Genomic DNA, 57,316 nt, shown 5'->3' on the forward strand with positions numbered 1-57,316 from the left:
AAGCGTTTATTTTCGCTTTTCTCTGCTGGCGTTCATCTCTGAACCCCGCTAACCCGGCGGCCTGTAAGCCGTTGTTCCGTGTCAGTGGAGGCGCATTATAGGGAGTTATTCTGAAGTGACAAGCACAAAATACAAAAAACTTTTCGTTCGCTCACTTTTCAAACTTAACGCTTATTTAAGTCGCGAATCGCCCGTTAAATGTACGATTTCCCGCGCAAAACTGGCCACCTGCGACCAGTCGGTATAAACCACTTCTTTACGCGTATCGGTTTCCCCCCCGGTCATCTTCATAATCAGGCGGATCATAAAGCGGTCATACCAGCGGTAGCGAGGGTAGCGCAGCGCGCCGGCAAAGACGGCGCACAGGTCTGGCTGCCACGGCGAGCTGAGCAAAAACTTGCGCGTGTAGCTGTTGGTCTGCGGCGTACGCTTCTCGGCTTTACGTGCGACAAGATTGACCGAGTAAAACGCACCGGGCAATTTGTTGAGCACCGCCGTGTGCTTTTTCACAAAGCGATCCAGCGCCGGATGGAAATGCCCGTAACGAATTGACGCGCCAATTACCACGCGATCGTAATCCTGCCAGCTTATCTGTTCCGCACGATTCAGATTGACCACATCCGAGTAAATACCCAGCTCTTTTAATTCCGATGCCAGATACGCGGCAATCTCACGCGTTTGCCCGTCTCGCGTAGAGAAAAGAATCAGTGTTTTCATCAACGGCTCCTTACTCGCGCCAGAATGTAGGGGTGAACAGCACCAGCAGCGTAAAGACCTCAAGACGACCAAACAGCATATTGGCAATGAGGATCCATTTCGCGACCGGGTTCATACTGGCAAAGTTATCAGCCACAACCCCCAGGCCAGGCCCGAGGTTATTCAATGTTGCGACGACGGATGCAAAGGCGGAGAAATCATCCACCCCCGTCGCGATGATCGCCAGCATGCTGACGATAAAGACCAGCGCATACGCCGAGAAGAATCCCCACACCGCTTCGAGGATACGTTCCGGCAGCGCGCGGTTCCCGAGTTTAATACTGTAGACCGCGTTCGGGTGGACCAGGCGCTTCAGCTCGCGGTTCCCCTGCTTAAACAGCAGCAGAATACGAATTACCTTCAGGCCACCGCCCGTAGACCCCGCACAGCCCCCGATAAATGCAGAGCATAAAAGCAGCACCGGCAGGAACAGCGGCCAGCGCGCGATGCTGTCCGTGGTAAACCCGGCGGTCGTCGCCATCGATACCACCTGGAAGAACGCCTGGTTTAGCGTGGTCAGCGCGGAGTTGTAAACATCATGGAACCACAGCACCAGGGTACAGATGATCACCAGCGTCAGCTGGACGCCAATAAACATGCGGAACTCTGGGTCACGCCAGTACACCTTCAGGCTGCGCCCGCTCAGTAAAGAGAAGTGCAGGCCATAGTTACAGCCAGAGATCAGCAGGAAAATAGCAATGATGGTATTAATCGTTGGACTGTCGAAGTAGCCGACGCTGGCATCGTGAGTGGAGAACCCACCGATCGCGATCGTCGCGAAGCTGTGTCCGATGGCGTCGAAAGCGGGCATCCCGGCGAACCATAGCGCCAGCGCACAGGCCACCGTCAGCAAGACATAGATAAGCCAGAGGGTTTTCGCCGTCTCGGCAATACGCGGGCGCATTTTGTTGTCTTTCAGCGGTCCGGGCATTTCGGCGCGATAGAGCTGCATCCCCCCGACGCCCAGAATAGGCAGAATGGCCACCGCCAGGACGATGATCCCCATCCCCCCGAACCACTGAAGCATCTGGCGATAAAAGAGAATGGCGTGCGGAAGTGAATCCAGCCCCACCAGCGTCGTCGCCCCGGTGGTCGTTAAACCGGAGAACGATTCAAAAAAGGCATCCGTGATGCTCAGGTTAGGCTGTTCAGAGAAGATAAAGGGCAGCGAACCGACGCTCCCCAGCACCGTCCAGAACAGGACCACAATCAGAAAGCCTTCGCGAGATTTCAGCTCACCTTTCTGACGACGGTTTGGCCACCACAGCAGAGAGCCAATCGCCAGCGCGACAAAAAAGGTCTGGGTAAATGCCCGCCCCGCACCGTCCCGGTAGATAAGCGCCACCAGTCCAGGGAGAATCATCGTCCCGGAAAAGAGTATGACCAGCAGTCCAACGATTCGGGTTATGGCACGAAAATGCATCTCTGCCGCTTCCTTTGGTATTCAAAAGTGAGGTGGGGATTATTCTTCAATCGGCAGCAATTGCAACGAACCACGACTAAAATCAGCCAGTTTTGCTGAAAAAGCAGCCAGTTCCGCCTGAGGAAGCGCCACGCGTAATTGCACCATTGCCTGATATTCACTGTGCGCGATGACGCCGTTAAACTGCCTCAGCAACGTTTCGATGCCGGATAGCTGGGCGTAATCACACAGTAAAGTATATTCGGTGAGCGGCGTTTTGCGGATGGTTATGAGTATATTCAGTGCCTGCTGAACCCCACCGCCATACGCTTTAACCAGCCCCCCCGTGCCTAACAAAATACCGCCGTAGTAGCGCACCACCACGGCGGTAATTTCACCCACGCCGCTGCCCATCAGCTGCGAAAGCATAGGTTTACCGGCCGTGCCCGCCGGTTCACCGTCGTCGGAAAACCCCAGCCGTTGCGAATCGTCAGGCGGCCCTGCCACCCACGCCACGCAGTGGTGACGTGCGTCAGGATGCTCAGCCCGAACGGACTCGACAAACGCCTTTGCCGCCTCTACGCCGTCGGTATGCGCCAGCAGCGTAATAAAGCGGCTTTTCTTGATTTCCTCAACAAAGGTGACCGGTTCAGCCGGTATCAGCCAGCTTTCCATCAGGCCAGCTTCAGGTCTCGCGTCATGTTCTCGATACCGTTTTCGTGAATCACAACGTTATCTTCGATGCGAATACCGCCAAACGGCTTCAGCGCATCAATTTTTTCCCAGTTGAAGTGTTTGCTGAACTGGCCTTCGCGCCACGGCGCCAGCAGGGATTCGATAAAGTAGATCCCCGGTTCAATCGTCAGCACCATACGCGGCTCCAGAATACGGGTGCAGCGCAGGTAAGGATATTTAGACGGTGCCGCCAGGTGCGTGCCGGTATCATCCTGCATAAAGCCCGCAACGTCGTGAACCTGCAGGCCCAGCGGGTGGCCGATACCGTGCGGCATGAATGGCCCGGTCAGATCGTTCTCGACCATCGCCTCTTCGCTCATGTCTTTTACAATCTGATGCTTACGCAGCAGTTTTGCGATGCGCTGATGGAACTGGATGTGGTAATCCACATAGCTGGTTCCGGCTTTCATGGTGCCAATCAGCGCCAGCTGTTCATCGTTCACGTCTTTAATCAGCTGCGCGAAATCGGTATCCGCATTCGCCGCCCAGGTACGGGTCAGGTCGGCCGCGTAACCGTTATACTCTGCCCCTGCGTCCAGCAGGAAGCTGCGCATTTCCGACGGAACATGGTGATCCAGTTTGGTGTAGTGAAGCACAGACGCGTGCTCATTCAGCGCGACGATATTGCTGTACGGCACGTCGGTGTCGCGGTGGCCTGTCGCGGTCAGATAGGCCTGATTGATGTCGAACTCGCTCATGCCGGACTGGAACGCTTCATGCGCGGCACGGTGGCCATTCACCGCCGTTTTTTGCGCTTCACGCATGCAGTAAAGTTCGTAGTCGGTTTTATACGCGCGGTAATAGTGCAGGTAATCCAGCACCCCTTTCGGATTGAGTTTGTCTGCCGGAATATCCAGACCCAGCGCGCGCTCTGGAACAGGGCCAATGTAGCCGATGTTGCCACGCGCCGCAGGCAGCTGGCTGCCAATACCGTCCGCTTTCGGCAGTGCAATCACGTCGATCTCTTCCGTCCAGAAAGAGGTCGGCAGCGGCTCTACGTTGTGCCAGTAATCGACCGGCAGGTAGAACCACAGTTTCGGTTTGTTCACGCCGTCCACCAGCAGCCAGCAATTTGGAACCTGAGTCACCGGTACCCAGGCTTTAAACTGCGGGTTCACCTTAAACGGATAAGCGTGGTCATCCAGAAAGGTATTCATCAGCTCGCCGGAGTGGATCAGCAGCGCATCCAGCTTAAAGCGGGCCAGTACATCGCGGGTACGTTCCTGTAGGGTAACGATATGATTTTTATAAAGCGAAGCCAGTGAGTCCATCATTCTTCCTTTCGTTTTTTTGACCTCAAGACATCGCATCTTAGCACACCTCACTCCGGCTGCGTGATTTCCACCGACCGTGATCAATGCAGCATTTTCTTAATGAGTAATTTGCATTTTATTAACATAAATCCCACACTCCGATTCATCTGGTATGACCAGATCCAATTGCTGGATTCAGGAGACTGACATGCTCTACAAAGGCGACACCCTGTACCTCAACTGGCTGGAAGATGGCATTGCCGAACTGGTGTTCGATGCCCCCGGCTCAGTGAACAAGCTTGATACCGCGACGGTGGCCAGTCTTGGCCAGGCGCTTGATGTTCTTGAAAAACAACCTGAATTAAAAGGGCTGCTGCTGCGTTCGAACAAAGCGGCCTTTATTGTCGGTGCCGATATCACCGAGTTCCTTTCGCTGTTCCTGGTCCCGGAGGAACAGCTGAGCCAGTGGCTGCACTTTGCCAACAGCGTCTTTAATCGTCTGGAAGATCTGCCTGTCCCGACCATTTCCGCCGTTAACGGCTATGCGCTGGGCGGTGGCTGCGAGTGCGTGCTGGCGACCGACTACCGTCTGGCGACGCCGGACCTGCGCATCGGCCTGCCGGAAACCAAGCTGGGCATCATGCCGGGCTTTGGCGGCTCCGTACGTATGCCGCGCATGCTGGGTGCCGACAGCGCGCTGGAGATCATTGCCGCCGGTAAAGATGTCGGCGCAGAACAGGCGCAGAAAATTGGCCTGGTCGATGGCGTCGTGAAGCCAGAGAAACTGGTTGAAGGCGCACTCGCCATTCTGCGTCAGGCCATCAACGGCGATCTCGACTGGAAAGCCAAACGCCAGCCGAAGCTGGAGCCATTAAAACTCAGCAAAATTGAAGCCACCATGAGCTTCACCATCGCCAAAGGCATGGTGATGCAGACGGCGGGTAAACACTACCCGGCGCCGATCACGGCGGTGAAAACCATTGAAGCGGCTGCCCGTCTCGGTCGCGATGACGCGCTGAAGCTCGAAAATCAGAGCTTTGTCCCGCTGGCGCACACCAATGAAGCCCGCGCGCTGGTCGGTATCTTCCTCAACGATCAGTTCGTGAAGGGTAAAGCCAAACAGCTGACTAAAAACGTTGAGACGCCAAAACATGCGGCGGTACTCGGCGCCGGCATTATGGGTGGCGGCATCGCTTACCAGTCGGCCTGGAAAGGCGTGCCGGTGGTGATGAAGGACATCAGCGAGAAATCCCTGACGCTGGGCATGACCGAAGCGGCCAAGCTGCTGAATAAACAGCTGGAACGCGGAAAAATTGACGGGCTGAAGCTTGCAGGTGTGATCTCCACCATTCAGCCCGTGCTGGAATACAGCGGTTTCGACCGTGTCGACGTGGTGGTCGAAGCCGTCGTCGAGAACCCGAAAGTCAAAAAAGCGGTGCTGGCGGAAACGGAAGACAAGGTTCGTCCTGAGACCGTGCTGGCCTCTAACACCTCCACCATTCCGATTAGCGAACTGGCGAGCGTGCTGAAGCGCCCGGAAAACTTCTGCGGGATGCACTTCTTTAACCCGGTACACCGTATGCCGCTGGTCGAAGTGATCCGTGGGGAAAAAACCTCTGACGAAACCATCGCCAAAGTGGTGGCGTGGGCAAGCAAGATGGGCAAAACGCCGATCGTCGTTAACGACTGCCCGGGCTTCTTCGTCAACCGCGTGCTGTTCCCTTACTTCGCCGGTTTCAGCCAGCTGCTGCGCGACGGTGCGGACTTCCGCAAAATCGACAAAGTGATGGAAAAACAGTTCGGCTGGCCGATGGGCCCGGCGTATCTGCTGGACGTGGTCGGCATTGATACCGCCCACCACGCTCAGGCGGTGATGGCGGCAGGCTTCCCGCAGCGCATGCAGAAAGATTATCGCGACGCCATTGACGCGCTGTTCGACGCTAACCGCTTCGGCCAGAAAAACGGCCTGGGCTTCTGGCGCTATAAAGAAGACAGCAAAGGCAAACCGAAGAAAGAAGAAGATGCCGCGGTGGATGGCCTGCTGGCTGAAGTCAGTCAGCCAAAACGTGACTTCTCCGACGATGAAATCATCGCCCGGATGATGCTCCCGATGGTCAACGAAGTGGTGCGTTGCCTCGAAGAAGGCATCATCGCCAGCCCGGCAGAAGCGGATATGGCGCTGGTATACGGCCTGGGCTTCCCTCCGTTCCACGGCGGCGCGTTCCGCTGGCTGGACACGCTCGGCAGCGCCCGCTATCTCGATATGGCTCAGCAGTATCAGCACCTCGGCCCGCTTTATGAGGTGCCGGAAGGTCTGCGTAACAAAGCGCGCCATAACGAACCCTACTATCCAGCAGTTGAGCCAGCCCGTCCGGTTGGCGAACTGAAAACGGCTTAAGGAGTCACAATGGAAAAGGTTGTCATTGTTGATGCGATTCGCACCCCGATGGGCCGTTCAAAAGGCGGCGCGTTCCGTAACGTGCGTGCAGAAGACCTCTCCGCGCATCTGATGCGTAGCCTGCTGGCGCGTAACCCGGCGCTAGATCCTGCTGCGCTGGACGATATCTACTGGGGCTGCGTGCAGCAGACCCTGGAGCAAGGTTTCAACATCGCCCGTAACGCGTCGCTGCTGGCGGAGATCCCGCATTCGGTTCCGGCCGTCACCGTCAACCGCCTGTGCGGTTCATCAATGCAGGCGTTGCACGACGCGGCGCGCATGATCATGACCGGCGATGCGCAGGCCTGCCTGGTGGGCGGCGTTGAGCACATGGGTCACGTGCCGATGAGCCACGGGGTCGATTTCCACCCAGGCATGAGCCGTAACGTGGCGAAAGCCGCGGGGATGATGGGTCTGACCGCCGAGATGCTCTCTCGTCTGCACGGCATCAGCCGTGAAATGCAGGATGCCTTTGCCGCGCGCTCTCACGCTCGCGCATGGGCGGCGACGCAGTCCGGCGCCTTTAAGAATGAGATCATCCCGACTGGCGGTCACGACGCAGACGGCGTACTGAAGCAGTTCAGCTACGACGAAGTCATCCGCCCGGAAACCACCGTAGAAGCGCTTTCCACACTGCGCCCTGCGTTTGATCCGGTCACCGGTACGGTAACGGCAGGTACTTCGTCGGCGCTGTCCGACGGTGCCGCCGCGATGCTGGTGATGAGCGAAAGCCGTGCCCGCGAGCTGGGCTTAACCCCTCGCGCTCGGGTACGTTCGATGGCGGTCGTGGGCTGCGATCCTTCCATCATGGGCTACGGCCCGGTTCCGGCCTCGAAGCTGGCGCTGAAAAAAGCGGGATTAACCGCCAGCGACATCGACCTGTTCGAAATGAACGAAGCGTTCGCCGCGCAGATCCTGCCGTGCATTAAGGATCTGGGGCTGATGGAGCAGATCGACGAGAAGATTAACCTCAACGGCGGCGCGATCGCCCTCGGTCACCCGCTGGGCTGCTCCGGGGCGCGTATCAGCACGACGCTGATCAACCTGATGGAACGCAAAGATGCCCAGTTTGGTCTGGCAACGATGTGTATCGGGCTGGGTCAGGGTATCGCGACGGTGTTTGAGAGAGTGTAAGGCTATAACGTAGGCCCGATAAGCATCGCGCTATCGGGCTTTTGCCGGGAAGCGCTGCGCTTTCCCGGCCTACGAGAGGTATCTCACCGCCACTGGCTTCACAGGCGAAGAGAAAGAGTTTAGTTGCCGTTCTTCCCGCCTGTCAGGGGCGGGTTTTTTATTTAAATGAAGGCAAACGCATCGCCAAACAGGCGGTCTTCACGCGCGTCACGTTCGTTACAGAACAGGTCACGGGCGATTTTCGCCATCTCAAAACGGCCAGCGATATAGATATCGTGCCCTGCCAGCGTGCCATGATCCTGCAGCACCGCCGTCAGCACCGTCCCACTACGACCACGCCAGCCCTCTTCCGGCTGCTCAACCACCGGTTCAATGCGCAGGTTAGGATGGGTTACGCTCAGCGCTTCCAGCTCAGAGAGGTCGTACAGATGTTTCTCTTCGCGGCCACCCCAGTAAATAGTGATGTCACGATCCGGGTTACGCGCCAGTGCGGTCAACAGAATAGAGCGCACATAAGAGAAGCCCGTACCGCCAGCGATCAGGATCAGCGGACGGTCTTCGTCATCGCGCAGCCACGCATCACCGTGCGGAATATCCACCACGATTTCGCGTTCCTTCAGGATCCGATCCATCACCGCCATCGCATACAGGTTAAGCTCTGACGCACCAATATGAAGCTCAATAAATTCCTGCTCCGCTGGCGTTGAGGCCATAGAGAAAGGACGCTTATCACGCTCATCCATCACAACCATCAGGTACTGACCCGCGCGGAAAGAGAATGGCGCTTCTGGCACTAAACGGACGCGATATACGGTGTCGGTGATGGCATCTACCGAGGTCACTTTACAGCTTAAGGTTGTCATTCGCTCTCTCTGTCGGGAAGTCTATAGGGCTTAACGGTCAGCTCAGAGTTTACCGTTATTCATTATGGCCAGCTCGTCCCAGATCGCGTCAATTCGCGCGGTCACAGCAGGATCTTTTTTGATCGGGCGACCCCATTCACGGTCGGTTTCGCCAGGCCATTTATTTGTGGCATCCAGTCCCATCTTTGAGCCAAGACCGGAAACCGGCGAGGCAAAATCCAGGTAATCTATCGGCGTGTTTTCGACTAACACCGTATCGCGCGCCGGGTCCATTCGCGTGGTAATGGCCCAGATTACGTCATTCCAGTCGCGGGCGTTAACGTCATCATCGCAGACAATAACAAATTTGGTATACATAAACTGGCGCAGGAAAGACCATACGCCCATCATCACGCGTTTAGCATGGCCAGGATACTGCTTCTTCATCGTGACCACCGCCATGCGATACGAGCATCCTTCAGGCGGGAGATAAAAATCAACAATTTCCGGGAACTGCTTTTGCAGGATTGGCACAAACACTTCGTTCAGCGCCACGCCCAGCACCGCCGGTTCGTCCGGTGGACGTCCGGTATACGTGGAGTGATAAATCGCATCTTCACGCTGCGTAATGTGCGTCACGGTAAACACCGGGAAGTTATCCACTTCGTTGTAATAGCCGGTGTGGTCGCCGTAAGGGCCTTCTGGCGCCATTTCACCCTGCTCAAGGTAACCTTCCAGCACAATTTCTGCACTGGCCGGAACTTCGAGATCGTTAGAAATACACTTCACGACTTCGGTTTTCGTTCCGCGCAGCAGGCCTGCAAACGCATATTCAGAAAGGGTATCCGGCACGGGGGTGACGGCTCCCAGAATGGTGGCCGGATCGGCACCTAAGGCGACAGACACCGGGAAACGTTCCCCCGGATGCGCGGCGCACCACTCCTGGAAATCCAGCGCGCCGCCGCGATGCGACAGCCAGCGCATGATGAGTTTATTCTTGCCAATCAACTGCTGGCGGTAAATACCGAGGTTTTGCCGCTCTTTGTGCGGGCCGCGCGTAACGGTCAGCCCCCAAGTGATCAGCGGAGCGGCATCTTCAGGCCAGCACTGCATGATAGGGATTTTGGTCAGATCTACCGCATCGCCTTCCAGCACTTTCTGCTGGCACGGCGCGCCGCGCAGGCGTTTGGTGGGCATGTTCAGCACCTGCTTAAACTGCGGCAGTTTGTCGAACAGATCGCGGAAGCCTTTCGGTGGCTCCGGCTCTTTCAGAAACGCCAGCAGTTTACCGACTTCACGCAGCGCCGTGACGTCTTCCTGCCCCATCCCCAATGCAACACGACGCGGTGTACCAAACAGGTTGCACAGCACCGGCATTGAGTAACCTTTCGGATTTTCAAACAGTAATGCGGGGCCACCGGCACGCAGGGTGCGGTCAGCAATTTCTGTCATCTCCAGATAAGGATCAACAGGAAGTGTAATACGTTTGAGTTCACCCTGCTTTTCCAGCAGCGTCAGGAAGTCGCGGAGATCGTGGTATTTCATGCAGTTAATCATGGCCTCTCTGTAAGCGCTTCATTATACGGCGTAAGCCTGCTTGATGCTGTAATTTTGTTAAATAAGCGTGAACTTATGCGTTCTGTTCCATTTTCCCCCATTATAATCAACTTAGCGATCCCGCCAGGGTTTTGATATGCTTGCGCCCCGAACTAAGGGAAAGAGTGATTATGCAGGCCTGGTATTTACTGTATTGCAAACGCGGGCAACTTCAGCGCGCGCAGGAACATCTTGAACGTCAGTCTGTAAATTGCCTGACACCCGTGATCACGCTTGAAAAAATGCAGCGCGGGAAGCGCACAACCGTCAGCGAGCCGTTGTTCCCGAACTACCTGTTCGTGGAGTTCGACCCGGAAGTCATCCACACCACCACCATCAGCGCAACGCGTGGCGTCAGCCACTTCGTTCGTTTTGGCGCCCACCCGGCAACGGTCCCGTCGACGGTCATTCACCAGCTGTCGGTTTATCAGCAGCCTGAAGGGATCACCGACCCCGAAACCCCTTACACCGGCGATAGCGTCGTGATTACCGAAGGCGCTTTTGAAGGCCTGCAGGCGATTTTTGCCGAGCCGGACGGGGAAGCACGCTCTATGCTGTTGCTCAATCTGCTGAACAAGCAGGTGCTGCAGAGCGTTAAAAACACCGACTTCCGCAAACTTTAAACGTTTATTCCAAACAGATTACGCACGTTGTCATCCGTCTGCGCCGAAAGCCGGTGCGGATCGTCTCCGCGCCACTTCGCAACGCTCTCAACAATGTGCCCCAGATACGCGGGCTCATTTCGCCGCGATGCCGGTTTGGGCTTCATATCGCGCGGTAGCAGATAAGGCGCATCGGTTTCAAGGAGCAACCGGTCAGCCGGGATCGCTGGCAACAGCTCCCGAAGTTCAAGCCCGCGACGCTCATCGCAAACCCAGCCGGTAATACCCAGATAAAGCCCGCGCTGCAGGCAATCCAGCGCTTCCTGCCGTGAACCGGTGAAGCAGTGCAGTACCGCGCCGGGCAGTTTCTCCAGCCACGGATCGAGAAGTGCCAGGAAACGCTCATGCGCGTCGCGGCAGTGCATAAATACGGGCATTCCAAGCTCTGCCGCCAGCGCAAGCTGTGCAGTGAACGCCTTTTCCTGCTCTTCAGGCGTGGAAAAGTTACGGTTGAAATCGAGACCGCATTCGCCGATCGCCACAACGTCTGGCGTCTTCGCCAGCCTGTACAGGCTGTCGCCACTTTCCGGGATCCACTGGCTACTGTCGTGAGGGTGCACGCCAGCAGTAGACCAACAGCGATCGTAGCGTTGCGCCAGCTGCTGCGCCTGCTCGCTCTCATGCAGGTTGGTGCCTGTCAGCAGCAGCCCTTTCACCCCGGCGGCAAACGCGCGCGCAACCACCTCATCACGATCTTTCGCAAACTGCGAGCTGGTAAGATTGAGTCCGATGTCAAACATGCAAATCCCCATATAACAACCGCCCTGACGGGCGGCTGGTTTTACTCTTCAGTGGTCTTGTCGGACGTATCGTCTTCGTCATCCGCTCGACGTCCTTTACCCACGTAGAAACGCGAGAAGAATACGCCGACCTCAAAAAGACAGTACATCGGTATGGCCAGCAGCGTCTGCGAGAACACATCCGGCGGCGTCAGCAGCATGCCGACCACAAAGGCGCCCACCAGGATATACGGACGCTTCTTACGCAGGTCATCCGGGGTCGTAACCCCTACCCAGCAAAGCAGCACAATGGCCACCGGCACTTCGAATGCCACGCCAAACGCCATAAACAGCGCCATCACAAAGCTGAGGTAGCTGGCGATATCCGTCGACACCTGGACCCCTTCCGGCGCGGTATGCGTCAGGAAGCCGAAGGCCAGCGGAAAGACAACGAAATAGGCAAACGCCATGCCGATATAGAACAGCAGCGAGCTGGACACCAGCAGCGGGATCACCAGCTTGCGTTCATGCTTATACAGCGCTGGCGCCACAAACGCCCACACCTGGTAAAGAATGACCGGTGCAGAGGCAATCAACGACACCCAGAAGGTCAGCTTGATGGGGGTAAAGAACGGAGAAGCAACGTCTGTTGCAATCATCGTTGCGCCCAGGGGCATCTGTTTGATCAGCGGCGCAGAGACCACCTGGTAGATATCGTTGGCAAAATAGACCAGGCACAGGAATATGAGTAAAACCGCAATAATGCAGTTTAACAGGCGCTTACGCAGCTCAATGAGGTGCGTAATCAGCGGTTGAGTATCATCTACTGCCATGTTTACGCTTTATCACTCGACGAGGGGGATGATTCGGAAACGGACGCAGCGGGCTTCACTTCCGCCGTTTTTGCTACCGGCTCTTCCGGCTGCGCCTGTTTTTTCACTTCGGTTTCCTGCGGCGTCTGTTCCGGCGCGGCAGCCTGATGTTCAGCGCTGGCAGGCGTTACGCCCTCGCGCTGCTCCTCGCTGCCCTTCACCACCGGGTTATGGATGGTGTTCGCTTCATCGCTCGCTTTTTCGGGATCGTTAACGCTATAGGAGCGCTTCATCGATTCCGCCGCTTCGCGCAGCTCATCCATTGACGCTTTCAGTTCCGGCGTCAGGTTATCCATGCTCGCCTTCTCGACCTTTTTCAGGCTTTCCTGAAATTCCTGCAGCTTAAGCTCCTGCGCCAGTTCATTCTGAACGGTCGATGCCAGCGATCTCAGCGCACGAACCCATCCCGCAACGGTTTTCACTGCCACCGGCAGACGCTGCGGCCCCAGCACAATCAGGCCAATCACAAAGACCAGCAGGAGTTCACCAAAACCAATGTCGAACACGACTTACACCTGCTCTTTATCGTGGCGTTTAGCGTCTTCCTTTTTGGCTTCTTCTTGCTTGTCGGCGATGGATTTAGCAGTAAAATCAGCGTCCTGGCTGGTTTTATCCTGCTTGGTCTCATCATCGCTCATCGCTTTCTTGAAGCCTTTGATAGACGCGCCCAGATCGGAACCAATAGAACCGAGCTTTTTGGTGCCAAACAGCAGCACGACGATGACGGCAATGATCAACAATTGCCAGATACTGATACCACCCATACATGTTCCTCAGGGATAGATGATTAAAGAGTCAGGTCGCATTATACGTCTGCGACCTGTCGATAGCGACGCACGCTCAGCGCGTTTTTCGCCAGCCTGCTAGCCAGACTACCACCCCGCCAGCCATCAGCCACGCGGGCATCATCTGCCAGTCCGGACGGTTGATCAGCATCAGCGTACCGCTCAGCAGCAGCGTTGCGCCAATCCCAAAGAGGTAGCGTGACTGTCCCTGGCGAACACGGCTGGACTGAAGCTCGCGGGCGATTTTATCCATACTGTGCTGAAGGTTCTTGCTCTGACGCAAACTGTCATAAACCAGTTCAGGAATTTCAGGCATTTTTTCTATCCAGAACGGGCCTTTCTCTTTCAGCGAGCGCACCAGCGCCGGAATGCCAACCTGATCCTTAATCCAGGATTCAAGGAAAGGTTTCGCGGTCTTCCACAAGTCTAACTGAGGATAGAGCTGTCGGCCTACACCCTCAACGTAAAGTAATGTTTTCTGAAGTAAAACAAGCTGTGGCTGAACTTCCATATTAAAGCGGCGAGCCGTATTGAACAGGTTTAACAGCACGTGGCCGAAGGAGATTTCCGCCAGCGGTTTTTCAAAAATCGGTTCACAAACGGTCCGGATCGCAAACTCGAACTCTTCGACGTTGGTGTCAGGCGGCACCCAGCCGGAATCGACGTGCAGCTCGGCCACCTTACGGTAGTCGCGGTTGAAGAACGCGATGAAGTTCTCTGCCAGATACCGTTTATCTTCTTTGTTCAGCGACCCCACAATCCCGCAGTCGATACCGATATACTTCGGATCCTCAGGGTGTTCGTAGCTCACGAAGATATTGCCCGGATGCATGTCCGCATGGAAAAAGCTGTCGCGGAACACCTGGGTAAAGAAGACCTGTACGCCACGTTCGGCCAACAGCTTCATGTTCGTTCCCTGTTTCTCCAGGGCCACCACATCCGAAACCGGAATACCGTAGATACGCTCCATCACCATCATGTCCTGGCTGCAGTAGTCAGAATAGACTTCAGGTACATAGAGCATCGGGCTGTTTTCAAAGTTGCGGCGCAGCTGAATGGCGTTTGCCGATTCGCGCAGCAGGTTAAGCTCATCAATCAGCGTTTTTTCATATTCCCGCACCACTTCCAGTGGACGAAGGCGACGCCCGTCCGGCAGCAAGCGTGGTACCCAGCGCGCCAGACGATAAATCAGCTTCATATCCGCTTTGATGACCGGCAGGATGTCCGGACGAATGACCTTAATAACGACTTCTTTGCCGTTTTCCTTCAGACGCGCGGTGTGCACCTGCGCGATAGAGGCCGACGCCAGTGGCTTAATGTCGAAATCGTCAAACCAGGTCTCGACGGGGACATTTCCCATCGCCTCTTCAATCTGCTTTTTCGCGCGCGCGCCGTCAAACGGTGCGACGCGATCCTGCAGCATCGCGAGCTCATCGGCAATGAGAGGCGGAAAGAGATCGCGGCGGGTCGACAGCATCTGTCCGAATTTAATCCAAACCGGACCGAGCTCCTGCAGCGCCAGGCGCAGACGCTCACCCAGCGGTTGACCTTTATGGCGATTGGGCATCCAGAACAGCATCCGCCGCCAGATACGAAGCGGCAGCGTGATACGCATTTTGGGGATAAGCTCGTCGAGCCCGTAGCTCAAAAAGGTGCGAATAATAAAATAGAGGCGCCGAATTTCACCAGGCGTCATTTGCCCTCCAGTTTTTCCAGCCGTTTGGTTAACGCATCAACCGCACGTTCAGCAGCAGCGGTCTCTTCCGCAAACCATGCAACTTCCAGTGGCCCTGGCGCCATTCGCCACTCCTCCGTCAGCACTTCCGCCGCATAGCGTTGCTGGCGTTGGAGGCTTTTACGCGCAAAGGAGGCACCACCATGAAGGACTTTCCCGATGCCTTCGGCGGCAATGTCGCCGATAAAAGGCGCGAGCAGCTCTGCCGGGTCGAACTCCGCCAGGTCGGTGAGCGCAACGAAGTTCTGCACGACCTGAATGTCGCCTTCCACTTCCAGCTCACCGCTGCGGATAAGCGCCGTTAATTGCTGGCGATCGCGCAGTTTTGGCAGCAGGCTCATGTGCGTAATGACCGAGCAGTCGGCTTCACCTTCCCACGCCCCCAGAACGTCAAGCTGGCGTTCGCTGAAGACCAGCACAAGCGGCGTCGAAAACTCTTTTAAAACAATGCGTAATACCTTCCCGTTTAGCCGCTGACGTGCAGCTTTCAGCGCCGGAGCGCGATACAGAAAAGCGTTCAGTACATTCTCGACGCCTGCGGAGACTAAGGGTTTAAAGGGCACGGGACACCTCCACTCAGAATTTGTAACCGCGATGCAGCGCGACGACGCCCGCCGTCAGGTTGAAATATTCAACATTTTCAAATTCTGCATCCTGCATCATGGCTTTTAATGTGTCCTGATCCGGGTGCATACGGATAGATTCCGCCAGATAACGGTAGCTTTCAGCGTCGTTAGCCACCAGCTCGCCAATACGCGGCAGCACGTGGAAGGAATAGGCGTCGTAGGCTTTGCTCAGCGGCTCAATGATCGGTTTAGAGAACTCGAGCACCAGCAGACGTCCACCCGGCTTCAGCACGCGGTACATGGAGCGCAGCGCTTTTTCTTTATCGGTCACGTTACGCAGACCGAAAGAGATCGTGATGCAGTCAAAGGTGTTATCCGGGAATGGCAGCGCTTCGGCGTTTGCCTGCACATATTCCACATTCCCCACCACGCCGATGTTACGCAGCTTTTCGCGTCCCATTTTCAGCATGGAGTCATTAATATCGGCAAGAACAACGCGACCGGTTTCGCCCACCAGACGAGAGAATTTCGCGGTTAAATCGCCCGTGCCGCCGGCTAAGTCCAGCACCGTTTGTCCACGACGAACGCCGCTACAGTCAATGGTGAAGCGCTTCCACAAGCGATGAATGCCGAACGACATCAGGTCATTCATCACATCGTACTTCGCCGCCACGGAATGAAATACGTGGGCCACCATGTCAGCTTTCTGCGCTTTGGCGACAGTCTGAAAGCCAAAGTGCGTTGTGTCTTGTGAATCGTCAGCCATCTTAGAGCCTGCTTATCAGTAAAATGTTCGTGAAGTGTAACAGATTGGGCGCGTTTGCCCTACGTTTCAACCACCGCGAAAGAAACGCGCTGGGGTCTCGTCTGGTGATAAATCCGCCGCTAACGTGTTGTCTTCACTGTTTGTCTTTTGTTCGTCCGCCCCTTCTCGCAGGCGAAACTCGTCGTCCTGGGCGGTGGCCTGTTCGACCAATTCCGGATTAATCTCGCGCTTAACCTCTACCCCCAGGCTGCGGAATGATTCGGCCTGTGCCAGCAGATTGCCGCGTCCGGAGGCGAGTTTTTTCATCGCCTGGCGGTAGTTATCCTGCGCACGATCCAGGCTCTGCCCGACTGAGGACATGTCGTCCACGAAGAGGCGCATTTTGTCGTACAGCTTGCTGGCACGATCGGCAATCTGCTGCGCGTTGCGGCTCTGGTGCTCATAGCGCCACAGGTTCGCAATGGTGCGTAACGCCACCAGCAGCGTGGTGGGGCTGACCAGCATAATGTTATTTTTGAGCGCTTCGGTGATAAGCTCAGGCTGTCTGTCGAGTGCCAGCAGAAATGCGGGTTCTACCGGGATAAACATCAGCACGTAGTCCAGCGAGCGCAGCCCCGGTAACTGCTGATAATCCTTTCTGCCGAGCAGACGAATATGGTTACGCACGGAGGCGATGTGTTCCTGCAGCGCCGACTCGCGGGTGTAGTCATCTTCCGCATTGAAGTAGCGTTCATACGCCACCAGCGTCATTTTGGCGTCAATCACCACATCTTTACCCTGCGGCAGCCGCACAATCACATCCGGTTGCATACGAGAGCGGGCGTCGTTTTCGATACTCACCTGCGTTTCGTATTCATATCCTTCCCGCAGGCCAGAGGCTTCCAGTACGCGGGTCAGCACCACTTCTCCCCAGTTGCCCTGGGTTTTGTTATCCCCTTTCAGCGCGCGGGTCAGGTTGACCGCTTCCTGCGCCATCTGGGCATTCAGCTGCTGGAGATTGCGAATCTCATGCGCCAGCGTGTGCCGCTCGCGGGCTTCCTGACCGAAACTGTCCTGCACCTGACGACGAAAACCGTCAAGCTGTTCGCGCAGCGGCGTCAGCAGGCCATTCAGGCTCTGGCGGTTCTGTTCGTCAACGCGGCGGTTGCTGTGCTCAAAAATACGGTTGGCGAGGTTCTCAAACTGTTCGCTGAGACGCTGCTCGCTGTTGATCATCTGGCGGATTTTGTCTTCCGCATGCAGCTGGGTGGATTCAAGGCGGGTGGTCACTTCGCGGAGATCGGCCTCCAGCGAGGTGTTGATATCACGTAGGTTGCGCAGCTCGTTATTGAGCAATTCGCACTCGTCGCGCCAGTGTTCGCTCAGCGCAAGCTGCTGTTTTGTCGCGCTTAACTCGGCGACCATCTCTTCGCGCTCTGCCAGCTGGTCGGCCTTCTGCTGTGCATGCTGATAGCTGGAAATGAGCCAGCCTATCGCCACGCCCGCCAGCGCAATCACCGCGTAAATCAGGATTGAGATATCCACAATGCCCCCTGCATCAACGTATTACCCGCACAAAATAGGATTGTGCTGTACAAACGTCCAGTTTGAAAGGGTTTTCCTGCGAGGCGCTACGCAAAAAATAAAGGCCGAACGTGTCGGCCTTTGATTTCGAAAGGAGAGGACTAGATCAGGCGACGCGCGGCTTCCACCACGATTTTCACCGCATGACTTTCGGTCTGCTTCATGGTTTCGGCGTTAGGGATCTCCTGCTGGGTACGGTTGACGATAACGCCCGCCACCATACCGGCACGCAGACCCTGGCTTGCGCACATGGTCAGCAGCGTTGCGGATTCCATTTCGTAGTTCATCACGCCCATGGACTGCCACTCTTCCATTGAGCCTTTGAAACGGCTTACCACGCGGCCTGAGAAGGTGTCGTAACGCTCCTGGCCCGGGTAGAAGGTGTCGGAAGAGGCGGTTACGCCCACGTGGGTGGTTGCGCCTACGGACTTCGCGGCTTCAACCAGCGCGGTGGTGCATTCGAAATCAGCCACTGCCGGGAATTCCATCGGCGCAAAGTGCAGGCTTGCACCGTCCAGACGGACGGACGCGGTCGTGACCAGCACGTCGCCGACGTTGATGTGCGGCTGGATAGCGCCGGTGGTACCGATACGCAGGAAGGTACGAATGCCCAGCTGCGCCAGCTCTTCAACAGCAATAGAAGTAGACGGACCACCGATACCGGTAGAGCACACGATCACCGCTTTGCCATCCAGCTCTGCGCGCCAGGTGGTGAACTCACGATGGGCAGCCAGCTTGACCGGCTTATCCATCAGCGCGGCGATCTTTTCCACACGCTCAGGATCGCCAGGGACGATAGCGAGCGTAGCCCCTTGTAAATCGTTTTTGGTGAGGCCGAGATGAAAAACATCAGACTTAGACATAGGTGACTCCTCTGTGGGTCGGTTAGTCAGAAGAAGTAAAACGGTACTTTACAGAAGCAGTAAGCATATTTTCGTGACGCACCTCACCATGAATGAAAATGATTACATTGAATTTCCATAAAAAGGTGATTCACATCACATTAACAAGTTATATCGCCAGGTGCTGCACAAAAGATAGACCGTTTAAGGCACTGTGAGTTGTTAACCTGGTGTCTATATTTACCTTTGCGCTAACTCATTGGTACGGAGAATGCCATGACTGAAAAAACCGGTTTTGCACCTGCTGCGGCCCCACATGCTTCAACCATCGTGTCGACGCCAGAAGCGGCAATTACCGCGGGCGAGACCTCCATTCCCTCGCAGGGGGAGAATATGCCTGCTTATCACGCACGGCCAAAATCGGCAGACGGTCCGCTGCCCATCGTGATTGTGATTCAGGAGATATTTGGTGTTCATGAACACATTCGCGACCTCTGCCGCCGGCTGGCGCTGGAAGGGTATCTGGCCGTTGCGCCAGAGCTCTACTTCCGTCAGGGCGATCCGAACGACTACAGCGATATTCCAACATTGCTCAGCAACCTGGTCAGCAAAGTCCCGGACGCTCAGGTGCTGGCCGATCTCGATCACGTCGCCAGCTGGGCGACGCGCAACGGCGGCGATCCGCATCGTCTGCTGGTCACCGGTTTCTGCTGGGGCGGACGCATTAGCTGGCTGTATGCCGCGCATAACCCGCAGCTCAAAGCTGCTGTCGCCTGGTACGGCAAACTGGTGGGTGAAAAAACGCTGAATTCACCGAAACATCCCGTCGATATTGCCACCGAATTAAATGCCCCCGTGTTAGGGCTGTACGGCGGTCAGGACACCGGTATTTCGCTTGATTCGGTAGAGACCATGCGCCATGCGCTCCGTGCGGCTAATGCGAAGGCGGAGATTGTGGTCTACCCGGATGCCGGGCATGCGTTTAACGCCGACTATCGTCCGAGCTATCACGCAGAATCAGCCAAAGATGGCTGGCAGCGGATGCTGGACTGGTTTAGCCAGTACGGCGGGAAGAAAGCATAAAGAAAAAAGCCCGGTGGCGGCTACGCCTTACCGGGCCTACAGACAGGCCGGGTAAGCGATAGCGCCACCCGGCAATCTAACACCACTACGCCTGACGCAAATTCTGCGCCGCCTTCACCATATTGGCGAGCGCCGCACGCGTCTCCGGCCAGCCGCGGGTTTTCAGTCCGCAGTCCGGGTTCACCCACAGGCGCTCTGCCGGAATACGCTGGGCCGCTTTTTTCAGCAGGGCTTCAATCCACTCCACGCTCGGCACGTTCGGGGAGTGAATGTCGTACACGCCCGGCCCGATTTCATTCGGGTAGTCGAACTCTTCAAACGACTCCAGCAGCTCCATATCCGAACGCGAGGTCTCGATGGTTATCACGTCGGCGTCCAGCGCGGCAATCGAATCCATGATGTCGTTAAATTCGCAGTAACACATGTGGGTGTGGATCTGGGTGTCGTCCTTCGCCACCGCGGCGTTGATGCGGAACGCTTCCACGCCCCACTGCAGGTAGGCATCCCAGTCGCTGCGGCGCAGCGGTAAACCCTCGCGCAGCGCCGGCTCGTCAATCTGGATGATGCCAATGCCTGCCGCTTCCAGATCCGCCACTTCATCACGCAGCGCCAGGGCTATCTGTTTGGCGATGGTTTCACGGGTCACGTCTTCACGCGGGAACGACCAGCAGAGAATGGTTACCGGACCGGTCAGCATCCCTTTTACCGGCTTGTCGGTCAGGGACTGGGCATACTTCGCCCACTCCACGGTGATCGCTTCCGGGCGGCTAACGTCACCAATGACCACCGGCGGCTTCACGCAGCGGGAGCCATAGCTCTGCACCCAGCCGTTCTGGGTAAATACGAAACCGTCCAGGTGCTCACCGAAGTATTCCACCATGTCGTTACGCTCGGCCTCGCCGTGCACCAGCACGTCCAGCCCCAGGCGTTCCTGCTCGATAATCGCCTGCTTGATGTGTTCCGCGATACCGGTGCGGTAGTGATTCGCATCCAGATTGCCCTTTTTGAAGTCCAGACGCAGACCGCGGATCTCCGTGGTTTGCGGGAAAGAGCCGATAGTCGTGGTCGGCCAGGCGGGCAGGTTGAAACGGGCGCGCTGGGCTTCGGCGCGCAGCTCGTACGGGCTCTGGCGCTGGCTGTCCTGAGCGGTGATGGCCGCCAGACGTTTTTCCACCGCCGGGTTGTGCACGCGCGCCGAGTGACGACGCGCCTGGATCGGTGCGCTCCATTCGGCAATCGCCGCCGTGTCGCCGCTGTTCAGTGCGTCGCGCAGCAGCGTCAGCTCTTCGCATTTTTGCAGGGCGAAGGCAAACCAGCTTTTCACCTCGGCATCCAGGCGGGTCTCCACGCTCAGATCGATCGGGCTGTGCAGCAGGGAACAGGAAGAGGCCACCCAAAGCTCACGTTTGCCGACGATGTCTTTTATTTGTGCGTATTTCTCAGTGAGATCGGCGCGCCAGACGTTACGACCGTTAATCAGCCCGGCGGAAAGCAGCCAGTCCGCTGGCAGGCGCTTGTGCAGCTCCGCCACATCATCTTTACCGTGTACGAGGTCAACGTGCAGGCCCTGCACCGGCAGCGCGGTAATGGTCTTCAGGTTTGGCGTCACGCCTTCAAAATAGGTCGTCAGCAGGAGTTTTACCTGACCGGTGAGCGCGTCATACGCCGGTTTGAAGGCATCGAGCCATTCCTGGGGCAGCTCGAGCACCAGCGCCGGTTCGTCGATTTGTACCCACTGAATACCGCGCTTGCCCAGCTCAATCAGCACCTGTTTGTAGACCGGCAGAATATCCTTCAGCATGCTGAGTCGGTCAAACGGCTCACCTTTCACTTTACCCAGCCACAGGTAGGTTACCGGCCCGAGCAGCACCGGTTTCACCTGATGGCCCAGCGCCAGCGCTTCGTCCACTTCATCCAGAAGCTGCGTCCAGGTCAGTTTGAACTGCTGGCCTTTCACGAACTCCGGCACCATATAGTGATAGTTGGTGTTAAACCACTTGGTCATTTCCGCCGCTGCCGCTGGCTCACCCGTTGGCGCGCGGCCACGGCCGATGCGGAACAGGGTATCGATATCTACCGATCCATCTTTGTTCTGATGACGAGCCGGCACGTTGCCAAGCAGCAGGCTGGTCGTCAGAACATGGTCGTACCAGGCGAAATCGCCCACCGGCAGCAGGTCAATGCCCGCCTGTTTTTGCTGATCCCAGTGACGGGCGCGCAGCTCGCGTCCCACCGCCAGCAGTTCTTCACGGGTGGAGTTTCCCGCCCAGTAGCTTTCTTGCGCTTTTTTCAGCTCGCGACGCAGGCCAACGCGAGGGAAACCGAGAGTGTGATTGCGGATTGTCATGGTATGCCCCTTGTGAAATTCGTTATTTAGACGTCCAGATGTTTACACATCTATAATTGGCAGGTACTGTATATTCCTCAAGCGCAAAATGTTCATGGCGAAGTGAAGGACTTTCATGATCGAGATAAAACACCTGAAAACGCTACAAGCGTTGCGGAACTGCGGCTCGCTCGCGGCGGCGGCGGCCACGCTGCATCAGACCCAGTCCGCCCTTTCTCACCAGTTCAGCGATCTGGAACAACGCCTCGGCTTCCGTCTTTTTGTGCGTAAGAGCCAGCCGCTACGCTTTACGCCGCAAGGTGAAATTCTTCTTCAGCTGGCGAATCAGGTGCTGCCGCAAATCGCCAGCGCGCTGCAGTCCTGCAACGAACCGCAGCAAACCAAACTGCGTATCGCCATTGAGTGCCACAGCTGTATTCAGTGGCTGACCCCCGCGCTTGAGAACTTCCGTCAGAAGTGGCCGCAGGTGGAGATGGACTTCAAATCCGGCGTGACCTTTGACCCGCAGCCGTCGCTGCAGCAGGGCGAGCTGGATCTGGTGATGACCTCTGACATCCTGCCGCGCAGCGGCCTGCACTATTCGCCGATGTTTGATTATGAAGTGCGCCTGGTGCTGGCGCCGGACCATCCGCTGGCGAGTAAAACGCGCATCACGCCGGAAGACCTGGCGACAGAAACGCTGCTGATTTATCCGGTCCAGCGCAGTCGTCTGGATATCTGGCGCCACTTCCTGCAGCCAGCAGGCATTAGCCCGCAGCTGAAAAGCGTGGATAACACGCTGCTGCTGATTCAGATGGTGGCGGCCAGAATGGGTATCGCGGCGCTGCCGCACTGGGTGGTGGAGAGTTTTGAACGCCAGGGTCTGGTACAGACCAAAACCCTGGGTGAAGGACTGTGGAGCCGACTGTACGCCGCCGTGCGCGATGGCGAGCAGCGTCAGCCGATTACGGAGGCGTTTATTCGCTCAGCGCGGAACCACGCTTGCGACCATCTTCCGTTTGTGCGGAGCGCGGAGCGACCCATCGGCGATGGACCCACAGCGAAGCCAGGATCACCGCTCCCCCAATAATGAAGCTCGGCCAGTGCGGCTGTTGCTGCCAGATGGCGAGATTGACCAGCAGCCCTGCCGGGACGTGCACGTTGTTCATGATCCCCAGCGTACCGGCGTCTACCTGCGTAGCGCCGTAGTTCCACATGAAGTACCCCAGCCCTGACGCCACTACGCCCAGCCAGACCAGAACGCCCCACTGCACGGAAGTAGTCGGCAGTTTTTGCGGATTGCCGAGCATAAACCACGCCGCCACCGCGACAATCGCGGCCCCCATATAAAACCAGGCAAACGCGTTATGCTGCGGCATCGGACGGGTCTCCATCAGGCGTTTGTAGCCCACCATGCCGATGGCGAAACTGATGTTGGCGAGCTGGACGAACATCAGCCCGGTCCAGAAGTGGTCGCTGACTTTGTCATAGCGAATAATCGCCGCGCCGATCACCGCCAGCGCCGCGCTCAGCAGGTATCCCCAACGCAGGCGGCGCCTGCTGAGCAGGTCGTAAATCAGCGTGATATAGAGCGGCGTCAACACGGTAAAGAGCAGGAACTCGGAGACAGACAGGTAGACGTAGGCCCGGAAGCTAAACAGATACATGATGCCGAGCTGCATCGCCCCCACCAGCATGTACAGCACAATCGTTTTCAGCGATTGCCCGCGCGTGCGCAGAAACGGCAGGAACACCAGCGCCGCCAGCCCCACGCGCATCAGCACCGAGAAGTAGCTGTCGACCGAACCGGCAAGGTATTCGCCAATCAGGCTAAAGGAGAAGGCCCACAGGATAGTGGTGATAATGAGTAGCGCCACAATGCTTGTCTCTCAAAAAGAAGGAGAGGCATTGTAGCGAACTCTTTAGTTGACATCTGAGCAATAAACAACCAAATGAAGATTATTCAAGGAACAGTTTGCGCAGATACTTCGGCACCGCGTTATCGCCGTTGGTGCCGATCACTTCCAGCTCCGGGTGCAGGTCTTTCAGACGCTGGTGCGCATTTTCCATAATGCAGCCCTTGCCTGCCATCGAAAGCATTTCGGCATCGTTCATGCCGTCACCAAAGGCGATACAGTCTTTCAGCTCGAAGCCCAGACGTTTCGCGACGGCTTCCAGCGCGTGACCTTTGGAGACGCCCCCCGCCATAACTTCCAGGCAGGTCAGGGTTGAGAAGCTTACGTTAACGCGATCGCCCCAGCGGGCGTTGATCGCCTGCTCCAGCGGCAGCAATTCCTCATGGTTTACACAGGTGAAGAACACCTTACTGATCCCTTCCGGCTCCAGCAGGCCCGGCTCGTACAGTGAGTACTGGAATACGGCTTCCTTGAAGAAACGCATCTCTTCCGGGCGGTGGCGGTTCATAAACCAGTCGTCGTCGCGGTAGACGTTAGTGACAATATTCGGGTTATTGTGCACCACGCCGAACAGATCGGCGGCAATATCGCGATCCAGGTTGTGGGTAAAGATCAGGTTGCCGTCAGTATCGTGCACGCGCGCACCGTTGGAGGTGATCATGTACGATTTGATTTCCAGATTATCGCGGATCTGCCCCACGTCCACGTGGTGGCGACCGGTGGCAAACACGAAGTTCACGCCACGGGCGGTCAGGAGTTTTAAGGTCTCTTTCGCGTAAGGCGAGAGGGTGTGGTCGGGGGAAAGCAGCGTGCCATCTAAATCAGATGCAACAACCTGGTACATAGGGATTTCAACCTCTGGTGGAAAACAAGAATCAATTATGCCTGTTGAAAAATTCAACAATGGCGTTGAGCGCGACTGAGCGCATAGCGTCCTTTTCAAAAAGGATCTCATGGTAAGCGCCGTTAATAACCAGCGGTTTTCCCCCTTCACAAGGGTGGCCGGCGGCAGCGCGGAGTTCACAAAAACGGTCATGCATGCGGTTATCCACCACACGCTCTTCTTCAGCCTGAATCAGCAGTGTTGGCGTGTCGTCATTGCCAACGCCAGCCAGCACCTGCTCACCGGCAAGAATACCTTCCCGCACCCAGTGATAGGTCGGGCCGCCCACGCGCAGGCGCGGTTCATCGGCATAAAAACGCAGGTTACGACGATAGCGCTGTCGGCTGTGGGTCAGCACATTCATCGCAAACGGCAGTGCACGCCAGCGCCCCGTCCCGATGGCATAGCCTTCTCGAATGCGCTGATGGCCCTCAGCCCAGTCAAGAATATGTCGCACCATCCAGTCAGGAAAACGCATGACGATGCCATACATCGGCGCGGTGAGCGCAATGGCGTCGCACTGGTGCGCGTGGCGCTGTAAAAACAGCGTTGAAATCGCACCGCCCATAGAGTGCGCCAGAATATAGCGCTTCCGCCACGGGCCAGGCTCGACCTCCTGCTGCCAGAACGCGGCGAGATCGTCGACGTAATCGCTGAAGTTATCCACGTGGCCGCGATGCGTATCCGATAGCAGGCGGCCAGAAAGCCCCTGCCCGCGGTGATCGATAATCAACACATCGAAGCCCAGATGGAACAGGTCATAGGCCAGTTCGGCGTATTTGATATAGCTCTCAATACGTCCGGGGCAGACCACAATGACCCGGTCATTTTTCTTATCGTGAAAACGCACAAAGCGTACCGGAATATCGCCGACGCCCGTAAACTCATCTTCCTCACGCTGGCGCCAGAAATCGGTCAGCGGCCCCATGGAGAAAGCAGCAAATGCGTTTTCTCGTGTTTCCCAGTCCTTTTTCTGCTGAAACATCGGGTTTCTACTCACCTAAGCCAAGGAATATCGTTTTTTCGTAACCGGTCACAAAATGACTCAACAATAGCGTATTGTGGCATAAAAACAGACGATTCGGGAGTTTCAAATGACCTTCGAGTGGTGGTTCGCTTACCTGCTGACATCCATCATCCTTAGTCTTTCACCGGGCTCGGGCGCCATTAACACCATGACCACCTCCATCAACCACGGCTATCGCGGTGCGGCGGCGTCGATTGCCGGTTTGCAGACCGGGCTGGGCATTCACATTGTGCTGGTCGGGATTGGTCTGGGGACCCTGTTCTCCCGCTCCGTGCTGGCCTTTGAGGTGCTGAAATGGGCCGGGGCAGCGTATCTGATTTGGCTCGGTATCCAGCAGTGGCGCGCGGCAGGCTCCATCAACCTGAATACGCTCGCTCAGACGCAAAACCGCGGCCATCTGTTTAAGCGCGCGGTGTTCGTCAACCTGACCAACCCGAAGAGCATCGTTTTCCTCGCCGCGCTGTTCCCGCAGTTTATCGTGCCACATCAGCCTCAGGTGATGCAGTACGTGGTGCTGGGCGCGACCACCATTATCGTCGATATCATCGTGATGATTGGTTACGCGACGCTGGCACAGCGAATTGCGGCGTGGATTAAAGGGCCTAAGCAGATGAAGGCCCTGAATAAAGTCTTTGGCTCGCTGTTTATGCTAGTTGGCGCGCTGCTTGCGTCAGCGCGTCATGCTTAGCGAGAAATGATGAGATGAATGCCGAAGCCGGCGAACAGCGCGCCGGCGAAGCCGTCAATCCACTTCGCGATACGCTGGTAGCCGCGGCGCATCGCCGGTAAGGCGAACAGGCTGGCCACGATGGTAAACCAGGCAAAGGTTTCAACGACGATCAGCAGGAAGATGCCCCAGCGTGCGCCCGCACCGACGCTATCGCCGACAAACAGCGAGAACACCGAGCCGAAATAGATAATCGCTTTTGGGTTCGCCAGATTGGTCAGCAGCCCTTTTACAAAGCTGCGGCCGCCCGTTGCCAGCTCCACCTTTGGCTCTTCCGGTTTTTTCTCTTCTTTCTTCAGCGCACCGCGCAGCATCTGGTAGCCCATCCAGCACAGGTACAGCCCGCCGCCGACCATAATGATGTTATGCAGCCAGGCCATCTTCGCCAGGATAAGGTTCAGACCGAGCAGCGCAACGGCCGCCCAGACCATAACGCCCATGGTGATACCGAGCACGCCCATCATCGCCTCTTTGCGGGAGCGGCTGACGGCCGTTTGTGATACGAAGAAAAAGTCTGGGCCGGGGCTCATCAGCGCAACGATGTGCACTAACGCCACGGTGAGAAATAGCATCAACATAATTAACTCGCGGGGAAATAATTCAGTGAGTCATCATCCTGGCACTTTTTCGCCCGGCTGACTACTCCTCATCATCACCATCGGCGTGAGAGCGGATGAGCGCCATAAACTCTTTACCGAAGCGCTCCAGCTTGCGCGTCCCCACGCCGTTGACGCTGAGCATCTCGCTGGCGCTGAGCGGCATCTGCTCGGCCATCTCAATCAGCGTCGCGTCGTTGAACACCACGTAAGGCGGGATGTTTTCTTCGTCGGCGATGGCTTTACGCAGCTTGCGCAGTTTGGCGAACAGCTTGCGGTCGTAGTTGCCGCCGTAGGATTTCTGCATCACGCGCGGCTTCAGGGCGATGACGCGCGGCACGGCGAGCTTGAGTTCAATTTCACCACGCAGAACGGGGCGAGCGGCCTCCGTAAGCTGAAGCGCGGAGTGCTGGGCAATGTTCTGCGTGGCGAAGCCGAGGTGGATCAGCTGGCGAATGATACTCACCCAGTGCTCGTGGCTTTGCTCCTTGCCAATACCGTAGACCGGCAGCTTGTCATGCCCCATGTCGCGGATACGCTGGTTATTCGCGCCGCGCAGCACTTCCACCACGTAGCCCATCCCGAAGCGCTGGTTCACACGGTAAATGGTCGAGAGCGCCTTACGCGCGTCCATCAGGCCATCGTACTGTTTCGGCGGATCCAGGCAGATATCGCAGTTGCCGCACGGCTCCTGGCGCCCTTCACCAAAGTAGTTGAGCAGCACCAGACGGCGGCAGGTTTGCGCTTCGGCAAACGCGCCCATCGCGTTGAGCTTGTGGCGCTCGATATCCTGCAGCTGTCCCTGCGGTTTCTCTTCCAGACAGCGGCGCAGCCACGCCATGTCCGCCGGATCGTAAAACAGCATCGCTTCCGCAGGCAGGCCATCACGCCCGGCGCGGCCGGTTTCCTGATAGTAGGATTCGATATTGCGCGGGATGTCGAAATGCACCACAAAGCGCACGTTCGGCTTGTTGATGCCCATTCCGAACGCCACCGTCGCGACGACGATTTGCAGGTCGTCGCGCTGGAATTTCTCCTGCACGTCGGCGCGGATGTGGTTCTCTAACCCGGCATGATACGCGGCGGCGCTAAAGCCGCGGTTTTGCAGACGCGCGGCGGTGTCTTCCACCTTCGCGCGGCTGTTGCAGTAGATGATGCCGGACTTGCCGCGCTGCTCCTGCACGTAACGTAAGAGCTGATCCAGCGGCTTGAACTTTTCCATCAGCATATAGCGGATGTTGGGGCGGTCGAAACTGCTGACCTGAATATAGGGGTCGTTCAGCCCGAGCAGACGAACGATATCCAGCCGCGTGGTGTCATCCGCCGTGGCGGTGAGCGCCATAAACGGCAGCTCGGGGAAGCGTTGACGCAGCTGGCCGAGAGCAGCGTATTCCGGGCGGAAATCGTGGCCCCACTGGGAAATACAGTGCGCTTCATCTACCGCCAGCAGCACCGGGTTCCAGTGCGCAAGATGGTCGAGGAAGTTATCCAGCATCAGGCGTTCCGGGGCGATATACAGCAGGCGGATCTGTCCGGTGCGGCACCCGGCCATCACCTCTTGCTGCTGCTCCCGGGTTTGCGTGGAGTTAAGACAGGCTGCCGCCACGCCGTTGGCGAGCAGCTGGTCAACCTGGTCTTTCATCAGCGAAATGAGAGGGGATACCACGACCGTCAGGCCGTTAAGCACCAGCGCAGGCACCTGATAACAGAGGGACTTACCGCCGCCGGTCGGCATCACCACCAGGCAATCACGACCTTCCAGCACCGTTTCAATGATGGTTTCCTGGCCGGGGCGGAACTGCTGGTAGCCAAAGGTTTCATGCAAAACCTGTTTAGCCAGCGACTCCTGATTCAATACTTCCGCCTGCGCCACGTTAACCCCATATGCCTGAAATGAAACAGGCGCTATTTTCAGCGCCTGAGAGAGAAACTTCAACGTTTAACGCAAAAACATTCGAGCAGCCTAGAGAATATCGTTCAGCATCACGCCCACGCCGACGCGGGTCTGGTTGAAGTTGTAATCGATAAGCGACTCGCCGTAACCGCTATACACCTGCGTATAGATGCGGACATGCTTCGTCATTGGATAGCTTAAGCCCACTTCCGCACCACCGTAGCCGGTGTTCCAGTTGTACTGGCCTTTGGCGCTGAGCACGGCATCACCTAACTGGTAGCCGACTTTGAGCTGATAGTAGCCCATATATTTGGTGATATCCGGGTTGTCATCGGTTTCGCCCACCACATACCACGGCTTCACTTCCACCATCCAGTTACCATTCTGCGCCATCAGGCGCGTATAGGCACGGTTCCAGCTGCGCGAGGTAGGGTCAGAGCGGCCGTTGGAATCGTGGTTAAAGCCCACTTCGACGTCACGCAGCGTCCAGCCCGCAAACTCATAATCCGTTGCAAAACCGAGGAACAGCTGCGGCTCGTAGTTCGTTTCACGGAACGGTGAGGACTCGCCGCTGTTAGAGAGCTGCCACCAGGATTTCTGCGTGTAAGACGCCCCGAGCACCGAGTTCGGCCCCAGAATACCGCGCCAGAACGGGAACGCGAGGCTGAGCTGGAACTTCACCTCATCTTTACGCGCATTATCAGACCAGTTATAGGAGCTTATCGCCTCTTTGTTGAGATCGCTGGTCTGGGTGTAAATCACGTAGTTGGTGTCATACGGATAGAGCGTGAACGGATTGTCATGCTCCTGAAGAAGGTTCGCGATAATGCTGCCGTGAACGGCAGGTTTATCATGCACCTCTTTGATCGTCGCTTCCTGCGCATATGCTGTGAGGGGCAGCGCAACCGCCGCCAGTAACCAGGCCAGATACGTCCGCATCGGTGGTGTTCTCCTGCAAAAGAGTAAAATTAGCTGAATAGTTATGTGGCGGACATTCTACAGACTTCTGCGACAACTGCTGCATCCTCGTTTCTGAAAGTGGAATTCCTTGTTGCCGAGGCATAAAATCAACATTTCGTTAACAATAAGGATGTGATGCCTCATGTCAGCCATGCTTACCGCCGAAGAAGTGTTAAAACTCGTGGGCGAGATTTTTGTTTACCATATGCCGTTTAACCGTGCGCTGGGACTGGAGCTGGAGCGTTACGAGAAAGACTTCGCCCAGCTGAGCTTCAACAACCAGCCGATGATGGTGGGTAACTGGGCGCAAAGTATTTTGCACGGCGGCGTGATCGCCTCCGCGCTGGACGTGGCGGCAGGTCTGGTCTGCGTGGGCAGTACGCTGACCCGCCATGACACCATTAACGAAGACGAACTCCGCCAGCGTCTGGCGCGCATGGGCACCATTGATTTGCGCGTCGACTACCTTCGCCCGGGGCGCGGAAATCGCTTTACCTGTTCCAGCAGCCTGCTGCGCGCGGGGAATAAAGTGGCCGTGGCGCGCGTTGAGTTACACAACGAAGAACAGGTGTATATCGCCAGCGCAACCGCCACTTATATGGTGGGTTGATACGGCAAAATCGGGTAAAATTAGTTCACTTCTTTGTAACGGATTTTCCCGATGGATGCTAAACAGACGCGGCAGGGCGTTTTACTCGCCCTTGCCGCTTATTTTATTTGGGGTATTGCCCCGGCGTATTTCAAGCTTATCGCCTACGTTCCGGCCGATGAGATCCTGACTCACCGCGTTATCTGGTCGTTCTTCTTTATGATTGCGCTGATGAGCCTCAGCCGTCAGTGGTCGGGCGTCAAAACGCTGTTTAAAACCCCTAAAAAGGTCTTCCTGCTGGCGCTTTCAGCGGTGCTGATTGGCGGCAACTGGCTGCTGTTTATCTGGGCGGTGAATAACCATCACATGCTCGAAGCGAGCCTGGGCTACTTCATTAACCCGCTGGTGAACATCGTGCTGGGGATGATTTTCCTCGGTGAGCGCTTCCGCCGGATGCAGTGGGTGGCGGTGATTCTGGCCTTCTGCGGCGTACTGGTGCAGCTCTGGACCTTCGGCTCGCTGCCGATTATCGCTCTCGGTCTGGCGTTCAGCTTTGCCTTCTACGGCCTGGTGCGTAAGAAGATTGCGGTGGAAGCGCAGACGGGGATGCTGTTTGAAACCCTGTGGCTGCTGCCCGTGGCGGCGATTTATCTCTTCGGCATCGCCGACAGCGCCACCAGCCATATGGGCAGTAACCCGTGGTCGCTGAACCTGATGCTGATGGCGGCGGGCGTGGTGACCACCATTCCTCTGCTGTGCTTCACCGGTGCGGCGACGCGTCTGCGTCTCTCCACGCTGGGCTTCTTCCAGTACATTGGCCCGACGCTGATGTTCCTGCTGGCAGTGGTGTTTTACGGCGAAGTGCCGGGTGCGGATAAGATGGTGACGTTCGCCTTTATCTGGGTGGCGCTGGCGATTTTCGTCGCGGATGCGATTTATACCCAGCGCAGGGTGCGCAAAGGGCTGTGATGTTGCCCTCACCCTAACCCTCTCCCACAGGGAGAGGGAATTCGATCGTAGGGCGGGTAAGCGCAGCGCCACCCGCCAGATTTTTACAGCCAGTTACGACGCTTAAAGTACAGATACGGCGCCAGCCCCGCGAGGATCATAAAGATAATCGCCCCCGGGTAACCAAAGCTCCACTTCAGCTCCGGCATAAACTCAAAGTTCATCCCGTAGCTGGATGCCACCAGCGTCGGCGGCAGGAACACCACGGACACCACCGAGAAGATCTTGATGATGCGGTTCTGCTCGATGTTGATAAAGCCCATCGCCGCCTGCATCAGGAAGTTCACCTTCTGGAACAGAGATTCGTTGTGCGGCAGCAGGGATTCGATATCTCGTAAGATTTCACGCGCCTGCTCCAGCTGACCGCCCGGCAGACGCGCCTTGCGCACCAGGAAGTTCAGCGCGCGCTGGGTATCCATCAGACACAGGCGCACCTTCCAGCCGATATCTTCCAGCTCCGCCAGCGTGGAGAGCGCTTCATCGTACTCATCGCCCTGATGGCCTTCCATGATCACGCGGCTCAGCTTTTCCAGGTCGCTGTAGATGTTTTCAATTTCGTCCGCCAGCTGTTCAATTTTGGTCTCGAACAGATCGAGCAGCAGCTCGTACGCGTTACCGTCCACCATCGCCTGGCTGCGGGCGCGCATGCGGTAGAGACGGAATGCCGGCAGCTCGCGCTCGCGCAGGGTAAACAGACGGCCGTCGCGAATGGTAAACGCCACGGTGGAGTTACCCGCGTGGTCTTCCGCATCTTCAAAGAAGAAGAAGGAGTGAATATGCAGACCGTCTTCGTCTTCAAAAAAACGCGCGGATGCTTCGATGTCTTCCAGTTCCGGGCGGGTTGCCAGGCTTTGCCCCAGCTCAGATTGTACGCGAAGGCGCTCATCGTCGTCCGGCTCGACCAGATCCACCCATACGGCATCAATGAGGGGCTGTGACTCTTCGGCTTCAAGCCGAGTCAGTCGGTTATTTTCGAGTTGAAATGCGCTCAACATGACCGGGACTCCCAATGCAAAAAATATCGGACAGTTCGGTGGGCACACAGAAACAAATTGGGTTTCAGACCATTAAACAGCCTGACTCAGCGCGACGGGAATAATACAGGTCGCTGACAACCACTAAGGCCATCAGCAAGAGGAGATAGCCTTAGGAGTTGTTCCTGGATGACAGGGAATTGAGCCAGTATCTACTGGGTGTGTCCAAGGCGAATGTCCTCTTAGCGTAATCGTGCGCGCATGTTACGCCAGCTATAACTGTGGCGTCAACACGCAACGGAACGCTGAAGGGCATTAATTGACCTTCAATGTATAAGGCTAGCAGATTATTACAAAATAATGATATTTTTCTGAATGTTAGACTGTTTCCAGCTTCGCATAGGCCGCCACCAGCCATTTGATACCCTGCCCCTGGAACGCCACCTGCAGACGGCTGTGCTCGCCGCTACCTTCCAGATTCACAATGGTGCCTTCGCCAAACTTCGAATGGCGCACGCGCTGGCCCAGCTTGTAGCCGGTGTCGGTTTCCGCAATCGGCGAACCCATGCGCTGATGGCTGACCGGACGGCTGATGCTCGCCCGCAGACGCACCTCTTCCACGCACTCCTCCGGCAGTTCGCCGATAAAGCGCGACGGACGGTGATAAACCTCTTTACCGTACAGACGTCGGGTTTCGGCGTAGGTTAGCGTCAGCTTTTGCATCGCGCGCGTCACGCCCACGTAGGCCAGACGACGCTCCTCTTCCAGACGGCCACCTTCATCCAGCGACATTTGGCTCGGGAACATCCCCTCTTCCATGCCAACGATAAACACCTGCGGGAACTCCAGGCCTTTGGCGGAGTGCAGGGTCATCAGCTGAACCGCATCCTGCCAGGTGTCCGCCTGCCCCTCACCCGCTTCCAGCGCGGCGTGGGAGAGGAACGCCTGCAGCGGCATCAGGTCTTCGTCTTCTTCGTTGTAGCTGAACTGGCGCGTTGCCGTCACCAGTTCCTCTAAGTTCTCAATACGGGTCTGGCCCTTCTCGCCCTTTTCCTGCTCGTACATAGTGCGCAGGCCGGAGTCTTTAATCACCCGGTCGGTCTGCACGTGCAGCGGCATGTCGGCAGTTTCCTGCGCCAGGGCGTCAATTAGCTCAAGGAAGCGCTGTAATGCGCTGGCGGCACGTCCGGCGAGGGCTTTTTCCTGCAGCAGCTCGCGGCACGCCTGCCACAGCGTGAGCTGGCGATCGCGCGAGGCCTGCCGCACCACGTCCAGCGTGCGGTCGCCAATCCCGCGGGTCGGCGTGTTGACCACGCGTTCAAACGCCGCGTCGTCGTTGCGGTTAGCTATCAGGCGCAGATACGAGAGCGCATCTTTGATCTCCTGACGTTCGAAGAATCGCATGCCGCCGTAAATGCGGTACGGCATGCTCACCTGCAGGAGCGCCTCTTCCAGCACGCGCGACTGGGCGTTGCTGCGATAGAGAATGGCGCACTGCTCCAGCGCGCCGCCGTTGTCCTGCCAGGTTTTAATGCGGTTCACCACGAAGCGGGCTTCGTCAAGCTCGTTGAAGGCGCAGTAAATCGAAATCGGTTCGCCATCGACGCCGTCGGTCCACAGCTTTTTACCCAGACGCCCGTTGTTGTTCTCAATCAGGGCGTTGGCCGCGCTCAGGATGTTGCTGGTTGAACGGTAGTTCTGCTCCAGACGGATGGTTTCCGCGCCGGGGAAATCGTTGAGGAAGCGCTGGATGTTTTCTACCTGCGCCCCGCGCCAGCCGTAAATCGACTGGTCATCATCGCCCACGATCATCACCTTGCCGGTATCGCCGGCCAGCAGGCGGATCCACGCGTACTGGATGTTGTTGGTATCCTGGAACTCGTCCACCAGGATATTGGTAAAGCGTTCACGGTAGTGCTGCAGGATATGCGGCTTGTTGAGCCACAGCTCGTGGGCGCGGAGCAGCAGCTCGGCGAAATCCACCAGACCGGCGCGATCGCACGCTTCCTGATAGGCCTTGTAGACGTTCTGCCAGGTCTGCTCGACCGGGTTGCCGAAGCTCTGAATGTGGTGCGGACGCAGCCCCTCGTCTTTCTGGCCGTTGATGTACCACATTGCCTGACGCGGCGGCCACTGCTTCTCGTCGAGGTTCATCGCCTTGATCAGGCGCTTCAGCAAGCGGAGCTGGTCTTCGCTGTCGAGGATCTGGAAATCCTGCGGCAGGTTGGCGTCCATATGGTGCGCGCGCAGCAGGCGGTGCGCCAGACCGTGGAAGGTACCGACCCACATGCCGCCCTGGCTGGTGCCCATCAGCTGGGCAATACGGTGGCGCATCTCTGCCGCCGCCTTGTTGGTAAACGTCACCGCCATGATGGAGTACGGAGAGCAGTTCTCCACGCTTTGCAGCCAGGCGATACGGTGAACCAGCACGCGCGTCTTACCACTGCCCGCCCCAGCCAGCACCAGCATGTTGGTGCGCGAGGCGGCAACCGCGTCACGCTGTTTGTCATTAAGGCTGTCGAGCAGGTAAGAAACGTCCATTGGCACCGTCACATAGTATTCAGGAACACAGCAAAACGCCCGGTGGCGCTTCGCTTACCGGGCCTACAACTGCAAACCCCTGGTAATTTATACAATATTACTGGTGATTATATCAGCGTCGTGAGGGATGCCAACCGTGAAATTTCCACGTGCGGCAGAAGACGGCTGTCCAGCGTGGTCATCAGGTCGGCGTTTTCCGGCTTGATCCAGCAGGCCTGCATGCCGCAGCGGATAGCCCCGGCCACGTCCGTGGTCAGGTCATCCCCCACGTGCAGAATGTTACCCAGCGGCAGGTTAAGTTTATCCGCCGCCAGATGGTACATATCGCTGAACGGCTTCGCGCGCCCGTGAGGGCCTGCGCGCAGCACAAATTCAAAGTAATCGCTGAGGCCAAACAGCTCGGGCTGGGCATTGCCGTTGGTGATGGCCACCAGCGGCCACTTTTCAGCAAGCTTCGCCAGCGTCTCGTGGGTCTCCTGCGGCACGTCGATACGGCTGCGCCATTTGGCGAAGTTTTCCATTGCCGCTTCGGCCCCGATGGCCGCGTCCTGCCCGCTCAGGCCCACGTTGAGCATCGCCTGCTCAACCGCACGACGACGCCATTCGGTCACGTCGTGGTAAATGTCAGGCTCGGTCTCACGCAGGGACTGACGCAGCTTCTGAAAGTCCTTGTTCTGTATCGCTTTCAGCGCGGGATGGTAGTTCTGCACAAACGCCAGCGACTCCTGCTCGGTACGCAGGATCACCTCGCGGTTGTCATAAAGGGTGTCATCAAGGTCAAACGTCAGGGCTGAGATCTGACCAAGTGGGCGGTAAAAACGCATTATTTCCCCCGTTTGGCGCGTGGATGCGCCGCGTCATACACCGAGGCAAGGTGTTGGAAGTCTAAGTGAGTATAGATTTGAGTGGTCGACAGATTTGCGTGGCCCAGCAGTTCCTGCACGCCGCGCAGATCGCCGCTCGACTCAAGCATGTGTGTCGCAAAGGAGTGGCGCAGCTTGTGCGGGTGAACGTGGCTGTTCAGCCCCTGCTTAATGCCCCACTCCGCAAAGCGCTTCTGCACGTTACGCGCCGAGATCCGTTTGCCAAGTTTCGACAGGAACAGCGCATCCTCTTCGGTGCCAAACAGCCCGCGCAGGTCAAGCCAGTGCTCAATCCAGGAGACCGCATTGCGGCCAATCGGCAGGCGGCGCTCTTTGCTGCCCTTGCCCATCACCCACACTTCACCGGACTCCAGATCGAGGTGTTTTATATCAAGATTAACCAGCTCTGACAGACGCAGCCCGGCACCGTACATCACCTCCAGCATCGCGCGGTCACGCACGGCCAGCGGATCGTTAAAGTCGATATCCAGCAGGCGGTTTACGTCGTCGACGTCGATATTTTTAGGCAGATGGCGCGGCGCCTTCGGCGTGGCGATCCCCTTTGCCGGGTTGGCTTTTAAGCCCCCCTGGCTGACCAGCCAGTCGAAGAAACTGCGCAGCGCTGAGAGCCTGAGTGCCAGGCTCGCCGGGCTGAGATTTTTTTTACGGCTACGCACGACGAACCCGCGTACCGTCGCAGCGTCACATTGTTGCCAGCTTTTCAGGCCGATTTCGTCGGCAATCTGCATGATGGCATCAAGCTGACGCTGGTAGTTGAGCAGGGTAATGGGGCTAAGCTGACGCTCCACGCCCAGATAGCGCAGAAAGCGCGAGACGTCAGTGGCGAGCAGTCCGTCCGTCATACGCGCTCAATCCAGCGCTCCAGAAGCTCGGGGAGCATCAGGGCGATCTCCTGCAGCAGGTGCGTGGCTTGCCCCTGCTCATAGTGATGCGCGTCGCGGCTGGTAAATAACATGACCCCCAGATCGCCATCGCGCCCCATCAGCGACATCGCTACCGAGCCAATCGCTTTGGCTTCCGGTAATACCACCAGCAGCTCTGGCCCGTTTAGCGGCCCCAGATAGTGGTGTTCATGGCCCAGACGCTGAATGCGCAGCGGTTCAAACGCCTGACGGCTGAGCGCCAGATGGGTAAACCCCGACGGCGCGCCAATGCGCCAGCGGTCAGGGAACAGACGAATCGTTGCGCCTGCCAGCCCCAGCTCCCGGGCCCAGCGGTGAAAACGGCTGAGGAACTCGTCGAGGCTGTGCGCCGACGCCAGACGCGCCTGCAGATTCAGCAGTCGATAAAACAGGCTTTCGTTGGTGCTGGCCTGCTCCATCAGCAGCGTCATGTTCTCTTCAAGCTGATTGATGTGGTTGCGCGAGCGCGCCATGTGCCATTCGACCAGCGACACGGTCCCGCGAACCGGATGCGGCACGCGCATCTCTTCGACGACGCGTGCATTGCGAATAAAAAACTCAGGATTGCGCAGCAGATAATCAACAACAGCTCTGTCGTCCAGCTCCGTCACTGTTTCCTGCAGTTCTTCCCCTGGTTGTTTCATAGATGGATAAACCCGTCATAGACATGTGCCGCCGGGCCAGTCATGTACAGTGGATGACCCGGTCCTTTCCAGGCGATATCAAGCCGACCGCCCGGTAACTCAACGCGAACCTCTTCTGCCAGTAACCCCTGAGAGATGCCCACGGCCACCGCAGCACAGGCGCCGCTTCCGCAGGCCTGAGTCTCGCCCGCGCCGCGCTCGTAAACCCGCAGGCGAATGTGTTCGCGCTGCACCACCTGCATAAAGCCGATGTTTGCGCGCTCAGGGAAACGTTCGTGGCTTTCCAGCACCGGGCCGAGCGTTTCGACCGCCGCGGTTTCCACATCATCAACCTGAATCACGCAGTGTGGGTTACCCATTGAGACGACGCCGCACAATACTGTCTGCTCGGCCGCACGCATAATATAGGTCTTTTCCGCTTTGTTTGCGCGAAACGGCACGACGGAGGGCTCGAAGTTTGGCTCGCCCATGTTCACGCGCACCAATTCATCATCGGTGACGCTGAGCACCATGCGACCATTGGCCGTGCTGACGCGAATATCACGCTTGTTGGTCAGCCCTTTCAGGCGGACAAAGCGGGCAAAACAGCGCGCGCCGTTGCCGCACTGGTTAACTTCGCTGCCGTCCGCATTAAAAATACGGTAGTGGAAATCAAGGTCGGGATCGTACGGTGGCTCGACCACCAGCAGCTGATCGAACCCCACGCCCAGATGCCGGTCCGCCAGGCGACGGATCAGTTCCGGGGAGAAAAACACATTCTGCGTTACCGCGTCGACGACCATAAAATCGTTGCCAAGGCCATGCATTTTAGAGAACTGCATCATTTGCTCCATTGCGCGGGTACAGAACGTTTTCGTCAGAGATTAACCTGAGTCGGGCCACCGTTGTCGCCACGATCGTTAGTATTTGGCGTGGTAGACTCAATACCGCTTTGCACGGGTTTCGTCGGCGGCGGCGCGGTTTTATCCTCAGGTGGGAAGTAAAGTGGTCCCTTCAGTCCGCAGCCAGTCAGGCTAAACAGCGTGATGAGAACGGCAAGCGTTCGGAAAGCGTTTTTCATTATAAAGTTGCCCGTAAGTTCAAATCTGTTTCTATCATCGCAGGAGAAGACACAAAAGCAAGAGTTTGCCGCTTTCCTGCAACGGGAATTATTTAGGGTTATACTGCCGGCATCACGAAAAACAGGAACAAAACCATGAACGACAGTGAATTCCATCGCCTTGCCGACAACCTGTGGATGACCATCGAAGAGCGTCTTGACGACTGGGACGGCGACAGCGATATCGATTGTGAAATCAACGGCGGCATTCTGACCCTGAGCTTCGAAAATGGCAGCAAAATTATTATTAACCGCCAGGAGCCGCTTCACCAGGTCTGGTTGGCCGCTAAACAGGGCGGCTATCATTTCGATCTGAAAGACGGGGAATGGGTTTGCGACCGTAGCGGGGTACCGTTCTGGGATCTGCTGGAACAGGCGGCGACGGCGCAGGCGGGTGAGGCTGTGAGTTTCAGGTAGTTTTGTTGCCCGGTGGCGGCTACGCCTTACCGGGCCTACAACGGCTCGGACCGTGGGCCGGGTAAGCGTCAGCGCCACCCGGCGAAAAGGCTCAGGAGAAATACTGCTGCAACAGCGGCGCGGTTTCCTGATTGGCAGGCACGGCAGGCGTTACGGCCTGGGTCCGGAACGGGATCACCTGCGTACGACCTTCGACGTTCACGATCTGGTAGAACTGCGGCAGGTTAAAGTTGATAAAGCTTGAGCCGTAGGTGAAACGGTCATGCGAAGAGGAGTAGAAGCGGCTGACGTCGCGCACCAGCTCCTCTTTACTGCCTTCACAGTGGTGATACACCTCGGCGCGGTTGGTCTCATCCAGAATATAGATGTTGAACCCGGCGTCCTCGCCCGACTCTTCAAAGAAGAACTGAATGATCCCTTCACTGGCGAATCCGTCCACCACCTGCGGCAGCTTAACGTGGTTGGTTTCCACCTGCACCGACAGGCCATGCAGCTTGTTGTGTGAAATCGCGCCGTAGAACTCGATGGCGTTTTCCAGCTTCTGTACCGACACGTTCAGGCGCTCGAAGAACAGGCCCCAGGTCTGGCCGGAGACGCGCAGCGCTTTAAAGCGCCCGGTTTCCTGACGGGTACTGGAGAGACGCAGCTCGATACATTCAGAAACCAGCTGCTGCACGCGGGTACGAATTAAACCGCGCAGATGCTGGCTGTAGCAGAACACTTCAACGCTGTCCGGCGGTGCGGCATCCTGGTGCATCTTGCCGAGAATGGTTTTCAGCGCTTCGATCATCGCCTGCTCGCCGTTGAAATGCAGGGTACGCACTTCGTTCCACGAGTTGCGGTACAGCAGGTCCACGCTGCCCACCAGGCAGTTTTGCTGCTCGCCAAAGCTAAAGACGTCCAGCTTGCGGAAGTCAAAGTGAACCACCTGATTGCGGAAGGCCGCCGTCGGGTCGTATTCCAGGTTGACGATAATCGCCAGATGGCGAATCTCGCACGGGCTGTAGAGCGCTTTCGGCGTTGGGGCAGGCAGACGCAGCGGGAAGTGGTGCGACACATCCGCGACCATCTCCTGCAGCTTAGCGAGATCAACCACCTCGTTGCCTTTGATAAACAGGCGCGTGCGCGAGGTCAGCAGGCCGTTAAACCAGGCCCAGGCCACCAGCTTGTTCAGGTAGCGGTTATATTCCAGCGGCTGATGGCTGACGATCGAATCCATGCTTGGCGCACGGTTATACAGATACCACCCGGTGCGGTTTGCGCGGCCCGGCGGCACGTAGATAAAGGTCAGGTTTGGTTCTGACAGGTCTGGCGAAATCTGCGGGTTAACCAGGGTGACTTTACCCGGCAGCGCTTCAAACGCGGCGTACAGCTTACGGGTCAAGACCCCGATGTCCTGCGGGCTGGCGGAAACGCTGAGGTTGTTACGGCGCGCAAAGCGGATCAGGTTACGGTAGCTTTGCATCATCGCATCGAGCAGTTCGTTGTGCGCTTCACGCACCTGATCGATTTTCCAGTTGGCCCGGTTGTCGAGCATGGACAGACGCGCTTCGTCCCATCCCCACTCTTTCACTAACTGACTGACCACTTCACGACGCCAGCCCACGCAGGCGCGCTCGCGGCTCAATTTCTCACAGACTTTGAGATAGAAACATCGACGCACCAGGTCAAGACGCGTGGTGTCATCAATGGCTTTCAGGTATTCGGTCACGCGCTCCAGCATCATGCAGTAGGCGTCCAGACCGAAGGAGACGATCTCCCCGTCGTGCAAACGCTGCTTGATATCTTTCGCCAGCAGGCGCGGCGTGGGGTATTCCCAGGAATAGGCTTCCAGCAGCAGCGTTTTCAGCACCGCTTTGTACGGTGAGTCGATACTTTTATAGAGCTGCCAGAGGCTTGCGCCAAAATACTCTTCGGCTGACAGAGAGCTCAGACCGCCGAGGTCCAGCCATTCGTTTGGCGTCAGTACGCCCTGCGCGTAAAGCGACATGACGTAGTCATCGTAATGCTCTTCTTCTTCGCACGGGACCATATTCCACAGAATACGCTTCCCGGCCAGACGCACAGCAGAACGGTAAAATTCATCCAGCAATAAGATGTGCTGAGTCGAGCCGCAGTCCTCACCCCCCAGACTGCCGCTTTCGTTATGGCGGAAACGGTTTTCATCAATCAGGAAGAAGCTCACTTCCACACCGAGCGAGGCCGCCCAGCTCTCCAGCAGGCTGCACTTGCGCTGCAGCAGCTGACGCTCGTCGTTATCGAGCCAGGACTGATGACAGACCCAGATGTCCAGGTCCGAAGAACAGCTTTGCCCTACCGATGAGGTGCTCCCCATAGAGTAAACGCCGGTAATCGGCAGTTCACCTTTCGGGGACTCCTGTGGCGGCATGCCGCGGTAGAGTTCCAGCTCGTTCAGGTAATGCTGTTGGGTTTCATCAGGCGTGAAAAGGCAAATGCCCTGGGGAACGTTACCGTCAAGGTAGCCAGGCATCAGCGGATGGTGATAGTGCAATAATGTCGGCAGCAGACTGTATACCTGCTGGAAAGCAGGGCCCATGGCAGCAAGCGCGCGATCCACACGCAGTTGATTTATGGCATCCAGTCTCTGTTTCAGAGTCTCAATATAGAGGTACAAGACGTATCGCCTGATGTTTCCGGGAGGCGCAAGCTATTCAAAACACGAATAACAGCGGGCCCGCAGTATTTCAAAAAGATAACCGTTACCCTTTTTCGCCCTTATCATTTTTGGTGGTAGCGACGAAAAAATGGTCTAAAACGTGATCAATTTAACACCTTGCCGGTTGACCGTAAAGAAAGATGCGCTACATACAAGTGTAGCACCGTTCTGTACGTGTAAATTCCTGAATACGGCTATGGCTGACGAATACGCCGCCTTGTCCCTCTCACGCTTCATCAACCGTAAAACTGCCATCCCAGAGTCAACAATGTTAGGATGGTTAGCGATTGATAATGACGGTAACAAGCATGTTAGACAATGTTTTGAGAATTGCCACACGCCAAAGCCCTCTCGCGCTCTGGCAGGCACATTATGTGAAGCAGCGCCTTGAAGCCTGCCACAGTGGATTGCGCGTCGAGCTGGTGCCGATGGTCACGCGCGGTGACGTGATCCTCGATACGCCCCTGGCGAAAGTGGGCGGCAAAGGCCTGTTTGTCAAAGAACTGGAACTGGCATTGCTTGAGAACCGCGCCGATATCGCCGTACATTCGATGAAAGACGTGCCCGTCGAGTTCCCTGAAGGGCTGGGGCTGGTGACCATCTGCGAGCGCGAAGATCCGCGCGATGCGTTTGTCTCTAACCACTATGACTCCCTCGACGCGCTACCAGAAGGTAGCGTGGTTGGCACGTCCAGTTTACGCCGTCAGTGTCAGCTCGCAGAACGTCGTCCTGACCTGATCATTCGCTCGCTGCGCGGTAACGTCGGCACGCGTCTGGGCAAGCTGGATAACGGCGAGTACGATGCCATTATTCTTGCCGTTGCCGGCCTGAAGCGTCTGGGGCTGGAGTCGCGCATTCGCGTGGCGATGCCGCCCGAGCTGTCGCTCCCGGCCGTGGGCCAGGGAGCCGTCGGCATCGAGTGCCGTCTGGACGATGTGCGTACCCGCGAACTGCTGGCACCGCTGAACCATGACGAGACCGCTATTCGCGTAAAAGCCGAGCGTGCAATGAATACCCGCCTCGAAGGGGGATGCCAGGTACCGATTGGCAGCTATGCTGAATTAACAGAAGGTGAACTGTGGCTGCGCGCGCTAGTGGGCGCCCCTGACGGTTCGCAGATGGTACGCGGCGAACGTCGCGGTAAAGCGCAAGATGCCGAGCAGCTTGGCGTGTCGCTGGCTGAAGAACTGCTGGATAACGGCGCCCGCGAGATTCTGGCTGACGTTTATAATGGAGAGCCCCCTGCATGAGTATTCTCGTCACCCGCCCTTCTCCCGCAGGAGAGCAGTTAGTGAGCCGTCTGCGCGCACTGGGGCAGGTGGCCTGGAGTTTTCCGCTCATTGAATTCTCCCCCGGTCGGGAGCTCTCTGCGCTCGCCGACCAGATGAATACCCTTCAGGAAGGCGACCTGCTGTTTGCGCTGTCGCAACATGCCGTGGAATTTGCCCACGCGCGGCTGCAACAGCAGGGTTTGGCCTGGCCAACCGCCCCCCGCTATTTCGCGATTGGCCGCACAACGGCACTGGCGCTGCATACCGTAAGCAGCGCGGACGTTCGTTACCCGTTAGATCGGGAAATCAGCGAAGTCTTGCTACAATTACCTGAATTACAAACTGTTGCCGGAAAGCGTGCGCTCGTTTTGCGCGGTAACGGTGGCCGCGAACTGCTGGGCGAAACGCTGCGTGAGCGTGGTGCAGACGTGACGTTCATTGAGTGCTATCAGCGCTGTGCAAAACACTACGATGGCGCGGAAGAGGCGATGCGCTGGCACGCGCGCGGCATTAATACGCTGGTGGTCACCAGCGGTGAAATGTTACAACAGCTTTGGTCGCTGATACCGCTTTGGTATCGCGAAAACTGGTTACTCCGCTGTCGGCTTCTGGTCGTCAGTGAGCGTCTGGCGAACCAGGCCCGGGAACTGGGCTGGCAGGATATTCGGATCGCTGATAACGCCGACAACGATGCGCTGCTGCGCGCATTACAATAACTCTCAAATGGGAAGCCATAATGACGGAACACGACAAATCCTCCGCCGTGGTTGAAGAGACCAGGGAGACTGTGGAGACGACGCCACAGCCAGAGACGACAGAGAAAACCGCTGAGAAGAAAAACGGCAGCAACAAAACGAGCCTCACGCTGAGCGCGATTGCCATCGCCATTGCGCTGGCAGCAGGGGTGGGCCTGTACGGTCTGGTGAAGCAACAGGGTGCTAACCAAACGTCCACCAGCGATGCGCTGGTGAATCAGCTCACCGCCCTGCAAAAAGCGCAGGAGTCGCAGAAAACCGAGCTGGAAGCGGTGATTAAGCAGCAGGCCGCCGCGCTTGCCGAAGCGAACAGCAAACAGGAAGATCTGACCAAACAGCTGGGCGACGTGCAGCAGAAAGTCGCCACGATTTCCGGCACCGATGCCAAAACCTGGCTGCTCTCGCAGGCTGACTTCCTGGTGAAGCTCGCCGGACGTAAGCTCTGGAGCGATCAGGACGTCACCACTGCCGCCGCGCTGCTGAAAAGCGCCGATGCGAGCCTGGCAGACATGAACGACCCGAGCCTCATCGCTGCCCGTCGCGCGATCACCGAAGATATCGCCAGCCTCTCCGCCGTCTCGCAGGTGGATTACGACGGCATTATCCTCAAGGTGAACCAGCTTTCGAATCAGATTGATAACCTGCAGCTGGCGGATAATAACGACGACGACTCCCCGATGGATTCCGACGGTACCGAGCTTTCCAGCTCCCTGAGCGAATGGCGCATAAACCTGCAGAAAAGCTGGCAGAACTTTATGGACAGCTTCATCACTATCCGCCGTCGCGACGAAACCGCCGTGCCGCTGCTGGCGCCGAATCAGGATATCTATCTGCGCGAGAACATTCGTTCCCGCCTGCTGGTGGCGGCGCAGGCCGTGCCGCGTCATCAGGAAGAGACCTACAAACAGGCGCTGGATAACGTCTCAACGTGGGTACGCGCCTACTACAACACCGATGATGCGACGACCACCGCCTTCCTCGAAGACATTGATAAGCTGAGCCAGCAGAACATCACCATGAACGTGCCGGATAAGCTGGCCAGCCAGCCGATTCTGGAGAAACTGATGCAGACGCGCGTACGTAACCTGCTGGCGCAGCCGGGCGTGCCGGCAGAGCCGTCGGGCGGAGCGGCAGCCGCTCCTGCTTCCGCACCCGCGTCTGAAAGCGCACCGCAGGGAGAGTAATGATGCTAAAAGTCCTCTTACTCTTCGTCCTGCTGATTGCCGGGATCGTGCTGGGCCCCATGCTTGCGGGTCATCAGGGCTACGTCCTGATCCAGACCGATAACTACAATATCGAAACCAGCGTAACGGGCCTGACGATCATTCTGATCCTCGGCGTGGTGGTGCTGTTTGCGATCGAGTGGATCCTGCGCCGTATTTTCCGCACCGGTGCCCACACGCGCGGCTGGTTCGTTGGCCGCAAACGTCGCCGCGCCCGTAAGCAGACCGAACAGGCGCTGCTTAAGCTTGCCGAGGGTGACTATCAGCAGGTTGAAAAGCTGATGTCGAAAAACGCCGACCACGCCGAACAGCCGGTGGTGAATTATCTGCTCGCAGCCGAAGCGGCGCAGCAGCGCGGTGACGAAGCCCGTGCCAATCAGCATCTGGAGCGGGCGGCAGAGCTGGCTCACGGTGACCCGATTCCGGTAGAAATCACGCGCGTTCGTCTGCAGCTGGCGCGCAATGAAAATCACGCGGCTCGCCACGGTATCGATCGCCTGCTGGAAGTCGCGCCACGCCATCCGGAAGTGCTGCGTCTTGCCGAGCAGGCCTATATTCGTACCGGCGCCTGGGGTTCACTGCTGGACATCATTCCGTCAATGGCGAAGGCCGAGGTAGGCGACGATGAACATCGTGATGAACTTCAGCGTCTGGCATGGATTGGCCTGATGGATCAGGCGCGCGCCGACCTGGGCAGCGACGGTCTGAAAACGTGGTGGAAGAATCAGAGCCGTAAAACGCGCCAGCAGGTTCCTCTGCAGGTTGCCATGGCGGAACATCTTATTGAATGTGACGACCATGACACGGCTCAGGAAATTCTTCTCGACGGTCTGAAGCGCCAGTACGACGATCGTCTGGTGATGGTGATCCCACGCCTGAAAACCAATAACCCTGAGCAAATCGAAAAAATACTGCGTCAGCAGATTAAAACCGTCGGTGACCGCCCGCTGCTGTGGAGCACGCTTGGTCAATCGCTGATGAAGCACGGAGAATGGCAGGAGGCGAGCCTCGCCTTCCGCGCGGCGCTGAAACAGCGTCCGGATGCCTTTGACTACGCATGGCTTGCCGATACGCTGGACAAGCAGCATAAGCCGGAAGAGGCAGCTGCCATGCGGCGAGATGGGTTGCTATTGACGCTGCAAAACAACGGTACGCAACAGTAAATAAAAAGGAGGCCAGACGGCCTCCTTTTTTTATCGCCTTTCTCCTGCTACATTCTTTACATCCACATCTGCAAACGAATCCGCCAATGTAACGATGTCTTTTCATTAACCTTTTTTCACACACGCGCACTTTCTGCAGCGTGGATTAAATCGTTTTTGAAAGGAAATCTTCATGAACTCGCTTTTGTATGCGCTTATTGAAGCGCTGCGCTGCCACCGCTGGCTGCGCCTGCTTGCCTGTGCTTTTATCTTCTCTTCGCTGGGAAATGGTTTAACCCAGGTCGTGGTCTTTGGTTTACTGTTAGCGTGGTCGGCCCCGCCCGCCCTGCTAACCCTCGCTTTTCTTTTCGCTACGGTTCCGGGATTCATCGGCAGCACGATCGGCGAAAAGCTGTGCTCGCGCTATTCTCCAGTATTCCTGCTGATACTGACCGAGGGGCTGGGATTGCTCGCCCTGCTCTTCCCCCTGCTCGGGGCGGGTTATCACAGCATTGCCTCGCTACTCGCCGTGCAATCTACCGAAGCGCTGCTCAGCGGGATGAGCTGGCCCGCAATGACAATGCTCTTTAAGCGTGGACTTAGCGAAGCAGAGCTGCCTGCTGCGACCTGTCTGGAAAATGTGATTTTTGCTTCTCAGGTGTTATTAGGTACCGGACTCGGCGTGGTGCTGTTCAAGCAGACCTCAGTGTTTACCTTGCTGGCTATTGATGCCGCCAGCTTTCTCGGGTCGCTGTTACTGCTGTGGCTGGCTGGACGCCGGTTTTCTGCGCCATTGCTACCGCTCCCCGGAGAAGAGACAGCCCCCGCGCCACTGCGCTGGCGGAGGTTGACCGTTCGGCAAAAGCGCAGCCTGCTCATTCTGCCGGCGCTGGCGGCCGTCGGCTCACCGGCTATGGCGCTACTTCCGGCCCTGGCGCAGCAGCTCCATCCTCAGGATGCGGCGGGTCTTGCCCTGCCTCTGCTTTTCGCAAGGAGCATGGGACAACTTTGCGGCCCCATGCTCCTAAAAAAAGAGAGCCTGACGCGCTTTGCCGCTCGCACCCCGCGAATCATCGTTTGTCTCGGTATCTTTCTGGCCGCTTATGGAATGCTGCCGTTATTGTCCGGGTGGATGGCATTTGCGCTGGGCATGATCTTTATCGCGCATCTGGCCTCGAACGTTCTCTTCGCGGCCGGCACGTTTGGCGTACTTAGCAGTTTTCATATCACGCAAACCGCGTCGGCCAGCAGTAAAGCCTGGCGCTGGCAAACGCTCAGCGCCTCTCTTTTCACTGGTATTACAGCGATGGTGGCAGTTGGGCTTGGCTCAGTGCTGGCGCTCTATACGGTCTCGTCAGCCGCCCTGCTGGTGGTCGCCCTGATCATGCGTGGGTATCGGGAATAAGGCATAAAAAAACGCCTGCTATAAAAGCAGGCGTTAAAACAGGTCTGTAAGACAACATATTTGGTGCTTCACTCAACGTTATGTCCATGGTGTCTGATGAGGCCGAAGCGACATCTGTCAGTGGACGATAAGCACCGTAAATGGCTCTGCGTCATTCCTGAGTTTATGAGGCACTAAGGCGAACATAAGAGATGGAATGAGCATCTACGCGTATATTATTGCACGTAACGTGCCAACATGACACCCAGAACTTTTACATGACGCAACATTTTAAGATAAAAGGAAATTATGCTGTTGAGCGCCGTCTTAATCTCTACAACATATCGGTAAACGCAGAAATATGTCGTCAGGAGGAGACAGCAAAACCCATAAATAGTTATTTATTTAAATTTCAACAAGTTGCATGTCGCTGGATTGCGACAATGAAAAAGGACGTTGTTGGGGAATGACGACAGGGATGAAGAATCGCAGAAAACAAAAAACCCCGCCGAAGCGGGGTTCAAAATTGGTCGGCGAGAGAGGATTCGAACCTCCGACCCACTGGTCCCAAACCAGTTGCGCTACCAAGCTGCGCTACTCGCCGATGTACTGCTTTTTTGAATTTTTAGTTCAATTCATTTAAAAAGTCGTGGTGCGAGGGGGGGGACTCGAACCCCCACATCCAAAGGACACTAACACCTGAAGCTAGCGCGTCTACCAATTCCGCCACCTTCGCAATTCACAACTCTTTCAAATAATGGGGTGGCTAATGGGATTCGAACCCACGACAACTGGAATCACAATCCAGGGCTCTACCAACTGAGCTATAGCCACCACTGTATTCTTAACTCACGCGGTACTGACTACTTCTCAGACCACCGCAGCTCCAGCACCGGGTAAATGGTGCGCCCGACAGGATTCGAACCTGAGACCTCTGCCTCCGGAGGGCAGCGCTCTATCCAGCTGAGCTACGGGCGCTTAGCGCCGTTGCGGGGCTGGATATTACGTACCTCCGTCCCCGCTGTCTAGTGCTTTTTTGAAAAAAATGCGCGTTTGGTTATGGTTTGCACATTTTGCCGCTTATTCCTCCACTTTATGCGTGGTGGCACGGCGACCCAGGCCAAAAAGCTTATATGCAGCCGTTACAGCCGCAAGGAAGATCACCCCGACAAACAGCGACATGCGAGTATCTTCATTAAAGTACATCCCGATTAATACGCAAATCAGGAACGCCATCGTCAAATAGTTCGCATAGGGGAACAGAATTGAGCGGAACGGGTGGCTTTCAATCGCCTTTTTATGCGCCTGACGGAAACGCAGCTGGCTAATGAGGATAACAAACCACGGCACCATCCCCGGCAGTACGCTGGCGCTGTAGACGTAAACGAACACGCGCTGCGGGTTAGGAATGATGTAATTCAGGCAAGAGCCAATCAGCAGGATCACAATGGAGACCGCGACCCCCGCCACCGGCACGCCAGCACGTGAGACTTTGCTCATCGCCGCAGGCAGTTGGTTGTTCTTCGAGAGCGCATAGAGCATACGCCCGCAGCTGTACATCCCGCTGTTACAGCCAGACAACGCAGCCGTCAGGACCACAAAGTTGATGATACCCGCCGCCGCCGTGATACCAATTTTGGCGAAGGTTAATACAAACGGGCTACCGGTCGTGCCAATTTCGTTCCACGGGAAGATGGTCACGATGACGAAGATCGCGCCCACATAGAAAATCAGGATACGCCACAGCACTTTGCCTACCGCGCTACGCAGCGTGACCTGCGGGTTTTTCGCTTCACCGGCGGTAATACCGATCAGCTCCACGCCCTGATACGAGGCCACAACGATACACAGCGCCGTCAGGAATCCCTTCCAGCCGCCGGCGAAGAAGCCGCCGTTTTCGGTCAGGTTGCCAAAGCCGATAGCGTGTCCACCGTTGCCAAAGCCGAAGAAAATCACGCCCAGGCCGACGACAATCATCACGATAATCGTGGTGACTTTGATCATTGCGAACCAGAACTCAATTTCACCGTAAAGGCGCACGGCGGCCAGGTTTGCCAGCGCCACCAGCCCCACGGCAATGAGCGCGGGTATCCACTGGACCATGTCCGGGAACCAGAACTGGACGTAGACCCCTATTGCAGTGATTTCTGAGATGCCCACCGCCATCCACATAAACCAGTATGACCAGGCGGTCAGATAGCCGAAGAACGGGCTCATATAACGGTGCGCGTAAACGGCGAAAGAGCCGGTTACCGGCTCCAGGAAGAGCATTTCACCCATGGAACGCATAATGAAGAAGACAAACAGCCCGGCGATAATATACGCCAGTAATACGGAAGGGCCTGCCCATTTGAGCGTACTTGCGGAGCCCATAAACAGGCCCACGCCGATAGTGCCGCCCAGCGCTATCAGTTCAATATGACGAGCTTCCAGCCCACGCTGTAGCTCCGGTTTTTTCTCTGCCATAGATCCTCGGTTGTGTTTGCTGTTTCCCGGCTTAAGACCGGGTATTGTTTTTTAGGGGTACTAAAATACGGAGCGAATGGTTTCTTAAAATCTGCCAAATGGCAAACGATGCATTAAAAAAATGAATGCATTGCACAGATTATCAGCAGTTTTGCAGGCGAGTTGCAGCGCGAATAGCATATCGCGCTACATTTTGATTACATTTTCCCGGTGTAATGCCAGGTGAGGTAGCGAAGCAGACGGATCTGTCGTTTAATGCGCGTCGGTTGCGATAGCAGGCGGTACAGCCACTCTAGTCCCAGATTTTGCCAGACCTTTGGCGCACGCTTAACGTGGCCGGTAAAGACGTCGTACGTGCCGCCGACGCCCATGTAGAGGGCATCCGGACAGACCAGACGGCAGTCGCGCATCAGGAGCTCCTGGCGCGGGGACCCCATCGCCACGGTGACAATTTTCGCCCCGCTGTCACGAACGCGCTCAAACAGAGCCTGCCGATCTTCCGGTTTGAAGTAACCGTCCTGGCTGCCGACGATATTAACATTCCATTGACGACGCAGTTTCTCCTCCGTCTGGGCCAGTATCTCCGGCTTCCCGCCAATCAGGAACACGGGCGTGCCCTGCGCACCTGCGCGGGCCATAAGCTGCTCCCAGAGATCGGCACCCGCCACGCGGGAAACATTAGCGTCAGGATACTTTTTACGGATAGAGCGGACCACGCTGATCCCGTCCGCGTATTTAAATTCAGCCGCTTCAATCAGGCTTTTGACTTCCGCATTATCCTCAACCGCCAGCATTTTTTCCGCGTTGATGGCCACCAGCGTACCGGATTTCATCTGGCCGTCGGCGAACAGAAAGTCCAGCGCGTGCTGCATGTCGCGCCAGCCAATAAGCTGCAGGCCACGGAGCGCATAGCGCGGTGCAGAAATTTTATCAGTCATTACTATCCTTACTCAGACTTGCGACAGCGTTGTGCTGCCCTGCCGCTCGCGCTTGTGCACAAGCCCTGCGCTGTCAAACAGCCAGTACAGCAGTTTGGCCAGTAACAGGCAGACGCCGAAAACGACCATGAAGAACACCACGCGCGACACGAACGAGTCCAGCCCTTCGCGCGCCAGAACGATCATATTGAAAATGGCACCAAAGCAGAAACTGTGCAAAATGGCGGCTTTATAGCGGTTGGTCTCTTCGTTGCCACGCACGTAAAGCCAGTCGAACCACTTGATAATCAGCCCCACGGCAACCGCCCCGGGCAGAATGAACCACGCCCCTCCCATCACCACCAGGGAACCAATCAGCGTTGGCGAGATTGCCAGACCGGAATGGTTGTTCAGCACTTCCCAGGTAAAGTAATTTGCCGTGTTAAGCACCACGCCAGGCCGGTCCGGCCATAGCCATGAAGGGATAAAGACGTAGAAGTCGCGAACAATCGGCGCCAGCCCCTGGAAATCAATCTTGTCGTAGTTTTGCAGCAGCAATGCCAGGTTTTCCCATGGCGAGAAGGTATCGCGCGTCAGGTAGAGGAACGTGTAAAACGCCTCATCGCCCGCCACGTTCATCCCGTAGCGCTTCAGCGCCAGCCAGAACATCCCCACAATGCCAAACACCCCTGCCGCAACCAGCATCCACAGCGAGATCCAGCCGCGGATGATGCCGATAAACAGGAAGATCGCGAAGGCGATAATAATGTTCGCGCGCGTGCCGCCCACAATCATGTAGGTCAGGATGCCAAACGCGACGGTACTGACCAGGAAGAACAGCCACGCTTTGCTGTCCTGACGCAGGTAAAAGATCACCAGCATCGCCGGAATGAAGAAGTAGAAGAAACGCTTAAGCGCCACGCCCGAGACTTCAGCCGAAAAAATCTGGCTGTAGGAGTGGAGCTTAAACAGCAGGAAGCCGTTATGCATGAAAAAGATACCGACGCTGACCAGGGCGATGGTCATCAGCATCACCCACGTCAGGTGGGTCTCCACCCGATTCATGGTAAAAAGCGCCCGACGCGGGGCAGTAGCCTGTGCTGAACGCAGACGCGTTTTATAGGTGACGTAGTAAACCGCATAGAAGCAGGTCGCCGCCAGAAGCGCCTGGAGCAGGATTTCCGGCGGCGCGACGCTCACGTCAAAACGGAAGACCAGAATGCTGGTTAGCGGGAAGCCGAAAAAGAAGGTCAGCAGAAACAGTAACGAGAAGAACACGTTAAAGTTGAAACGCACCCGGCGGAATTCAAACCAGGTAAGCGTGGCGATAAACAGAGTGCTCAGAAGCCAGACAACCAGTAAGCCGCTGAATTGCAACTGACTCATGCTTTGTCTCCTGCTGCGATACGCAGCGCGCGGTGCCACGGCGTAATGTAATTCGGGCTAAAGAAGTCGATGGAATTTTTATCCACCAGAGCCAGCTGCCGCTGAGCTTCCCGAACAACCTCTTCATTGAGCACATCGGTAGTGAACAGCACCGGAAGATGCTGTTCGGCCATGTCCTGCCAGAATGGGTTGTCGCGGTTGAGCACGCACGGTACACCCGCCTGAATCAGCAAACACAGTGTGCCAATTCCCTGCTGCCGGGCAAAGATGAAATAGCCAAGATCGCATTTTCTCAGCAGCGCAAGATATTCATCAAATTCCAGCTTATCGCTGAGGATGTGCAGATTTTCTGCACTAAACAGCGCAAGTCCCTGTTGGCGAACCTCATCAATATAGGCGTCGTTGTTGGCGGGATAGCCCATCGGCACCACCACGTTCACCGCGTCGCCGAACTGCTGATGCACCGCCCTGAGCGCCGCGACGTGTTCGTTACTGCGATCGCCGGAATTCCCCACCAGGATCGTTAGCTTGCCTTCACGCACCGTGTCATTCGTCATGGCGTTCAGCGCAGGATCCATGCGGGTTGGGAAATAGAGTAGCTCGCCGCGCACGTTCGGGTGCTGTTTAGCAAAATAGTTGAGATCGCCACGGGTGGCAAACACACTGCCTACGCGCCCCTGCGCCATGCGGCGCAGGGGATAGAAAAGACGGAATTTCCAGCCGCGGGAGACTTCGTAGAGATCGGCTCCCCAGATATGCCAGCTGCACAGGGAGGGTTTAATCCCCCCGCTGAGCAGCGCCAGCCACAGGCCGGTATTGAACTGCCCGTGGAAAAAGAAACGTTGCTTACGATCCGCTTTGGCTTTGGCAACAACCGCCTTCGCCAGCGCGGCCTTATCCGGCCAGAAGCGAACAGTTAGCGCCGGAAATGCTGCGCTCAGGCCCTTATCCTGACCTGCAACCATAAACTCACGCGCATCAGGATTACCCGATGCCAGCTCGTCGTTGAAGAACCGCAAAACGGTCTGGTTATGGTGTGGGATATCCGATCCCAGGATGTGAATCAGTGCAGTCATGCGCGTTTACGCCACAATAAAAATACGCCGCAACAGGCGGCGAAATAAACGATATAGGTTGCCATGTAGGCCTGAGCCGCCCCCAGCGCACCGTGCGCAGGTATCAGCCAGTGTGAAAATGCTGTCAGTAACGCAAACTGGCTAATTTCCGCCAGGACATACAGCCGCAGGGACGCTTTTGCAATCACCAGATAGCCGAAAACGTAAGCACCCACTTTCAGTACATCACCCACCAGCTGCCAGGCAAAGAGATCGCGCATGGCGGTGAACTTCGCCGAGAACAGCAGCCAGATGGCGACATCGCGCAATAACCAAACGGTAAAGCTGGCAGCCGCCACAGCGGGTAACACAAAGCGCAGCGATCGGAAAATCTCACGCGTTATTTCTTGTCTGGACGTCAGACGCGATAAGGTTGGCAGCAGGTAAACGCTAAAGGAAGCCGTAATAAACTGGAGATAGGCGTCGGAAATACTGCTTACGCCCTGCCAGATCCCCACTTCATCCCAGCTATAATGCGCCGCCAGCAGGTTTCGCATCATCACGTAGGCCACCGGCAGCGTGACGGAAGTGATGAGCGCCATGAGGGTAAATTTACCCAGCTGGCTGGCAAGCACCTTATCCCATTGCGGTTTCAGGTAGCTTAGAGGGATGACGCCCCGACGCATCAGCATGAACGCCGCAGGCACAACAACCAGCGCCGGGACCAGCGCCAGCCCAAGCAGTGCGCCTTCATAGCCGCCCAGGCGAAAGCAGAAGTAATAGGCAATCACGCCGATGACGCTGCCCAGGATTAAGGCAAGCGCGTTCCCCGCAGCATCACGAAATCCTTTCATCAGCGCCAGCAGCAGGTTAGCCCAGGCAATGCCCATCTGAACCAACGCGACCAGACGCACCAGCCCCTGGTAATGGGTGTGCCCGAACAACCCCTGGCTGATGGGGGCCGCCGCCACCAGAAAAACAATCGCCATCAGGGTCGAAAAACCCGTGACCATCGCCGAGGAGGTGCCCACCACCCTGCGCAGCTGAGCCGCATCATCGTGATACTGCGCAACGTATTTGGTCACGCCGTTGAAGATACCGGCACCGGCCAGCACCCCAAGGACGGTGACAAGCTGGCGGAAATTACCCGCCAGCCCCACGCCTGAGGGGCCAAATGAGACGGCCAGCAGCTTGACGACCAGCAGCCCGGCGCCAATTTTTACAAGCGTGGACGCGGCGGTCCACACCGATGCTTTTGCCAGAGACATATCAGCCGAAATAACTCAGAAGGGTATTAATCACCGTACGCTGGTTAACAGGCGCGAGATTGTAGAACAGTGGCAAACGAAGCAAACGCTCACTTTCTTTGGTGGTGTAACGGTCTTCACCCGCGAACATCCCAAACGCTTCTCCGGCCGGGCTGGAATGCAGAGGAATATAGTGGAACACCGCCATAATTTCGGCCTCTTTCAGCCAGGCAATTAACTGACTGCGATCGTCGTTATCGCGCAGCTTGATGTAGAACATATGCGCATTGTGGACGCAATCTGCCGGGATGGTCGGCAGTTCAATACGCCCGGCTTTGGCCAGAGGCTCAAGCGCATCGTAATACGTTTGCCACAGGGAAAGACGCTGAAGGTTGATACGTTCCGCCGCTTCCAGCTGCGCCCACAGGTACGCCGCCTGCAGATCCGCCATCAGATAGCTGGAGCCGATATCGCGCCAGGTGTATTTGTCTACCTGACCCCGGAAGAACTGGCTGCGGTTGGTGCCTTTTTCGCGGATCACTTCCGCCCGCTCCACGAGGGCCCGGTCGTTAATCAGCGTCGCGCCACCTTCTCCGCCCGCTGTGTAGTTTTTGGTTTCGTGGAAGCTAAAGCAGCCAATGTGGCCAATCGTGCCCAGCGCGCGTCCCTTGTAGGTAGACATCACGCCCTGCGCGGCATCTTCCACCACGAACAGATTATGTTTTTTAGCGATGGCCATGATGGTGTCCATTTCACAGGCCACGCCCGCGTAGTGAACCGGCACGATCGCGCGCGTTTTGTCGGTAATCGCCGCTTCGATCAGCGTCTCATCAATGTTCATGGTGTCCGGGCGGATATCCACAAAGACGATTTTCGCCCCGCGCAGAACAAACGCATTCGCCGTGGAAACGAAGGTATAGCTCGGCATGATCACTTCATCGCCGGGCTGGATATCCAGCAGCAGCGCCGCCATTTCCAGCGATGCCGTACAGGACGGGGTCAGCAGCACTTTGGCGCTGTGAAAATGCTGCTCCATCCACTGCTGACAGCGACGGGTAAAACCGCCGTCACCGCAGAGTTTGCCGCTGCCCATGGCAGACTGCATATAGTCGAGTTCAGTTCCGACAACGGGTGGTGCGTTAAATGGAATCATCTTGTCACCTGTATAACCAGTAGGCGGTGGCGTCGACGTTGGCACCACTCGCAATATAACGTTTAAGCGCGGCGGTGTTGCCCAGTTGGGTCGCGACCCGCAGCGCCACAAGCTGCTGCTGCTGCGCCCAGTGCAGCGCCGCCTGCATAAGTTTTTCACCCATGCCGCGCCCGGCTAATAAGCCAATGCGCGCCTCGCGCTCGTTGAGCTTACGCAGCGAGACGAACCCCTGGATTTGACCGTCCCCTGCACGGAAAACCAGGCAGACGTGGTCAAAGGTACCTTTGACCGCATTCTCTATCCACTGGGCATAGAAACGCCCGCTATCGTCAGGCGCATACCAGGGCGTACGAAAGCGGCTCTGCGCAAACGCCCGGGTCGCCATCTGACGCAGCACGGGGATGTCCTGATCCGTTGCGATTTCCGCGCCGGATGCATCATGCCGGGTGAGGGTAATGGAAAGATCGACCTCACCTTCAACCAGCTGAAAGCCGTGTTGCTGGAGCGCGTCAAGCAGATCGGCACGCTCCGCTGGGATCTTCGCCTGCACCCGTTGCCAGGCGATAAAATCTGATTCAGCCAGCACCGGCGCGTCATCGCGCAGACGCACGATGGCCGACGGCAGGCCGAAAAAGGCACTCTCCCACTGCAGGGACTCGAGCACCCCATTCAGGCTATTCAACGCCAGACACCTTTGGTATCCACAATATACTGCTGACGAACGGCATCGCCGGACGTCGCTTTAAACTCTTTATGATCCACCAGCAGCACCAGCACGTCCGCCGCCGCCAGCGCGTCGTCCAGCGCAGTCAGCGTGCAGTGCCCCGCCAGTTTTGCCGGTAACTCATGGATATTCGGCTCAACCACCAGCGTTTCGCCCTTGTGCCATTCGGCAATCATCTCAGCAATTTCCATTGCCGGGCTTTCACGCAGATCGTCAATGTTCGGTTTAAATGCCAGACCAAAGCAGGCAATTTTCAGCTCGCTGGCGCGCTTGCCGCTCTCTGCCAGACAATCCGCAACCGTCGCTTTAACCTGATTGAGCACCCAGTGAGGCTTGCTGTCGTTCACTTCACGCGCGGTACGGATCAGGCGCGCCTGCGCCGGATTCTGCGCCACGATAAACCACGGATCGACGGCGATACAGTGTCCGCCCACGCCCGGGCCGGGCTGGAGAATGTTGACGCGCGGATGGCGATTCGCCAGGCTAATCAGCTCCCAGACGTTAATCCCCTGATCGGCGCAGATCAGCGACAGTTCGTTCGCAAAGGCGATATTGACGTCGCGGAAGCTGTTTTCCGTCAGCTTGCACATCTCGGCGGTGCGGGAGTTGGTCACCACACACTCGCCTTCGAGGAAAATCTTATAGAGCGCGCTGGCTCGTTCGGAACAGACGGGCGTCATACCGCCAATCACGCGGTCGTTTTTAATCAATTCGACCATGACCTGACCCGGCAGCACGCGCTCCGGACAGTAGGCGATGTTGATATCCGCCTGCTCACCCG

General features: G+C 56.9%; 54 protein-coding genes and 4 tRNA genes (1 of these 58 cut by a window edge). 15 read left to right on the forward strand and 43 right to left on the reverse strand.

All coding sequences use genetic code 11. The annotated features are described in order from the left end of the window. Nucleotides 1-171 precede the first annotated feature (171 nt). From hemG to pepQ, 4 genes are read right to left on the reverse strand one after another with little or no spacing between them, the layout of a single operon-like run. Nucleotides 172-717, reverse strand: coding sequence for a menaquinone-dependent protoporphyrinogen IX dehydrogenase (hemG, locus tag AB8846_RS21255; protein WP_370733627.1), 546 nt, complete (start codon nt 715-717; stop codon nt 172-174). Between the two features lie 10 nt (nt 718-727). After that, a complete protein-coding gene (gene trkH, locus AB8846_RS21260; RefSeq protein WP_023309600.1) occupies nt 728-2,179 on the reverse strand; it encodes a Trk system potassium transporter TrkH in 1,452 nt (483 codons plus the stop codon). 39 nt (nt 2,180-2,218) lie between these two features. Beyond that, entirely contained in the window at nt 2,219-2,833 is a 615-nt protein-coding gene (locus AB8846_RS21265) for an IMPACT family protein (RefSeq protein ID WP_370733628.1), read from the reverse strand. Then, nucleotides 2,833-4,164 (reverse strand): Xaa-Pro dipeptidase, encoded by a 1,332-nt coding sequence (pepQ, locus tag AB8846_RS21270; RefSeq protein WP_331411043.1) that lies wholly within the window; start codon nt 4,162-4,164, stop codon nt 2,833-2,835. The genes AB8846_RS21265 and pepQ overlap by 1 nt, the downstream gene beginning before the upstream one ends. Nucleotides 4,165-4,354: 190 nt before the next feature. On the opposite strand from pepQ, the gene fadB reads away from it, so the two are divergent. Then, complete coding sequence (gene fadB / locus AB8846_RS21275) at nt 4,355-6,544, forward strand: fatty acid oxidation complex subunit alpha FadB (protein WP_370733629.1); 2,190 nt, start codon at nt 4,355-4,357, stop codon at nt 6,542-6,544. A 9-nt stretch (nt 6,545-6,553) separates the two neighbouring features. Further along, nucleotides 6,554-7,717, forward strand: a complete 1,164-nt coding sequence (fadA, locus tag AB8846_RS21280) for an acetyl-CoA C-acyltransferase FadA (protein ID WP_008501515.1) — start codon at nt 6,554-6,556, stop codon at nt 7,715-7,717. 161 nt (nt 7,718-7,878) lie between these two features. On the opposite strand, the gene fre is transcribed toward fadA, so the two are convergent. Together fre and ubiD are read right to left on the reverse strand one after the other, a co-directional pair. Next, entirely contained in the window at nt 7,879-8,580 is a 702-nt protein-coding gene (gene fre, locus AB8846_RS21285) for an NAD(P)H-flavin reductase (RefSeq protein WP_008501516.1), read from the reverse strand. Nucleotides 8,581-8,622: 42 nt separating this feature from the next. After that, the gene (gene ubiD / locus AB8846_RS21290) at nt 8,623-10,113 is read right to left on the reverse strand and encodes a 4-hydroxy-3-polyprenylbenzoate decarboxylase (protein ID WP_370733655.1); all 1,491 of its coding nucleotides are present in this window, start codon (nt 10,111-10,113) and stop codon (nt 8,623-8,625) included. Between the two features lie 173 nt (nt 10,114-10,286). Between ubiD and rfaH the strand changes: the two genes are divergently transcribed. Next, on the forward strand, nt 10,287-10,778 hold the full coding sequence (gene rfaH / locus AB8846_RS21295) for a transcription/translation regulatory transformer protein RfaH (RefSeq protein WP_023333788.1): 492 nt from the start codon (nt 10,287-10,289) through the stop codon (nt 10,776-10,778). On the opposite strand, the gene tatD is transcribed toward rfaH, so the two are convergent. From tatD to udp, 9 genes are all read right to left on the reverse strand, one after another. Next, a complete protein-coding gene (gene tatD / locus AB8846_RS21300; RefSeq protein WP_370733630.1) occupies nt 10,775-11,557 on the reverse strand; it encodes a 3'-5' ssDNA/RNA exonuclease TatD in 783 nt (260 codons plus the stop codon). The genes rfaH and tatD overlap by 4 nt on opposite strands. 41 nt (nt 11,558-11,598) lie before the next feature. Beyond that, nucleotides 11,599-12,369 carry a Sec-independent protein translocase subunit TatC gene (gene tatC / locus AB8846_RS21305; protein ID WP_023309607.1) on the reverse strand — a complete coding sequence of 257 codons (771 nt, stop codon included), beginning with the start codon at nt 12,367-12,369 and terminating at the stop codon, nt 11,599-11,601. A gap of 2 nt (nt 12,370-12,371) precedes the next feature. Continuing rightward, nucleotides 12,372-12,914, reverse strand: coding sequence for a Sec-independent protein translocase protein TatB (tatB, locus tag AB8846_RS21310; protein ID WP_063145006.1), 543 nt, complete (start codon nt 12,912-12,914; stop codon nt 12,372-12,374). Nucleotides 12,915-12,917: 3 nt separating this feature from the next. Next, nucleotides 12,918-13,172 (reverse strand): Sec-independent protein translocase subunit TatA, encoded by a 255-nt coding sequence (gene tatA, locus AB8846_RS21315; RefSeq protein ID WP_063145007.1) that lies wholly within the window; start codon nt 13,170-13,172, stop codon nt 12,918-12,920. A gap of 76 nt (nt 13,173-13,248) precedes the next feature. Further along, nucleotides 13,249-14,889: a ubiquinone biosynthesis regulatory protein kinase UbiB gene (gene ubiB, locus AB8846_RS21320; protein WP_331411039.1), complete on the reverse strand. Its 1,641-nt coding sequence runs from the start codon at nt 14,887-14,889 to the stop codon at nt 13,249-13,251. After that, entirely contained in the window at nt 14,886-15,491 is a 606-nt protein-coding gene (ubiJ, locus tag AB8846_RS21325; protein ID WP_370733632.1) for a ubiquinone biosynthesis protein UbiJ, read from the reverse strand. Before ubiJ ends, ubiB begins: the two co-directional genes overlap by 4 nt. A gap of 13 nt (nt 15,492-15,504) precedes the next feature. Further along, nucleotides 15,505-16,260 (reverse strand): bifunctional demethylmenaquinone methyltransferase/2-methoxy-6-polyprenyl-1,4-benzoquinol methylase UbiE, encoded by a 756-nt coding sequence (ubiE, locus tag AB8846_RS21330; protein ID WP_023309612.1) that lies wholly within the window; start codon nt 16,258-16,260, stop codon nt 15,505-15,507. A gap of 66 nt (nt 16,261-16,326) precedes the next feature. Beyond that, a complete protein-coding gene (gene rmuC, locus AB8846_RS21335) occupies nt 16,327-17,784 on the reverse strand; it encodes a DNA recombination protein RmuC (protein WP_370733633.1) in 1,458 nt (485 codons plus the stop codon). 140 nt (nt 17,785-17,924) lie between these two features. Then, nucleotides 17,925-18,686 (reverse strand): uridine phosphorylase, encoded by a 762-nt coding sequence (udp, locus tag AB8846_RS21340; protein ID WP_003860792.1) that lies wholly within the window; start codon nt 18,684-18,686, stop codon nt 17,925-17,927. A 255-nt stretch (nt 18,687-18,941) separates the two neighbouring features. Here udp and AB8846_RS21345 point away from each other — a divergent pair, with 255 nt between their 5' ends. Further along, complete coding sequence (locus AB8846_RS21345) at nt 18,942-19,748, forward strand: dienelactone hydrolase family protein (protein WP_370733634.1); 807 nt, start codon at nt 18,942-18,944, stop codon at nt 19,746-19,748. An 85-nt stretch (nt 19,749-19,833) separates the two neighbouring features. On the opposite strand, the gene metE is transcribed toward AB8846_RS21345, so the two are convergent. Beyond that, entirely contained in the window at nt 19,834-22,095 is a 2,262-nt protein-coding gene (gene metE, locus AB8846_RS21350) for a 5-methyltetrahydropteroyltriglutamate--homocysteine S-methyltransferase (RefSeq protein WP_370733635.1), read from the reverse strand. 115 nt (nt 22,096-22,210) lie between these two features. Between metE and metR the strand changes: the two genes are divergently transcribed. Beyond that, nucleotides 22,211-23,164, forward strand: a complete 954-nt coding sequence (gene metR, locus AB8846_RS21355) for an HTH-type transcriptional regulator MetR (RefSeq protein WP_063145014.1) — start codon at nt 22,211-22,213, stop codon at nt 23,162-23,164. On the opposite strand, the gene AB8846_RS21360 is transcribed toward metR, so the two are convergent. The 3 genes from AB8846_RS21360 to pldB all read right to left on the reverse strand — a co-directional run bounded on the left by AB8846_RS21360 (nt 23,052) and on the right by pldB (nt 25,858). Then, nucleotides 23,052-23,951 (reverse strand): carboxylate/amino acid/amine transporter, encoded by a 900-nt coding sequence (locus AB8846_RS21360; RefSeq protein WP_063145015.1) that lies wholly within the window; start codon nt 23,949-23,951, stop codon nt 23,052-23,054. The genes metR and AB8846_RS21360 overlap by 113 nt on opposite strands. Before the next feature lie 82 nt (nt 23,952-24,033). Next, nucleotides 24,034-24,834, reverse strand: a complete 801-nt coding sequence (yigL, locus tag AB8846_RS21365) for a sugar/pyridoxal phosphate phosphatase YigL (protein ID WP_063431779.1) — start codon at nt 24,832-24,834, stop codon at nt 24,034-24,036. 31 nt (nt 24,835-24,865) lie between these two features. After that, nucleotides 24,866-25,858 (reverse strand): lysophospholipase L2, encoded by a 993-nt coding sequence (pldB, locus tag AB8846_RS21370; RefSeq protein ID WP_063145017.1) that lies wholly within the window; start codon nt 25,856-25,858, stop codon nt 24,866-24,868. Nucleotides 25,859-25,967: 109 nt separating this feature from the next. Here pldB and rhtB point away from each other — a divergent pair, with 109 nt between their 5' ends. Beyond that, complete coding sequence (gene rhtB / locus AB8846_RS21375; protein ID WP_008501533.1) at nt 25,968-26,588, forward strand: homoserine/homoserine lactone efflux protein; 621 nt, start codon at nt 25,968-25,970, stop codon at nt 26,586-26,588. On the opposite strand, the gene rhtC is transcribed toward rhtB, so the two are convergent. The 3 genes from rhtC to pldA form a co-directional block, all read right to left on the reverse strand. Further along, nucleotides 26,585-27,205: a threonine export protein RhtC gene (gene rhtC, locus AB8846_RS21380; RefSeq protein ID WP_010426287.1), complete on the reverse strand. Its 621-nt coding sequence runs from the start codon at nt 27,203-27,205 to the stop codon at nt 26,585-26,587. The genes rhtB and rhtC overlap by 4 nt on opposite strands. A gap of 61 nt (nt 27,206-27,266) precedes the next feature. After that, complete coding sequence (recQ, locus tag AB8846_RS21385) at nt 27,267-29,096, reverse strand: ATP-dependent DNA helicase RecQ (RefSeq protein ID WP_370733636.1); 1,830 nt, start codon at nt 29,094-29,096, stop codon at nt 27,267-27,269. A 90-nt stretch (nt 29,097-29,186) separates the two neighbouring features. Continuing rightward, nucleotides 29,187-30,056: a phospholipase A gene (pldA, locus tag AB8846_RS21390; RefSeq protein ID WP_023333803.1), complete on the reverse strand. Its 870-nt coding sequence runs from the start codon at nt 30,054-30,056 to the stop codon at nt 29,187-29,189. Nucleotides 30,057-30,219: 163 nt separating this feature from the next. Between pldA and yigI the strand changes: the two genes are divergently transcribed. Both yigI and rarD read left to right on the forward strand, forming a co-directional pair. Further along, nucleotides 30,220-30,687, forward strand: coding sequence for an acyl-CoA thioesterase YigI (gene yigI / locus AB8846_RS21395; protein ID WP_032644790.1), 468 nt, complete (start codon nt 30,220-30,222; stop codon nt 30,685-30,687). Nucleotides 30,688-30,738: 51 nt separating this feature from the next. Next, nucleotides 30,739-31,635, forward strand: coding sequence for an EamA family transporter RarD (rarD, locus tag AB8846_RS21400; RefSeq protein ID WP_023333804.1), 897 nt, complete (start codon nt 30,739-30,741; stop codon nt 31,633-31,635). Between the two features lie 83 nt (nt 31,636-31,718). Here rarD and corA read toward each other — a convergent pair whose 3' ends face one another. The 8 genes from corA to AB8846_RS21440 form a co-directional block, all read right to left on the reverse strand. Continuing rightward, nucleotides 31,719-32,669: a magnesium/cobalt transporter CorA gene (gene corA / locus AB8846_RS21405; RefSeq protein ID WP_008501540.1), complete on the reverse strand. Its 951-nt coding sequence runs from the start codon at nt 32,667-32,669 to the stop codon at nt 31,719-31,721. A 151-nt stretch (nt 32,670-32,820) separates the two neighbouring features. Next, complete coding sequence (gene ysgD / locus AB8846_RS21410) at nt 32,821-32,877, reverse strand: YsgD/CorL family protein (RefSeq protein WP_212743980.1); 57 nt, start codon at nt 32,875-32,877, stop codon at nt 32,821-32,823. A 149-nt stretch (nt 32,878-33,026) separates the two neighbouring features. Continuing rightward, a complete protein-coding gene (gene uvrD, locus AB8846_RS21415) occupies nt 33,027-35,189 on the reverse strand; it encodes a DNA helicase II (protein ID WP_033146899.1) in 2,163 nt (720 codons plus the stop codon). 107 nt (nt 35,190-35,296) lie between these two features. Then, nucleotides 35,297-36,013 carry a 5-amino-6-(5-phospho-D-ribitylamino)uracil phosphatase YigB gene (gene yigB / locus AB8846_RS21420; RefSeq protein ID WP_370733637.1) on the reverse strand — a complete coding sequence of 239 codons (717 nt, stop codon included), beginning with the start codon at nt 36,011-36,013 and terminating at the stop codon, nt 35,297-35,299. Beyond that, complete coding sequence (gene xerC / locus AB8846_RS21425) at nt 36,013-36,915, reverse strand: tyrosine recombinase XerC (RefSeq protein WP_370733638.1); 903 nt, start codon at nt 36,913-36,915, stop codon at nt 36,013-36,015. The genes yigB and xerC overlap by 1 nt, the downstream gene beginning before the upstream one ends. Continuing rightward, nucleotides 36,912-37,619, reverse strand: a complete 708-nt coding sequence (locus tag AB8846_RS21430; RefSeq protein WP_063145021.1) for a DUF484 domain-containing protein — start codon at nt 37,617-37,619, stop codon at nt 36,912-36,914. Before AB8846_RS21430 ends, xerC begins: the two co-directional genes overlap by 4 nt. Next, nucleotides 37,616-38,440, reverse strand: coding sequence for a diaminopimelate epimerase (gene dapF, locus AB8846_RS21435; RefSeq protein WP_063145022.1), 825 nt, complete (start codon nt 38,438-38,440; stop codon nt 37,616-37,618). The genes AB8846_RS21430 and dapF overlap by 4 nt, the downstream gene beginning before the upstream one ends. A gap of 35 nt (nt 38,441-38,475) precedes the next feature. Next, nucleotides 38,476-38,679 carry a lipoprotein gene (locus AB8846_RS21440; RefSeq protein WP_047059117.1) on the reverse strand — a complete coding sequence of 68 codons (204 nt, stop codon included), beginning with the start codon at nt 38,677-38,679 and terminating at the stop codon, nt 38,476-38,478. Nucleotides 38,680-38,814: 135 nt separating this feature from the next. Here AB8846_RS21440 and cyaY point away from each other — a divergent pair, with 135 nt between their 5' ends. Then, on the forward strand, nt 38,815-39,135 hold the full coding sequence (gene cyaY / locus AB8846_RS21445) for an iron donor protein CyaY (RefSeq protein WP_023333807.1): 321 nt from the start codon (nt 38,815-38,817) through the stop codon (nt 39,133-39,135). 91 nt (nt 39,136-39,226) lie between these two features. Here cyaY and cyaA read toward each other — a convergent pair whose 3' ends face one another. Then, the gene (cyaA, locus tag AB8846_RS21450) at nt 39,227-41,770 is read right to left on the reverse strand and encodes a class I adenylate cyclase (protein WP_370733639.1); all 2,544 of its coding nucleotides are present in this window, start codon (nt 41,768-41,770) and stop codon (nt 39,227-39,229) included. 350 nt (nt 41,771-42,120) lie between these two features. Between cyaA and hemC the strand changes: the two genes are divergently transcribed. From hemC to AB8846_RS21480, 6 genes are all read left to right on the forward strand, one after another. Continuing rightward, complete coding sequence (gene hemC, locus AB8846_RS21455; RefSeq protein ID WP_063145024.1) at nt 42,121-43,062, forward strand: hydroxymethylbilane synthase; 942 nt, start codon at nt 42,121-42,123, stop codon at nt 43,060-43,062. Beyond that, nucleotides 43,059-43,799 (forward strand): uroporphyrinogen-III synthase, encoded by a 741-nt coding sequence (hemD, locus tag AB8846_RS21460; protein ID WP_370733640.1) that lies wholly within the window; start codon nt 43,059-43,061, stop codon nt 43,797-43,799. The genes hemC and hemD overlap by 4 nt, the downstream gene beginning before the upstream one ends. Before the next feature lie 20 nt (nt 43,800-43,819). Continuing rightward, nucleotides 43,820-45,022, forward strand: coding sequence for a uroporphyrinogen-III C-methyltransferase (hemX, locus tag AB8846_RS21465; RefSeq protein ID WP_370733641.1), 1,203 nt, complete (start codon nt 43,820-43,822; stop codon nt 45,020-45,022). 2 nt (nt 45,023-45,024) lie between these two features. Continuing rightward, a complete protein-coding gene (gene hemY / locus AB8846_RS21470) occupies nt 45,025-46,224 on the forward strand; it encodes a protoheme IX biogenesis protein HemY (RefSeq protein WP_063145046.1) in 1,200 nt (399 codons plus the stop codon). 172 nt (nt 46,225-46,396) lie between these two features. Further along, nucleotides 46,397-47,608: a hypothetical protein gene (locus tag AB8846_RS21475; RefSeq protein WP_063145027.1), complete on the forward strand. Its 1,212-nt coding sequence runs from the start codon at nt 46,397-46,399 to the stop codon at nt 47,606-47,608. Nucleotides 47,609-47,865: 257 nt separating this feature from the next. Next, nucleotides 47,866-48,057 carry a hypothetical protein gene (locus AB8846_RS21480; RefSeq protein WP_370733642.1) on the forward strand — a complete coding sequence of 64 codons (192 nt, stop codon included), beginning with the start codon at nt 47,866-47,868 and terminating at the stop codon, nt 48,055-48,057. 57 nt (nt 48,058-48,114) lie between these two features. On the opposite strand, the gene AB8846_RS21485 is transcribed toward AB8846_RS21480, so the two are convergent. The 12 genes from AB8846_RS21485 to wecC form a co-directional block, all read right to left on the reverse strand. Next, nucleotides 48,115-48,191: transfer RNA gene (locus AB8846_RS21485), tRNA-Pro, on the reverse strand. Between the two features lie 46 nt (nt 48,192-48,237). Then, a tRNA-Leu gene (locus AB8846_RS21490) sits at nt 48,238-48,323 on the reverse strand. A gap of 22 nt (nt 48,324-48,345) precedes the next feature. Beyond that, nucleotides 48,346-48,421: transfer RNA gene (locus AB8846_RS21495), tRNA-His, on the reverse strand. Between the two features lie 67 nt (nt 48,422-48,488). Further along, nucleotides 48,489-48,565, reverse strand: a tRNA-Arg gene (locus tag AB8846_RS21500). Between the two features lie 102 nt (nt 48,566-48,667). Next, on the reverse strand, nt 48,668-50,053 hold the full coding sequence (locus AB8846_RS21505) for an amino acid permease (RefSeq protein WP_063145028.1): 1,386 nt from the start codon (nt 50,051-50,053) through the stop codon (nt 48,668-48,670). A 197-nt stretch (nt 50,054-50,250) separates the two neighbouring features. Beyond that, nucleotides 50,251-50,991: a lipopolysaccharide N-acetylmannosaminouronosyltransferase gene (wecG, locus tag AB8846_RS21510; protein WP_370733643.1), complete on the reverse strand. Its 741-nt coding sequence runs from the start codon at nt 50,989-50,991 to the stop codon at nt 50,251-50,253. A gap of 12 nt (nt 50,992-51,003) precedes the next feature. After that, nucleotides 51,004-52,356, reverse strand: a complete 1,353-nt coding sequence (gene wzyE / locus AB8846_RS21515; protein ID WP_370733644.1) for an ECA oligosaccharide polymerase — start codon at nt 52,354-52,356, stop codon at nt 51,004-51,006. After that, complete coding sequence (locus AB8846_RS21520) at nt 52,353-53,432, reverse strand: TDP-N-acetylfucosamine:lipid II N-acetylfucosaminyltransferase (RefSeq protein ID WP_370733645.1); 1,080 nt, start codon at nt 53,430-53,432, stop codon at nt 52,353-52,355. Before AB8846_RS21520 ends, wzyE begins: the two co-directional genes overlap by 4 nt. Continuing rightward, nucleotides 53,429-54,679: a lipid III flippase WzxE gene (gene wzxE / locus AB8846_RS21525; RefSeq protein ID WP_370733646.1), complete on the reverse strand. Its 1,251-nt coding sequence runs from the start codon at nt 54,677-54,679 to the stop codon at nt 53,429-53,431. Before wzxE ends, AB8846_RS21520 begins: the two co-directional genes overlap by 4 nt. A gap of 1 nt (nt 54,680) precedes the next feature. Beyond that, entirely contained in the window at nt 54,681-55,811 is a 1,131-nt protein-coding gene (gene rffA / locus AB8846_RS21530; protein ID WP_370733647.1) for a dTDP-4-amino-4,6-dideoxygalactose transaminase, read from the reverse strand. A gap of 4 nt (nt 55,812-55,815) precedes the next feature. Continuing rightward, complete coding sequence (gene rffC, locus AB8846_RS21535; protein WP_370733648.1) at nt 55,816-56,493, reverse strand: dTDP-4-amino-4,6-dideoxy-D-galactose acyltransferase; 678 nt, start codon at nt 56,491-56,493, stop codon at nt 55,816-55,818. Further along, nucleotides 56,490-57,316, reverse strand: the 3' portion of a protein-coding gene (gene wecC / locus AB8846_RS21540; protein WP_063145035.1) for a UDP-N-acetyl-D-mannosamine dehydrogenase. It continues 436 nt past the right edge of the window; the window shows 827 of its 1,263 coding nt (coding positions 437-1,263); its start codon lies off the right edge, out of view; it ends in the stop codon at nt 56,490-56,492. The genes rffC and wecC overlap by 4 nt, the downstream gene beginning before the upstream one ends.

Origin of the sequence: Enterobacter sp. KB-221C9 (assembly GCF_041320715.1) — a bacterium.
Lineage (GTDB): Bacteria > Pseudomonadota > Gammaproteobacteria > Enterobacterales > Enterobacteriaceae > Enterobacter > Enterobacter asburiae_D.

Coding starts and splice junctions, on each gene's coding strand:
- hemY (WP_063145046.1), top strand. CDS start 45,025: ATGCTAAAAGTCCTCTTACTCTTCGTCCTGCTGATTGCCGGGATCGTG.
- fadB (WP_370733629.1), top strand. CDS start 4,355: ATGCTCTACAAAGGCGACACCCTGTACCTCAACTGGCTGGAAGATGGC.
- uvrD (WP_033146899.1), bottom strand. CDS start 35,189: ATGGACGTTTCTTACCTGCTCGACAGCCTTAATGACAAACAGCGTGAC.
- corA (WP_008501540.1), bottom strand. CDS start 32,669: ATGTTGAGCGCATTTCAACTCGAAAATAACCGACTGACTCGGCTTGAA.
- tatD (WP_370733630.1), bottom strand. CDS start 11,557: ATGTTTGACATCGGACTCAATCTTACCAGCTCGCAGTTTGCGAAAGAT.
- rfaH (WP_023333788.1), top strand. CDS start 10,287: ATGCAGGCCTGGTATTTACTGTATTGCAAACGCGGGCAACTTCAGCGC.
- fadA (WP_008501515.1), top strand. CDS start 6,554: ATGGAAAAGGTTGTCATTGTTGATGCGATTCGCACCCCGATGGGCCGT.
- rffA (WP_370733647.1), bottom strand. CDS start 55,811: ATGATTCCATTTAACGCACCACCCGTTGTCGGAACTGAACTCGACTAT.
- dapF (WP_063145022.1), bottom strand. CDS start 38,440: ATGCAGTTCTCTAAAATGCATGGCCTTGGCAACGATTTTATGGTCGTC.
- cyaY (WP_023333807.1), top strand. CDS start 38,815: ATGAACGACAGTGAATTCCATCGCCTTGCCGACAACCTGTGGATGACC.
- yigI (WP_032644790.1), top strand. CDS start 30,220: ATGTCAGCCATGCTTACCGCCGAAGAAGTGTTAAAACTCGTGGGCGAG.
- rhtB (WP_008501533.1), top strand. CDS start 25,968: ATGACCTTCGAGTGGTGGTTCGCTTACCTGCTGACATCCATCATCCTT.
- metE (WP_370733635.1), bottom strand. CDS start 22,095: ATGACAATCCGCAATCACACTCTCGGTTTCCCTCGCGTTGGCCTGCGT.
- trkH (WP_023309600.1), bottom strand. CDS start 2,179: ATGCATTTTCGTGCCATAACCCGAATCGTTGGACTGCTGGTCATACTC.
- AB8846_RS21480 (WP_370733642.1), top strand. CDS start 47,866: ATGACGCAACATTTTAAGATAAAAGGAAATTATGCTGTTGAGCGCCGT.
- wzyE (WP_370733644.1), bottom strand. CDS start 52,356: ATGAGTCAGTTGCAATTCAGCGGCTTACTGGTTGTCTGGCTTCTGAGC.
- metR (WP_063145014.1), top strand. CDS start 22,211: ATGATCGAGATAAAACACCTGAAAACGCTACAAGCGTTGCGGAACTGC.
- pldB (WP_063145017.1), bottom strand. CDS start 25,858: ATGTTTCAGCAGAAAAAGGACTGGGAAACACGAGAAAACGCATTTGCT.
- xerC (WP_370733638.1), bottom strand. CDS start 36,915: ATGACGGACGGACTGCTCGCCACTGACGTCTCGCGCTTTCTGCGCTAT.
- hemD (WP_370733640.1), top strand. CDS start 43,059: ATGAGTATTCTCGTCACCCGCCCTTCTCCCGCAGGAGAGCAGTTAGTG.
- pepQ (WP_331411043.1), bottom strand. CDS start 4,164: ATGGACTCACTGGCTTCGCTTTATAAAAATCATATCGTTACCCTACAG.
- AB8846_RS21440 (WP_047059117.1), bottom strand. CDS start 38,679: ATGAAAAACGCTTTCCGAACGCTTGCCGTTCTCATCACGCTGTTTAGC.
- tatA (WP_063145007.1), bottom strand. CDS start 13,172: ATGGGTGGTATCAGTATCTGGCAATTGTTGATCATTGCCGTCATCGTC.
- AB8846_RS21520 (WP_370733645.1), bottom strand. CDS start 53,432: ATGACTGCACTGATTCACATCCTGGGATCGGATATCCCACACCATAAC.
- ubiB (WP_331411039.1), bottom strand. CDS start 14,889: ATGACGCCTGGTGAAATTCGGCGCCTCTATTTTATTATTCGCACCTTT.
- pldA (WP_023333803.1), bottom strand. CDS start 30,056: ATGCGGACGTATCTGGCCTGGTTACTGGCGGCGGTTGCGCTGCCCCTC.
- AB8846_RS21505 (WP_063145028.1), bottom strand. CDS start 50,053: ATGGCAGAGAAAAAACCGGAGCTACAGCGTGGGCTGGAAGCTCGTCAT.
- rarD (WP_023333804.1), top strand. CDS start 30,739: ATGGATGCTAAACAGACGCGGCAGGGCGTTTTACTCGCCCTTGCCGCT.
- wzxE (WP_370733646.1), bottom strand. CDS start 54,679: ATGTCTCTGGCAAAAGCATCGGTGTGGACCGCCGCGTCCACGCTTGTA.
- wecG (WP_370733643.1), bottom strand. CDS start 50,991: ATGACTGATAAAATTTCTGCACCGCGCTATGCGCTCCGTGGCCTGCAG.
- tatC (WP_023309607.1), bottom strand. CDS start 12,369: ATGGCAGTAGATGATACTCAACCGCTGATTACGCACCTCATTGAGCTG.
- fre (WP_008501516.1), bottom strand. CDS start 8,580: ATGACAACCTTAAGCTGTAAAGTGACCTCGGTAGATGCCATCACCGAC.
- udp (WP_003860792.1), bottom strand. CDS start 18,686: ATGTCTAAGTCTGATGTTTTTCATCTCGGCCTCACCAAAAACGATTTA.
- AB8846_RS21345 (WP_370733634.1), top strand. CDS start 18,942: ATGACTGAAAAAACCGGTTTTGCACCTGCTGCGGCCCCACATGCTTCA.
- yigB (WP_370733637.1), bottom strand. CDS start 36,013: ATGCGTTTTTACCGCCCACTTGGTCAGATCTCAGCCCTGACGTTTGAC.
- yigL (WP_063431779.1), bottom strand. CDS start 24,834: ATGTACCAGGTTGTTGCATCTGATTTAGATGGCACGCTGCTTTCCCCC.
- hemC (WP_063145024.1), top strand. CDS start 42,121: ATGTTAGACAATGTTTTGAGAATTGCCACACGCCAAAGCCCTCTCGCG.
- hemG (WP_370733627.1), bottom strand. CDS start 717: ATGAAAACACTGATTCTTTTCTCTACGCGAGACGGGCAAACGCGTGAG.
- AB8846_RS21475 (WP_063145027.1), top strand. CDS start 46,397: ATGAACTCGCTTTTGTATGCGCTTATTGAAGCGCTGCGCTGCCACCGC.
- hemX (WP_370733641.1), top strand. CDS start 43,820: ATGACGGAACACGACAAATCCTCCGCCGTGGTTGAAGAGACCAGGGAG.
- AB8846_RS21430 (WP_063145021.1), bottom strand. CDS start 37,619: ATGAAACAACCAGGGGAAGAACTGCAGGAAACAGTGACGGAGCTGGAC.
- rhtC (WP_010426287.1), bottom strand. CDS start 27,205: ATGTTGATGCTATTTCTCACCGTGGCGTTAGTGCACATCGTTGCGCTG.
- AB8846_RS21265 (WP_370733628.1), bottom strand. CDS start 2,833: ATGGAAAGCTGGCTGATACCGGCTGAACCGGTCACCTTTGTTGAGGAA.
- ubiE (WP_023309612.1), bottom strand. CDS start 16,260: ATGGCTGACGATTCACAAGACACAACGCACTTTGGCTTTCAGACTGTC.